The following is a 57671-nucleotide window of genomic DNA, read 5'->3' as shown; positions in this document are numbered from 1 at the left end:
CAGCGTCTCGACCACCCAGCGGCAGGAGCCGAACAGCGCGCGCGCCGCCACGATGTGGTCGCCAGCCTTGGCGCTGCACAGGAGCGCCGCCGTCACCGCCGCCATGCCGGAGGCCGTGGCGCGTGCATCCTCCGCGCCTTCCAGCGCGCACATGCGCTTCTCGAACATGTCGACGGTCGGATTGGCGTAGCGCGAATAGATGAAGCCCGGTTCCTCGCCCTTGAAGCGAGCTTCGGCGGCCTGCGCCGTTTCATAGACATAACCTTGGGTCAGGTACATCGCCTCGGAGGTTTCGCCGAAGCCGGAACGCAGGGTTCCGCCGTGCACGAGTGCGGTCTGAGGTTTCCAGTTACGCTTCTTGGTGCTCATTGTTTTGTTCCAGACACAAAAAAACCGGCCGCGAAAGTCGCAACCGGTCCATACGGCCTCGCGGCCCGACGGTCCTTTAGCGACTTGTTTAACGTGGCTGCAAGCCGACCGGCCAAATCACCACGGGATAACGACCCTTTAGACCCGCGCCACGCTTGCGTCAATTGTCGGCTTCATTAAGAGAGTTGTACCAAGCAGGTTCGGCAGAAGCGTTCCACGGTTTTGCGGCAGGGATCTGCGACAAGAAATCGCCCGGTCTTGGAGCAGGCGGCCTTTGCGGCAGACAGGCATTCTTCCCGATCAGGACATTTCGGCGCTGTTCCAGTCCGGCGCGCTGAAGTCGCCGCGCGCGCTCGATGCCGACCAGATCCAGCCGGCCAGCCTCGATCTGAGGCTTGGCGACAAGGCCTGGCGGGTGCGCGCTTCTTTCCTGCCCGGGCCCAACCACAAGGTGTCGGAAAAACTCGACCGGTTGAAGCTGCACGAGATCAGCCTCGCCGACGGCGCCGTGCTGGAAACCGGCTGCGTCTATATCGTGCCCCTGCTCGAAACCCTGGCGCTGCCGGCGAAGATTTCCGCCTCGGCCAATCCGAAGAGCTCGACCGGACGGCTAGACATCTTCACCCGTGTCATGACCGACCGCGGCCACGAGTTCGACAAGATCGCCGCCGGCTACCATGGCCCGCTGTACCTCGAAGTCAGCCCGCGCACCTTCCCGATCGTTGCGCGCACTGGCTCGCGCCTGTCGCAGATACGCTTCCGCACCGGCAACGCGCTCTTGTCGGAGGCCGAACTGAGCGAGTTGCATCGCGCCGAGATGCTTGTCGCCACCGAGCCGCCGAACATCTCCGGCGGCGGCATCGCGCTGTCGATCGACCTCAAAGGCGATCAAAGCGGGCTGGTCGGCTATCGCGGCAAGCATCACACCGGCCTCGTCGACGTCGACAAGCGCGCAGCACAGGAGGTCGTCGATTTCTGGGAGCCGATCCACAAGAGCGGCGCCGGCGAATTGGTGCTCGACCCGGACGAGTTCTACATCCTGGTCAGCCAGGAGGCGGTGCATGTGCCCCCGCTTTACGCCGCTGAGATGACACCCTTCGATCCATTGGTCGGCGAGTTTCGCGTTCACTACGCCGGTTTCTTCGATCCAGGCTTCGGTCACTCGGCGGCTGGCGGTACCGGCAGCCGGGCGGTGCTCGAAGTGCGCAGCCATGAAGTGCCGTTCATTCTCGATCATGGCCAGATCGTCGGCCGGCTGGTCTACGAACACATGCTGAAACGGCCACAGGCGCTCTATGGCACCGATCTCGGCTCCAACTACCAGGCGCAGGGCCTGAAATTGTCGAAGCATTTTCGCGCCGCGCGCTGAACGTCGATTCCAGTCAGGCAAAATACTTGCCTGTCATGGCGGGCCATGCTTGGCTGCCGTTGCCGGCCTCGACATGACGGCACTCAAGGGGAACAAGAAGATGCAGATTTCGAAATGGATCCTGTCGGGGGCGGCGGCCGCCATGCTGGCGCTCGGTGCCGGCTCGCTGTCGGCCGAGGCGGCGGAAAAAATCAAGATCGGCACCGAGGGCGCCTATCCGCCGTTCAACACCATCACGTCGGACGGCAAGGTCGTCGGCTTCGATATCGACATCGCAAACGCCCTGTGCGCGCAGATGAAGGTCGAGTGCGAAATCGTCACGCAGGACTGGGACGGCATCATTCCCGCCCTGCAGGCCAAGAAGTTCGATGCCATCATCGCCTCGATGAGCATCACCGAGGAGCGCAAGAAGCAGGTCGCCTTTACCCACAAATACTATACGACACCGCTCTCGCTCGTCGCCCTGAAGAACAGCGACATCGCCTCGACCGAACCGGCGGCACTCGCCGGTAAGACGGTCGGCGCACAGGCTTCGACAACACAGGCCAACTACGCCCAGGACGTCTATGGCAAGGCAGGCGCCGAGGCGAAGCTCTACCCGACCCAGGAAGAGGCGATCACCGATCTCCAGAACGGCCGCCTCGACGCCGTCCTCTCGGACAAGTTCGTGCTGATGGACTGGATGAAGAAGGCGAGCGACGGCTGCTGCAAGATGGTCGGCGACGTCAAGGGCACGGAGACCGAAGCCGGCATCGCCGTGCGCCTGGAAGACACCGCGCTGCGCGACAAGCTGAACGCGGCCATCGACGCCATCGTCGCTGACGGCACCTACAAGAAAATCCAGGCCAAGTATTTCGACTTCGACATCTATTGAGAAACTGCCGATCTCCCCGCGAGTGGGGAGATCGCCCCATCACAGCGCCTTCACCGCCACCTTCACCGGCTGCTCGATCTCAAGCGGGTTGCGCAGCGGCAGGCCGAAATCCGTGGCTTCGATCTCGAAAACGTCGCCGGCTTCGGTCTTGATACCGTCGGCGAAGGACAGCGTCGCGGTGCCGAACATGTGCACATGCACGTCGCCCGGCTGGCGGAAGGCCGAATATTTGAAATGGTGGTGTTCGAGATTGGCGATGGTGTGCGACATGTTGGCTTCGCCCGACAGGAACGGCTTTTCCCACAGCATCTTGCTGTCGCGGTAAATGCGCGAGGCGCCCCGGACATCGGCGGGGAGATCGCCGACCAGGATCTCCGGCCCAAACGAGGCGTTGCGCAGCTTGGAGTGGGCAAGGAAAAGGTAGTTCACACGCTCGGTGACATGGTCGGAAAACTCGTTCGACAGCGTGAAGCCGACACGGAACGGCGCGCCGTCGTCGCCGATGACATAGATGCCGGCAATCTCGGGCTCCTCGCCGGCGTCCTTGGCGAACGCCGGTGACAGCAGTGCCGCGCCAGGCGCCACGGCCATCGTGCCATTGCCCTTGTAGAACCATTCCGGCTGTACGCCGACCTGGCCTTTCGCGGGTTTGCCGCCTTCCAGGCCCATGCGGAACATCTTCATGGAATCGGTGAGTTGCTCCTCGCCATCGGTGCTGAGCTTCTTGTGCATGGAATCGCGCGTCGCCGCCGAGCCGAGATGCGTTAGCCCCGTGCCGGTCAGATGCAGATGCGCCGGATCGGGATGGTTGATCGGCGACAAAAGCCGCCCCTTCTTGTAGGCGGCTTCCAGGTCGATCGTCTCGCCGAGCCCCTTGCGCTCGATCAGCGCGGCGAGGCCGACGCCGGTGCGGGCGGCTTCCATCGCCAGCGAATAGACGCTGCGCGCCCCGTTGATGATCCGGGTCTTGCCGCCGTTGCGGGCAACGACACGGATGGTCTCGGCGTCGTCGAGAATCTGCGAGATCAGCATTATCAGTCCTCTCTCATATGTCTTGGCATGGTTGCCTTTTGGCAAACCCTAAACTGCGCGGCTCGGACTGGCCGCGCCACGGGTTGAACTCTTCATCCGGATTGCGCTCGCGAGCCCGGTCCCTGAGGGGACTTCTTCGAGCCGGCGAATGCCGGCAGCGCCGCGACCGTATGCCTCCTGCTTGCCTGGCCTGAAGCCTGTTCAAGCCTTGTTCTTGTTGTAGACGTCGAAGATCACGGCGCCGAGCAGCACCAGGCCCTTGACCACTTGCTGCCAGTCGACATTGACGCCCATGATCGACATGCCGTTGTTCATCACGCCCATGATAAAGCCGCCGACCACCGCGCCGATGACCTGACCGACGCCACCCATCGCCGAGGCGCCGCCGATGAACACCGCGGCGATGACGTCGAGTTCGCTGCCGAGGCCTGCGGCCGGCACGGCCTGGCCAAGGCGCGCCGCGATGATCAGGCCGCCAAGCGCCGACAGCACGCCCATATTGATGAACACCATCAGCGTCAGCCGTTCGGTCTTGATGCCCGACAGCTGCGCGGCCTTGGCATTGCCGCCCATTGCATAGATGCGGCGGCCGATCGTCATGCGCTTGGTGACGAAGACGAACAGCGAGATCAGCAAGCCCATGACGAGCAGCACCACCGGCAGGCCCCTGTAGCTGGCGAACTGGTAGACCAGGAACAACGCCAGCGCACTGCCGACCAGCGTCTTGATGACGAACAGGGGAAAGGGCTCGGCCTCATAGCCGTGGCGTTCGCGTTTGCGTCGCGTCCGCAGCCCGAAATAGGCATAGGCCAGAACAGCGACCAGGCCCAGCACGATCGTCGTCATGTGCAGCGTCAAGCCGCTGCCCAAAATCGTCTTGCCGGCTGCATTCACCGTTGGCGGGATCAGCGTCAGCGGTCCGATGACGTCTGGAATGAAGCCGGAGCTGAGCGCCTTGAAGCCGGCAGGCAGCGGCCCGACCGAAGATCCGCCGCCGAGCAGCGCCTGGCAGATGCCGCGGAAGATCAGCATGCCGGCCAGCGTCACGATGAAGCTCGGTATTCGATGATAGGCGATCCAGTAGCCTTGCGCCGCGCCGATCAGGCCGCCCACGATCAGGCAGACGATCGAAACCACCAGCGGGTTGCTGAATATCCCGAGCGGCCAGATCACCATCATCATCGCCGCCAGCGCGCCGATGAAGCCGGCCACGGACCCCACGCTGAGGTCGATATGGCCCGACACGATGACCAGCAGCATGCCGAGCGCCATCACGATGATGAAGGAGTTCTGCTGTACCAGGTTGCTCAGGTTCACCGGTTTGAACAGCGTTCCCGACGTGGTGAACTGAAAGAACACCATGATGGCGATCAGCGCCAGGATCAGGCCGTATTCGCGCAGGTTCGTCGTCAGCGCCGATACGGCGATGCGTGGACGCTGCCCTACATCCTCGGCGACGTTGCTCTGCGGGGCGGGGGCGCTTTCCGTACTCATGCTGCTTTTCCTTCTCCCCGAACGATGGCGCGCATGATTTTTTCTTGGCTTGCGTCCGCCGCGGGCATTTCGCCGACGATGCGGCCTTCGTTCATGACGTAGATGCGGTCGGTGATGCCGAGCAGTTCTGGCATTTCCGACGAGATGACCACGATCGCCTTACCTTCAGCGGCGAGGCGCGCGATGATCGTATAGATTTCATATTTGGCGCCGACATCGATGCCGCGCGTCGGCTCGTCCAGGATCAGCACTTCCGGGTCGGCGAACAGCCATTTCGACAGCACCACCTTCTGCTGGTTGCCGCCGGAAAGATTGCCGGTCATCTGATAGACGCTGGAAGCGCGGATATTGGTCTGCTTGCGATAGTCGTTGGCGACGGCAAGCTCGCGCAAATCGTCGATCACGCTGTGGCGCGACACGCCGCCGAGATTGGCCAGCGTAATGTTGTGCTTGATGTGGTCGATGAGGTTGAGGCCGTAGGTCTTGCGATCCTCGGTCACATAGGCGATGCCGTGCTCGACTGCCCTGCTCACCGAGGAGACATCGATCGGCTTGCCCTTGAGCAGCACCTCGCCGGTGATGCGGCGGCCATAGGAGCGGCCAAACAGGCTCATCGCGAATTCGGTTCGCCCGGCGCCCATCAGCCCAGCAATGCCGACCACCTCGCCCTTGCGCACATTGATGTCGATGCCCTTGATCACCTGCCGCTCGGCATGGAGCGGGTGATAGACCGACCAAGTCTTCACTTCGAACACGACTTCACCGATGTCAGGCTCGCGTGGCGGATAGCGGTCGTCGAGCGAACGGCCGACCATCGAGGTGATGATGCGGTCTTCCGAGATGTCCTTCTTGGCCAAGGTTTCGATGGTGCGCCCGTCACGGATGACGGTCACCTTGTCGGCGACCCGGTTCACCTCGTTGAGCTTGTGCGAGATCAGGATCGAAGTCATGCCTTGACGCTTGAATTCGAGCAGAAGGTCGAGCAGCGCCTGGCTGTCCTTTTCGCTGAGCGACGCCGTCGGCTCGTCGAGGATCAAAAGCTTGACCTCCTTGCTCAGCGCCTTGGCGATCTCGACCAGCTGCTGCTTGCCGACACCGATGTTGGTGATCAGCGTCTTGGGGTCCTCCTTGAGGCCGACCTTCTTCAACAGGGCGCTGGTGCGCGCCTCATTGGCGTGCCAGTCGATGACGCCGTATCGGGCGTGTTCGTTGCCGAGGAAGATGTTTTCGGTGATCGACAGCATCGGCACCAGAGCAAGCTCCTGGTGAATGATGACGATGCCCTTTCGTTCGCTGTCATGGATGCCCTTGAATTGGCATTCCTGGCCCTGAAAGATAATCTGGCCGTCATAGGTGCCGGAGGGATAGACGCCCGACAGCACTTTCATCAGCGTCGATTTGCCAGCGCCGTTCTCGCCAACCACGGCGTGGATCTCGCCTTCCTCGACCCGTAGGTTGACGTTCGACAGCGCCTTGACGCCGGGAAACGTCTTGGTGATGTCCTGCATCTCCAAAATCGTCGAGGCCATGGGTAAAAGTGCTCCTGCGAGACCCGCAACAATACCGGGGTCGCTGGTGAACGAAAAGGGGCCCTGCGTCGCGCAGGACCCCTGGCTATGCAACCGAATTTACTTCAGTTCGTCGGCCTTGATGTAGCCGGAGTCGACGACCAGAGCCTGGTAGTTCGACTTGTCGACCTCATGCGGCGTCAACAGGATCGAGGGAACGACCTTGACGTCGTTGTTGTAGGTCTTTTCATCGAGGCCTTCCGGCTTGCCGCCCGAGAGCACCTTGTCGACGAGTTCGACGGTGGCCTTGGCCAGTTCGCGGGTATCCTTGAACACGGTCGAGTACTGCTCGCCCGAGATGATCAGCTTGACCGAGGCGGTCTCGGCGTCCTGGCCGGTGACGATCGGCCACGGCTGAGCCTCCGTGCCGTAACCGACGGCGCGCAGCGAGGCGGTGATGCCGCGCGACAGGCCGTCATAGGGCGACAGAACGCCATCGACGCGGCTGCCATCCGAGTAGTTGGCGGAGAGCAGATTGTCCATGCGCGCCTGGGCGGTAGCGGCGAGCCAACGCAGCGTGCCGACCTTGTCCATGCCGGTCTGGCCGGACTTGATCTTGATCGAGCCGTCGTCGATCAGCGGCTGCAGGACGGAAATCGCACCGTTGTAGAAGAAGAAGGCATTGTTGTCGTCGGGCGAGCCGCCGAACAGTTCGACGTTCCACGGCTTGGTGTTCGGGAAGCGCTCCTTCAGACCCTTGACCAGCGAATTCGCCTGGATCACGCCAACGCCGAAATTGTCGAAAGTGGTATAGTAATCGACATTGGCCGTCTTCTTGATCAGGCGGTCATAGGCGACGACGACGACGCCGGCATCAGCGGCCTTCTGCAGCGCATCCGACAGGGTGGTGCCGTCGATCGAGGCGATGATCAGCGCCTTTGGACCCTTGGTGATTTCGTTTTCCAGCTGGCTGAGCTGGTTGGGGATGTCGTCCTGCGCATATTGCAGGTCGACCGTATAACCCAGAGCCTCGAGCTGGGACTTGACGGCGTCGCCGTCGTTGATCCAGCGCTGCGACGTCTTGGTGGGCATCAGCACGCCGACGAGACCCTTGTCGGCCGCGTGCGCCGAATAGGTCATGGCAGCGATGCCAAGGGCCGCGACGGCGGCCAGCGTCTTGATGATCTTCACAATTACTCTCCCTGGTTGATGGACGCGATACCTCGGGGCTTCGCGGGCCGCGCAGTCGAGCAGAAGCGCAAGCGCCACTGTCGTCTATCGATCTCCGGTATCCTCCCAATCGGCCCCAGGACACTGATTCCAATCGACACGATTTTCCTCGTCATCGACTGGCACGTCCCAGGACGCACGAAGGGTGTGGCTCTTTGCTATAACTGTCAAATGCGATCTTTGATGGTTGCTATACCATGATTGATATGTGTTATTGAGACGCGACAGGTCGCATCGAATGCCGTCCGGCTCTATGTCGAAGCAAGGAAAGCCATGGCAGCACTACGAAATCCGGCCGCGGCTTCAAACGATTACAGCGAGAAGCCGGGCGATGGCGAAACCCTGCTGCGCAGCGGTCTCAGCCTGCGTCACATGCGCATGATCGTCGCGCTCGACGACCATGGCCGCGTGAGCGCGGCCGCCCAAGTGATGAACATTTCGCAGCCGGCTGCCTCCCGCATGATCAGCGAGATGGAGGCCGTGCTGGAAGTCAGACTGTGCGAAAGGCTGCCGCGCGGCGTCACCTTGACACCCTACGGCAAGGCGCTGGCAAGGCGCGCGCGCTCGATCCTGCTGGAGATGCGCGAGGTCGATCGCGAGATTTCAGAGCTCAAGGCGGGCAAGGGCGGCTCGGTGTTTCTCGGTGCCGTCACGGCGCCGGCGATCGAACTGGCGGTGCCGGCAATCCGCGAAATACGCCGCGTCTATCCGCGCATCGAGATTAACATGCAGGTGGAAACTTCGAATGTGCTGGCGCGCGAGCTGATCGCCACGCGCCATGATTTCATCATCGCGCGCATCCCCGACGATCTTAATCCGCGGCTGTTCGAGTCCCGCGTCATCGGCGTCGAGAAAGCCTGCCTGATCGTGCGCCGGGGCCACCCGCTCACCAGGACCAAGGCGGTGCCGCTGGAAGACACCGCCGCCTACGACTGGGTCTTCCAGTCGGGCGGCTCGCCGCTGCGCCAGGCGATGGAGAGCAATTTCCTCAACCGCAACATTGCCCTGCCGGACCGTATTCTCAACACCAGTTCGCTGCTCCTGACGCTGGTTATGGTCGCGCAGTCCGATGCCATCGCACCGGTATCGATCCAGGTGGCGAAATTCATCCAGAATCCCGATGGGCTGGCGGGCGCCATCGACGTCGTCCAGACAGAATTCGACATCGAGGTCCGGCCTTACAGCCTCATCACGGTCAAGAACCGTGTGCTGTCGCCGGCGGCCAAGATGCTGCACGACTTCATCCTGCGCGAAGTCGGGTGATGGAACGAGAATCGCGCCCGCGCGTTCAATGCAGTCGGTGTGCTCGCTGGAGCCTGTTTGGGGCGAGGGAACGAGGTGCCGATGTTCGACAGCTCGGGAGGTTTTGATGGAACGTCGGTTGTTTCTCACTGGAATGCTTGGCGTTGCGGGGGCAGTGGCGCTTGCGAGCGTAGCTGGATCCGGCAAGGCGGTTGCCGGCGTTCCCGCCGGCAACGGAATTCTCGATGAACTGGACAAGCCGGATCCAGCCGTCTTCGAAGGGGACGAGCAGGTCGAACTGGAGCAGGTCTCCCATCGTCGCTGGCATCGACGCTACTACCATCGCCGCCGGGGACGGCGCCGCGTTTGGAGAAGGGTCTGCCGTCGGTACTGGCGCTATGGCCGCCGCCGTGTTCGCTGCTGGCGCGAGCGCGTATGGATCGGCATCTGGCTCTGACCGGCTAGCGCGAGCGATTCCCGAGAAAGTGCGAAAACGGGCTTTCCGTTCAGAGTTGCGCCAAGACAGAGGAGAGAGCGGCTCGGCGTTTGCGTGAACCGCTCACACTGCCGGAAAGGCCGGCCACCGCGGCGTGGCCGGTGCCTTCACTTGGGAAATATGCTGCCATCCACGGATCGCGGTTGATTTTCCCACGCAGCCGGGCCTCGGGCGGACCGCCAACGAGGCAAATTCTTCAAGAGACGGAATTTTATGGAACCCTGATCGGTCTTTCCGCGTTGCATGCCATTAAAGCGGAGTTGTGATTCCTGCCGTATGGCCGTCGAGGAGAGGGGCTGAGTGTCTATGCCGGTGATGGCCTCGAAGGGCCTTGAAGACGGTCATTCCGACCCTGTCGCCTCTGCGACCGAACACGCTTGGAAGGGCGTGGCAATATTGGCCGAGGCCCGCAGCGGCTCCGAATGGCTTGCCAGTCTTGCAAACAGCACCGGACTTTTGGGCAAGTCCAGGGAATGGCTCGATCCGGACCATCTGGGGTTCAAGCCGAAATCGTTTGAAGACCTTCATCGCGCCGTAATCGATCGCGGTGGAACCGCCAATGGCAGGTTCGCCGTAAAGTTGTTTCCGCGGCACCTTCACTGGTCGCAAGCGAAATATGGAGCTGACTTCCTCGCCGAATGCATCAGACGCCATGCCATGGGCCTGATCCTGCTGGAGCGGCGGGACCGCCTTCGTCAGGCAATCTCTTATTGTCGGGCGAAGGTAACCGGCCATTGGAAAAGCACAATGGACGGCAAGGATCTGGTTCCGCAATACGACTTCGCGGTTCTCTGCCAGGTCTATTTCCGGTTGGAGCAGAGCTATGCCTTCTGGGAGGCCTACCTGCGCATGGCCGACTTGCCCTACGACCACTTGTTCTATGAAGATCTGGTGAACGATCCCCGCCCTTACCTCGCCTCGGTGGCCCGGCTTTTGTCGGTTGAAATGCCGGACTGCGAGTTCAAGACGAACTTGCAACTACAACGCGACACATACACCGAAGAGTGGGTGGAGCGGTTCAAGGACGACGCCAAGTCGAAGGGTGTTCTGGCTCACATGCCCGACAAGATGGCGCCGCGGAACATCGACAATCTCGCCCGGTTCCTTCTGAAAAAGCAGATGCGGCTCAGCTAGCCATAAAGCAGGCGCAACGCCTTGCGCCATATGGAGCGGGTAGCGGGAATCGAACCCGCGCGTTCAGCTTGGGAAGCTGACAGGCTACCATTACATCATACCCGCGCGTGCCCTCGTTACCATGAGGATCGGACTTGGGGCAATCGCAAAGCGGTCTTCACAATGCAGGCTGTGGCGGTTCCCCGGATGCCGTCCCGGGATTGCTGCTTTGCTTGGCGATCTCGCTTCCGGTGGCAAAGCTTGGCCAGTATTTCAAGATGGCGAGCGTCGCGCCGGCGGAAGAGAAGTGGCCATAGTCGAAGTAGAGGAATTGCCTGGTGCCGGCATCGGCGTACGAACAGCCGGCTCCATCGCACAGATAGGCCAGCGGATCTATGAAGGTCGCTCCTTTGACGAACGGCAATACCCGCTTGTTGATGTCCGGATCCATGGCCATCGGCCAGGATGTGTTCACGGCATGCTGCCGTTTTGCGAAGAACGCGATCTTCTGGACGTCGGCGATGAATTCGGGAGACTGGCCGATGACATAGACCTTGACGCCCATGTCGCGAAGCCGGTCGATCGTCTTCTGCAGGCCATCGAAGCCCCTGACCTCGTAGTCGGTCCACCGGCCGCTCAGGATCACCGCCTGGATACCGGCATCGCGGATGATCGAAAGCGCCTGTTCGTTGAAACGCGTGCAGGCAGGCCGGGCATACGAAAAATAGCTGAGGTTGGGCGGGCAGCCGGCATAGGTGTACTGAATGACATTGGCCTGGATTTTCTGGGCGTTCGCCTCCAGCCCCGAAACGTAATGGGCGGCGAAGGAATCGCCCCATAGCAGCACATTGCTGGCAAAGCCCCGCGTGCGCGTGCAGTCGGCGAGATTCCAGTCTTCGATCCGGTTCCCGCCCTCGTTGAAACAGATGCCGTTGCGCCAATCGCCCACCTGGATCCGTTCCATCGAGAAGTCCGGGAAGCGTTGCGGAAAGCCATTGCCGAGCGCGCCGGCCAGACCGCCGACGCACAACAAGCTGATCGCTGTCGCCGAAAGGCCGAAGATCGGCAGCGGTGCGGTGAACGCCCGCTTCTGGCGAAAGGGCTGCTCGACATATTTCCAGGAGAATGTCGCGAGCGCGAAACTGGCCACCGTCATGGCGATGATGGTCGGCACGCCAATGGCTTTCAGCGAGAGATAGTGGACGAACGAATTGATCGGCCAGTGAACGAGGTACAGGGAATAGGAGATGAGCCCGACCCAGACCAGAGGGGTCAACCGAAGCACGCGCGTGGCGAGAGTTGCCGGCCTGTCCGCATGATTCTGGCCGGCATAGATGAGCAGGGCCGTCCCGATGCAGGGGAACAGGGCGTTATAGCCCGGAAACGGGTCGCTCTCCGAAATCGTCACGAAGCCGAAGGCGATCAGGGCGAAGCCGGCAAGGCCGATCAGTTCCATCGCCGGTCGGCTGGCAAGCGCCGGGGGCTTCTTCAGCATCAGCATGGCGCCGAGCGCCAGTTCCCAGATGCGTGTCGGCAAGAGATAGAAGCCAGCGGTCGGCGCCAGCGAGGTTGCCATGACCGCCAGGGCAAAGCTGCCGATGGCTATCGGCAGGAGGATCGTGAGCCAGCGCTTCGAGACATATCGGTAGATCAGGTACACAAGGATCGGCGCGAAGATGTAGTACTGCTCCTCGACCGAAAGCGACCACGTGTGCAGCAGCGGCCGCAGTTCGGCGTCGATGGAGAAATAGTTCGTCGTCTTCCAGAAATAGATGTTGGACCAGAAGGTCGAGGCGGCGATCACGCTGAGGCTGAATTCGTGCAGGTCGGACGGCAGCAGGATGAACCAGGCCGCGATGCTCGCGAGCAGGATGACGAAGGTCAACGCCGGCAGGATGCGCCGTGCGCGGCGCCAGTAGAAGCGACCGATCGAGAACTGTCCCCGCTCGAGATCGTCGAGCAGGCTGCCGCTGATCAGATAGCCCGATATGACGAAGAAGATATCGACGCCGGTGAAGCCGCCTGGAATGGCGGACACGCCGAAATGGAAGAGTACGACGGGCAGCACCGCAACGGCCCGCAGGCCATCGATGTCGCGCCTGTAGTTCATTCGACCGGCCCGCACGCCGCCGCCCTTCGTGCGGCCGAGCCCGACACGCCGTTTTCGCGGCGATGCCCTCCGTCATACGAAAAGTCGTGGCGCGTCGATCTCACGGGCTACCCTCTGCGCACAACTTTGCTGCACTGCAATATCAGTGTCAAGGCACATGCGGGTTGTTCGAACGCAGGCGAAGCCGGTTTGTATGGCGCGGCAGATCAGGCGTCAGGCGCCGGGCAGGTAGATCACGGCATTGTCGTCCGCATAGGCCCGTTTCCAGCCCAACTCCGTAAAGAAGGGAATGCGGGTGTCGTTGGCCCCGAGAAGCGCCCAGCCTACGGCGTATTTCTTGAGCTGGGCTTCGAGCAGCGGTTTCCCGTCGCTGTGTCCCGTCGCGTCGTCGGCTTTCGTGAACCCGCCCAGGAACAACTGGTCCGTCCTTCCGTCGATATAGGTCTTGATTTCATGGAAGATCAGCGTGCCGCCGAAATTGTAGGAATTCAGCACGTTACCGGACAAATGGTGGTCCCGCGCGAATGCGAGCGCCCCGCTGGCGGACGTCTTCGCACTTGGCGCGATCTGGTAGGCGCTGCCGAAGATCGAGACCGCGCCGATCAGCAAGACAAGAACCGCGCCGCAAAGCGCATAAAACCGCTTGGCGAAGAATTTTTCCAAACCGTCGCGCCTTTGCGCCAGCCAGGTCGTGGCTGAAAGCGAAGGATATTGCTGTGCGACCTCGATCGCGATCACCAGGGGAACCAGCAGGAAGAACAGATACATGAACCGCTGGTGGCTGAGATAGACATGCAAGGTGAAGACGATGAACAGCGCCTTGGCCCAGCCGATCCGCAGCCGTGATGTCAATAGCGCGAAAAGCGCCAACAGCATCACGGCTTCCTTGAACAGCTCTTCCTGAGCGTTGAAGGGCCGCCACTCCAGGATGAGAGGCACCGCCTCGTTGCCATAGGCGACGGTGAGCGTGGCCAGGATGGCCTTCACGCCATAAGGATGGATCAGGCTGACCAATGGGCACAGCAAGCCGAATGCAATCCATTTAGCCAGAAGTGCGGGTTTCGACAGGCCCGAACGCGCCAGAAGATCCAGCCCGGCGAAGCCGGCGATGACGAAGCTCAAGGTGAACGTGGCATGCAGGTTCGCCCACAACACCACAAGCGCAAGCAGCCACAGGGGCGGCGGTCTTTCGTCCCGCGCCGCGCGAAACAGCATTGCCGTCCAGATGACGATGATCGGCAGAGTGAAGACGTGAGGGCGCGCCGTATAGATCGGGGCGACCAGGAAAGCCGCGACGAAAGCCAGCAGGATCGCCAGTACGGGCTTCAACCATGCGCTTAGGAACCATGCCGTCAGGAAGACCGTCAGGCCGACCGTGGCGATGATCAGTGCGGCGACGCCATTCCAGCCGCCGGCGCTGTAGGCAAGGGCCAGAAGCACCTGCCCCAGCCATTCCTTGGCGATCCAGGGCTGGCCGGCGAACGTATAGGAATAGGGGTCGACGGTCGGAAATGTGCGGTTTGCCAGGAAATCCAGCCCGGCCTTCACTTGCCACCAACTGTCGGGGTCCAGAAGGAGGGCGCTGGCATGCGACGCCAGCACATATGCCACGGCGCAAGCGCAGAAAAGGCAGAATATCAGCCTGCTGCGCTGCGCATCCTCGAGCGACGGGTTGGCCATCGCGATTGCCGCGGCCTGGTTCATCTCGCTTCCGGCCGCTTTGCATTCATTCCGGTCGGCGATCGGCGATCGTCGGTGCCGCCGACGAACACGAAAAGGACCGAGCCCAGCGCCGTGTTGAGAAGCCCGACGGCGCCAAGTCCCGGCAAATCGGACAAAGGGCCGACGCGCCGAGGCCATTCCCGTTGCGCCCGCGCCTCAGCCACGGACGGCTCTTTTCGCCATTTCCTGCAGGCGGTGGACGGGCAGGTCGCTGTTTTCGACCATAGGGCTGCGCGAAACGATCTCATTGACGAAATAGAGCGGCCGCCGCTTGGTTTCCATGTACATGCGGCCGAGATATTCGCCGAAGATGCCAAGCACCAGAAGCTGGACGCTGCCCAGGATAAGCATGATCGCTGCAAGGCTCGTCCAGCCGGGGAGCACGTTGCCGATGGACCATTCGAACAGCGTGTAGCCAAGCACGACCAGCCCGAGCAGGCCGAACATCATTCCCAGCAGCGAGGCGAACCGCAACGGCACGATGGAAAAGCTGGTCATCGCGTCGACCGCCAGGAGAACCATCTTCTTCAGCGGGTAGTGGGTAATGCCGGCAAAGCGCCGGTGCCGTTCATACGAGAAGGCGACCTGCTTCAGCCCGATCCAGCTCACCATGCCGCGAATGAACCTGTAGCGTTCGGGCATCGCGTTCAGATGGTCCAGCGCGCGGCGGCTCATCAGCCGGAAATCCCCGGAATCCGGTGCGATCTCGACATCGACCATCCGGCCTAGCAGGCGATAGAACATCGAGGCGGAAGCCAGCTTGAACCAGCTTTCGCCGTCGCGCTTCACCCTTTGGCCATAGACCACGTCGAAGCCTTCATCCATCTTCGCCAGCATCGCGCCGAGCAGTTCCGGCGGATCCTGAAGATCTGCGTCGAGGATGAGAATGCGCTGGCCGCGGCAGAACTCCAGCCCGGCGCTCAAGGCGATCTGGTGGCCGTAGTTGCGGGCAAGATCGATGGCGACGACATGGTCGTCCTTTTCAGCCAGTTCGAAAATGGCTTCGCGGGTGCCGTCGGTCGCCCCGTCGATGACAAGCACGATCTCGTAGGATGGACTTTGTTCAAGGCATGCGGCGGTGACGCGTCGATGAAGCTCGGCCACGCCGTCGCGCTCATTGTAGCACGGTACGACAACCGACAGCATGACCGCGCGGTGCGCGCCGATTTTTTCCGTTGCCACCAAAAGCCTGGCTCCCGCTCCTTGCAAGGCAATAGCTGCAATTGGTTAGAAAACAGATAAGCCGGCCGGATCGCCGCGCCGTTGCCATCGCGCATAGATCGCGCCTGGCTTGATGGATAGCCGCCAAGCACGTATTCCTGAGTAGGCGCCCCTGAGTCTGGGCGTCCAATCCGGAGGCAGGCCTTGTCCGCACTGACGCGCTTTCTCGGCGACACGCCGTTCAGGGTGATCCTGAAGCTGCTTGTGGTGTCGTTCCTCGTCGGCCTCGTCATGAATGCCTTCGGCTGGTCGCCGGTCGACGTGCTCTATGGCATCCAGAAAATCTTCCGCGACCTCTGGAACCTCGGCTTCAACGCGGTCTATCGTTTTCTCGGCTATATCCTGCTCGGTGCCGCGATCGTCATTCCGGCCTTCATTCTGCTCAGGATCGCCAATTACCGGAAGTGAGCCGTTAGGCGTAGCCTGAGGCGGCCTCGAACAGGATGGCGTGGCGAGCGGCAAGTGCCCGGACATCGGTCGAATAGCCGCCGCCGATGACGCCGCAAACGGGAATGCCGAGCGCGCGAAAATGACCGATGACCGTTTCGTCGCGGGCACGCAGCCCGTCATTGGAAAGCAACAGTCTGCCAAGCCGGTCCTGCGCATGGACGTCGACGCCGGCATTGTAAAAGACGATGTCCCAGTGCGCCCTGGCCGACAGCTCCGGCAGGATGGCGGCGAGCCGTTCGATATAGGCAGCGTCGCCCGTGCCGTCGGGCAGCGCGATGTCGAGGTCGGAGGCGATCTTGCGCGCGGGGTAGTTGCGGTCGCCATGCATGGAAAAGGTGAACACGCGCGGATCGTCAGCGAGAATGTCCGCCGTGCCGTCGCCCTGATGCACGTCGAGATCGACGACCAGGATGTTTTGCGCACCCTCGGCCAGCAGCACCAGCGAGGCGACGGCGACGTCGTTGAAGGTGCAGAAGCCCGCACCTTGCGCGCGCCGCGCATGATGGCTGCCGCCGGCGGTATTGCAGGCAATGCCATGGCCTAGGGCGAGCCGCGCCGCCAGCACGGTGCCGCCGGTGGCAAGCTGCGCGCGCAGCGAGACGCGCGGGCCGACCGGAAAGCCGATCTCGCGCTCGATTTTCTCAGGCACGGCGCACGTGACGACCTGGTCGACATAGTCGCTCCCATGGGCAAGCTTCAGCCATGACGCAGGCGCCCGTTCCGCGATGTTGAGCGCGCCGGCCAGGCCGCCTGCGCGCAAGGCTTCCATCAGCAGTGGATACTTGCTCATCGGAAAGCGGTGGTTGACGGCGAAGCCGGCATCGTAGTCGGGATGATGAACGATCTGCAAAGGCATGAACCGGATCCGGTGGGTTCGCGCCAGACCGGGATTTCGGTTGGCCGTCGCGGCAAGAGTGGTGGCGCGGTGGCCGGAAAATGGGGCACATCGGACGCTCGATCAAGCCGCAATCGCAAGGCCGCAATCCTTTGGACAATGGTGCAATCCCGGCCCACGTCAGGCCCTTTGCCGTCACCAACCGCTCGGTGCTCGCCATCGCGGTGCCGATGACGCTCGCTTATCTGACGACGCCGATGCTCGGCCTTGTCGACACGGCTGTCGTCGGCCAGTTCGGCGACGCCGCCTTGCTCGGCGGCCTGGCGGCCGGCGCGCTGGTCTTCGACGTCGTCTTCACCACCTTCAATTTCCTGCGCTCCGGCACCACCGGTCTCGTCGCCCAGGCTTTCGGGCGCGGCGATGCGCTGGAAGAACAGGCGGTGTTCTGGCGCGCCGTGCTGATCGCGGTCGTCGCCGGCGTCGTGCTGGCGGCCCTTTCGCCGGCGATCGCCGCCGGCGGCCAGTGGTTCATGGATGCCGGACCGCGCGTCAGCGAGGCGATGGGCGTCTATATCCGCATCAGATTGCTCGCCGCACCGTTCTCGCTGATCAACTACGCCATTCTCGGCTATGTCCTCGGCCGAGGCGAGGGCGGGCTCGGGCTGATGCTGCAGCTCGTACTGAACGGCATCAACATCGCGCTCTGCATCCTGCTTGGCCTGGAACTTGGCTGGGGCGTCGCCGGCGTCGCCTGGGCGACGGTCACCGGCGAATTCCTTGCCATGCTGCTCGGCCTCGCCATCGTCATCAGGCGGTTCCGGGCGACACCGCCCTTGCCGCGCCATCGCCTGCTCGACATGACCGCCTTCCTGCACATGCTGTCGCTCAACCGCGACATCATGATCCGCTCGTTCTCGCTGCTCGCCGCCTTCGCGCTGTTCACCCGACAGGGCGCGCAGTTCGGCACGGTGACGCTGGCCGCCAATGCCGTGCTGATGAACTTCTTCCTCGTCGCCGGCTATTTCCTCGACGGTTTCGCCACAGCCGCCGAACAGCTGGCCGGCCGCGCCGTCGGCGCGCGTGCCGCCGCGCCGTTCCGGCGGGCGGTGCGGCTGACCTTGTTCTGGGGCTTCGGGTTGGCCGGGGCCGCAACCCTGGTGCTGCTCTCGGCCGGCGCCGATCTGGTCGCTGTCGTCACGACATCGCAGGAGGTCCGCTCGGTGGCCGACATCTACCTGCCTTGGGCGGCGTTCACAGCGCTGAGCGGCGTGCTGGCGTTTCAGATGGATGGCGTCTTCATCGGCGCGACGTGGTCACGCGACATGCGCAACATGATGCTGTTGTCGTTCCTGGTCTTCGCCACCGCGCTGCTGACGCTGGCACCCGCCTTCGGCAACCACGGCCTGTGGGCGGCGCTGCACGTCTTCCTGCTGGCGCGCGGCTTCAGTCTGCTCGCCATTTTGCGGCTGCGGGTGCGCACGGCTTTTGGTTAGCTGTTGTTTCCAAGGAGCGTTCAGGCGTCAGCCAGCGCAGTTCCAGGAAAAGTGTGAAGCGGTTTCCCGTCCGGAATTGCGCCGAAGCAAAGAGATGGAGCGGCTCGTCGTTTCCATGAAACGATGAACCGTTCTAGAAGCGATAACGGACTCCAACCGTATTCGCGTTGGAACCCTCTCCCATATTTCCAAACGTGCCACCGGCGCCGGATCTGTGGTGGAGTTGATAGACAAGCTCGACGTTGGGAGCTTGCCTTAGCCTGAAAGAAAGCTCCGCGCCGATGAAACCAAGGAACGACGCGTCGCCGTCGTAATAGATTTCGCGTTCGCGTTCGATCTTGGTGGTGCCCGTAACGGCACTCAGACCGGCCGTCAGTGCGGGCGCAATCGCCAGGTCGCCGATGACAAGGCCCTGGTGACGAACCCTAACCCCGGCCCAAACTTCTCCTGAAGTGTCGTCGTCCTCGCCAAATCTTACGGCGGCCCCGGTCACACCGCCAAGAACGAAACCGGCGCCAATATCGGCGAAGTCGCGGCCGTAGGCAGCTCCGATTATGTAATTGTTGGTATAGTCGGCGCCGAAGACGTTGATGGTATTCCCGAAGGACCCGGTCGCAAAGACGCCACCAAAGACATAGACGTCGTTCTTCGTCGGTTGACCGGCAGCGAAAGGATCGTCGGTTGCAAAATAGATGAAGGGAGAACTGTTGTCGGCGAGGGCGCAAGTGACGGAACCGGTTAGGATCAGTGCAGCCAAAGCCGCTTGCACCCCGCGCATGCACAAGCTCCGAATCAATCGTCAATCGATCATCTTTCTTCCGGTATTTCACGGGAAGAAGCAAGTTCCCTGCTTCAGGAATGGAAGAGGCTCTATTCCATTGCTTGACCAAGGTCTCTTTCCGAACTGCGGGTCAGCGCAGCAAATCGGATTCCACTTTGCCAACGCTACCTACTCCACGCCTATAGTCCAGAGCAGTTAGAGCGGCTTTGACGCCCAGGAATCGAGGCGGCTGTCGCGCAACTCGCGAATGGACTTGAGGTTTTCTCTCTCGGCAAAGCGAGCCATGCCGGAAACGATGCGGCCCGGCAGCGCGGGCCCGGCATAGATCATGCTGGTGTAGAGCTGGACGAGGTCGGCGCCGGCACGGATCTTCTCCAGCGCCGCATCGGTGGAATCGACGCCGCCGACGCCGATGATGGCCATCTCGGGACCGAGCAGCTTGCGCATCCTGGCCAGCACGATGGTCGAGCGTTCGAACAGCGGCCTGCCAGAAAGCCCGCCGGTCTCGCGTACAGCTTCGCCGCTGCGCAGCGCTGGCCGGGAGATGGTGGTGTTGGACACGATGACGCCGTCGATCCGCTTTTCGATGACCTCGGTGGCGATGTCCTCCAGTTCGGCTTCGACCAGATCCGGTGCGATCTTGAGGAAGATTGGCGGCTGCGCCGTGGCCGCGGCACGCGCCGCCATGACCCGCGACAACAATTCGCCGAGATGCTCGCGTGCCTGCATGGTGCGCAGGCCCGGCGTGTTGGGCGAGGAGATGTTGACCGTCAAATAGGTCGCATGGGGCGCAAACCTGATGACACCGCGCTCATAGTCCCCGACGCGGTCGTCACTGTCCTTGTTGGCGCCGATGTTGACGCCGACGATGCCGGGACCCCTGCGCGCGGCAAGGCGTCTTTCGGCGGCCGCATGGCCTTCATTGTTGAAGCCCAGCCGGTTGATCACCGCTTCATCCGCCGTCAGCCGGAAGATGCGCGGCTTCGGATTGCCGGCCTGTGGCAGCGGCGTGACCGTGCCGACCTCGGCGAAACCGAAGCCGAGCCCAAGCAGCGCGTCGGGCACCTCGGCGTTCTTGTCGTAGCCGGCCGCCATGCCGAGCGGATTGGGGAAATCGAGGCCGCAAAGGCTGACTTTCAGCCTGGTATCGCGCACCGTCCGTGCGCCAACCGGCAGGCCGCAGCGCAGCGCCGCGATCGACAGGCCATGCGCGGTTTCCGGGTCGAACGTGAACAGCAGCTTCTGGCCAATCCGGTCGAGCACGCTCATTCGGCCTCCATTGCCGGGAATTGGTGCGCGCCGTCGGCGCCGAGCGGCAGCGGCCGGACCCACTTGACGGCTTTCAGGTCCAGCACGCCGTAAAGATGCGGAAACAGCGCGCCGCCACGCGAGACTTCGTATTTCAGGCCGTCGCCCAGGCACGTCCCATCGATGGCGACCAGCAGAAGGTCCGTCTGGCCGGCAAAGTGTTTCGCCGCCGTTTCCCTGACCTGCGCCGCCGTGGAGAAATGGATGAAACCGTCGGCGACGTCGGCTGGCGCCCCGGTGAAACGGCCATTCGTTTCGGCCTCGCGCCAGGCTGCTTCCGGGGTTATCTTGTAGATAATCTGAGACATGGTTGCGCTATAGTCCGAACCAGCCGCGCGGGAAAGGTCACGCCAAGGGTCTTCCCCATTTCCGGCGCAAACATGCGATAAATCCGCTTTGGCCATGGAGGACAACATGCGTCTGCAGCATATTTTGATCCCCGCCGCACTCGTTTCACTGGTCGCGGCTTCAGCTTTTTCGGAAGAAACCGACCGCTACCGGCTGGAAAAGTCGGCCAGCGGCTACATCCGCATGGATACGCAGACCGGCGCGATGTCGATCTGCGAGGAACGCTCGGGCCAGCTTGTCTGCAAGATGGCCGCCGACGAACGCGCCGCCTTCCAGGACGAAGTCGACCGCCTCCAGACCTCCATGAGGGCGATGGACGAGCGCGTCACCAAGCTCGAAAATTCGCTCTCCGCCCGGCTGGAGTCGAAACTGCCGAGCGAGGAGGATTTCAACAAGACGATGAGCTACATGGAGCGCTTCCTGCGCGGCTTCATGGGCATCGTCAAGGATATGGACAAGGACAATGGCGGCGGCGCCCAGCCCAACTCGCAGAAGACCTGAGCGTCCAAAATAGGGAAAACGCCGCGCGCTGGCTTTGCCGCTTGAAAACAGCGCGCGGCCCCTCATAATCGTCCAACTGATCCCGCAAAAAGCTGAAAAATCATCGATGGGATTCGGGGAGGGACATTTGCCGTCAGGCTATTCTTTCGTCATCGCCGACGATCACCCGCTGTTTCGCGGTGCGCTGCGCGAAGCGCTCGCCGGCATCGGCAATGTCGCCGCCATCCACGAGGCCGGCGATTTCGAGAGCGCCAAGGCGCTGCTCGTGGCCAACGAGGATGTCGACCTGGTAATGCTCGACCTGTCGATGCCGGGCGCCAGCGGCCTCTCCGGCTTGATCTCGCTGCGCGGCATCCATCCGGCGGTGCCGTTGGTCGTGGTGTCGGCGCATGACGAGCCGGCGACGATCAGGCGCGCGCTCGACCTCGGAGCATCCGGCTTCATCTCCAAGTCGGCCAGCATGGAAGAGATCCGCGCCGCCGTGCAGTCGGTGCTGGCCGGTGACATCGCCGCACCCGTCGGCGTCGATCTCGGCGTCGAGCGCGATCCCGAAATATCGGACCTGATCAAACGATTGCAGGCGCTGACGCCGCAGCAGACCCGCGTGCTCGGCATGCTGGCCGAGGGCCTGCTCAACAAGCAGATCGCTTATGAACTCGGCGTGTCGGAAGCCACAATCAAGGCGCATGTCTCCGCCATTCTGCAGAAGCTCGGCGTCGACAGCCGCACCCAGGCGGTGATCCTGCTGTCCAAGATCGGCAGCGATCCGCTGCAGCCGGCGAGCTAGCGCCGGGCCACTGGAGCTGGTTCCGTTCGCGCGGGCAGGCTGGCCGCCGGCTTCAGCCTAGCCGCATCGACAGTTCGACGTCGTCGCTGAAAGGCGTGGACATGTAGCCGCCCGTGGGCGAGCGCACGCGCTCCAGATATTCGGGACAGAAATCGGCGTTGTCGGCGATGACCAGCGCACCTGGCCTCAGGCGGCTCTCGACCAGGCTGAGGATCTCCGGGTAGATCGCCTTGGCGCCGTCGAGCAGCAGCAGGTCGATCGTTTCGGGCAGGTCGGCGGCAAGGGTCTCGAGCGCGTCTCCCTCGCGGACCTCCACCAGGTCGATGAGGCCGCCCTCGATCAGGTTGGCCTTGGCCCGCATCACCTTGGACGGCTCGAACTCGGTGGTGATCAGGCGACCGCCGCCATTGTCCCTAAGCGCCGCGGCAAGGTAGAGGCTCGAGATGCCGAACGAAGTTCCGAATTCGATGATCACACGCGCGCCACTGCTTCGCGCCAGCATGTAGAGCAACGTGCCCGTCTCCGGGGAAACAGCAAGCCAGAGATCCTTCAGCCGTCCGTAGAGATCAACATATTCGGTCTTGCTCTCGAGCAGGCGTGTCCGCTCTTCGCGCGACAACTCGGCCGTTGCCGGGCTGGTCGCCGCGTCGGCCTCTTCGAACAGGCGGGCGAGCAGGGACGCCAGCGGGGTGTCGGTCAGGGTGTTCATGACAGTCTCCGGTCAAAAATGAGCGCGTTCTTGCGTCGAGTTCAAAATACGAATAAACCTTCAGGTTTCCAATTCGCATTGCCGAACCGAGATATGACCGAACGCCCAAGCCCTTCGATTTCCTCGCGAAAACAGCCCAAGCAAGCACGTGCGACGGAGCTCGTCGCCGCGATCCTGGAGGCTGCTGTTCAGGTTTTGGCGAGCGAAGGCGCGCAGCGTTTCACCACCACGCGCGTGGCCGAGAAGGCCGGCGTCAGTGTCGGGTCGCTCTATCAGTATTTCCCGAACAAGGCGGCCTTGTTGTTCCGGCTTCAGAGCGACGAATGGCGGCAGACCACCGATCTGCTGCGCGACATCCTTCAGGAGAGCCGGAAACCGCCGCTCGAACGGCTGCGTATCCTGGTCCACGCTTTCGTCCGCTCGGAGTGCGAAGAGGCCGCGGTGCGCGTCGCGCTCAACGACGCCGCTCCCCTCTATCGCCACGCGCCGGAGGCGCACGAGGTCCGGGCCTCCGGAGAACACACCATCCAGACCTTCATGCAGGAGGCGCTGCCCGAGGCCTCTGAAGCGGTCCGTGCCTTGGCCGGCGACCTGGTCACCACCACGCTCGGCGCGGTGGGAAAGCAGTTCTCCGAAACCCCTCGAACGTCTGCCGAGATCGAAGCCTACGCCGACGCCATGGCCGATATGTTCTGCGCCTATCTCAAAAGCCTCGAACATGGCTGATGCAGGCCAGAGGGGGCAAACGCCCTGAAATCATTCGGCCGCCGGCGCCAGTGGCCTGACCCTTGCCATCATCGAGCGCAGCACCGCGGGCTTCAGCGGCTTGTTGATCACCGGAATTTCCAGCCTGCCGGCGTCGGTGCGCACCTCGTTGGAGCGGTCGGCGGTGACCAGCACGGCCGGCAGGTCCTCGCCATGGACCGCGCGCAGCCTGACGATGATGTCGAGGCCGGTTTCGCCGACGAGATGGTAATCGGCAAGGACGATGTCGGGGCGGCCGCTCGCTGCGCTCTGCAGATCCAGCGAGCCGGACACTGTGTCGACGCTGCAGCCCCAGCCTTCGAGCAACAGCCGCATGCCTTCCAGGATGTGGGCATCGTTGTCGATACACAGAACGCGCAGCCCGGCCAGCGAAGCCGTGGCACGGGCAGGAGGCCTGGTTTCGATCTCGCGCCGTCTCTCTTGCACCGCCGCGACAGGCAGGATGACGGAGAAACGCGTGCCCTTGCCCGGATTGGAAAAGATCCGGATCTCCAGGCGCAAGACCCGAGCGATGCGGTCGACGATGGACAGGCCGAGGCCGAGGCCCTCGGCCTCGCGCGCGCCTTCGTCCAGCCGGGTGAATTCATGGAAGACGGTGTTCAGCTTGTCGCCGGCGATGCCGATGCCGGTGTCGATCACCTGGATTTCGGCCAGTTCGCCGCGCCGCCGCACGCCGACCAGGATGCGGCCCTGGCGCGTGTATTTGATGGCATTGGAGACGAGGTTCTGGATCAGGCGGCGCAACAAATTGCGGTCCGTCATCACCGTCAGCGACGACGGCATGATCGTCAGGCCGAGCTTCTTTTCGGCGGCCAGCGGCCGGAAATCGTTGCCGATCTGGCGTAGCAACCCGTCGAGGTTGAAAGCGGTGTCGTCGGGCTTCATCGCGCCGGCATCCAGCCGGGAGATGTCGAGCACGGCGCCGAGAATGGTCTCGACCGATTCCAGCGAGGATTCGATGTTGACCGCCGCCTTGCCGGCCGGTCCCTTGCCGGCCTTTTCGATCAGCGATGAGCAATAGAGCCGGGCGGCGTTCAAGGGCTGGAGGATGTCGTGGCCGGCGGCGGCGAGGAAGCGCGTCTTGCCTAGATTGGCCTCCTCCGCCAGCATCTGCGCCTGTGCCAGTTCCTCATTGACGCGGGTCAGTTCTATCGTGCGGGTCTTGACCCGTTGTTCCAGCGATTCATTGGCACGCTTCAGCGCCAGATCCTGCTCGACGCGCCCGGAAATGTCGGCATAGGTGGCGACGATGCCGCCGTCCGGCATAGGGTTGGAGCGCAGCTCCAGGATGCGGCCGCTGGTCTTCAGCTCCATCTGCCACGGGCTGACGAAACTGGTCAGCCGGTTGAGCATCGTCACGCGCTGATCGGCGGGGATGTCGCCGCGCTCGGCGAGATGGCGCAGGATCTGATCGAGCGAGACGCCGACCTGGCCCATCTCGTCGGGCAGGTCGAACAGCGTCCGGTACTGGCGGTTCCAGCAGATCAGGCGGAAATCGCGGTCGAAGACGGTGATCCCTTGCTCCATCTGGTCGAGCGCGATCTGCAGGAGGTCGCGGTTGTGCTGCAGCGCCTCGGTGGCGTCGTCGAGCAAGCGGAAGGCGTCCCGGGATTCGCGGTCGTGGCGCCGGAACAGCAGCGACAGGATCAGCCGCGCCGACGAAGATCCGACGGCGCTCGCCAGCAACTGCTCGGAAAAGCGGATGACGTCCATGCTCGCCTGTTCGTTGCCGTGTAGCGAAATGCCATTGGTCTTTTCGAACGACTGGAACGAGCGCTCGGTGCGCTCGACGCCGAGATAGCGCGCGATCGTGTCCTTGAGGTCGTTGACGGTAATGGCGGTGCGGAAGCGGCGCAGGCTGGGCATCGGGCCGGCCTCGCGCGGCACGAAGATCGCCGCCTGGATGCGTTCCAGCGGCACCGAGGCGCGGGAGAGCGAGCCCAGGACGAAGAACACGGCGTTGATCGACAAGCTCCACAAGACGCCGTGGTTCAGCGGTTCGGCCACCGTGCCGAACAATGCCTGCGGACGCAGCGCCTCGAAACCGAACAGGCCGTACACGATGATGTCGGTGTCGGTCGCGACAAGCGAGGGCAACAGCAGCGTGTAGCCCCAGATGAGAATCCCGGCGACCATGCCGAGCGCGGCGCCCCGCCCATTGGCGCCGCGCCAGATCAGGCCGCCGATCAGCGCCGGCGCGAACTGGGCGATCGCCGCGAAGGACATCAGGCCGATCGACGACAGGCGCGCGCTGTTGGTGCTCTCGCGGTAGTAGAGGAAGGCGATGAACAGCAGGATGAAGATCGCCCCGCGCCGCACATTGAGGATGAGCGTCGACCAGTCTTCGTTCTCGGACGTCGAGGTCTTGAGCAGGCGGCGCACGAACAGCGGAATGACGAGGTCGTTGGAGATCATGATCGACAGCGCCACGCTTTCGACGATGACCATGGCTGTCGCCGCCGACAGGCCGCCGATGAAGGCCGCCATCGCCAGCAGGTCATGGCCGCTGAACAGGGGCAGCGACAGCACGTAGAGATCGCTGCTGGTCCCGGTGCCGACCAGCGACAGGCCGGCGAACGCGATCGGCAGCACGAACAAATTGATCGCCACGAGATAGAGCGGAAACACCCATGTGGCGGTGCGCAACTCGGCTTCGCCGCGGTTCTCGACGATGGTGACGTAGAACTGGCGCGGCAGCATGATGATGGCGAAGCCGCTCAAGCCGGTCAGCACCAGCCAGGTGGCGAGCGAGGTGTTGTAGCCCATCGCCTGACGCACCTGCGCATTCTGTGCCAGCTTCGCGAACATGTCGCCCGGGCCGCCGAAGATCAGGAAGATGACCATCAGGCCGATCGCCAGGAAAGCGGCGAGCTTGACCACGGTTTCGACCGCCACCGCCAGCACCAGCCCGTCCTGGTGCTCCGTCGCGTCGGCATGGCGGGTGCCGAACAGCACCGCGAACAGCGCCAGGAGCATGGCGACGACCAGCGAGATGTCGCTGACGAACGGATCGAAGGAAGGCGGCGAACCGGTATAATGCTCGACCATCAGGCTGACCGAACCCGAGATCGCCTTCAGCTGCAGCGCGATATAGGGAATCGCGCCGATGGTGGCGATCAGCGTGGCGATCGCCGCGACGGTGAAGCTTTTGCCGTAGCGCGCGCCGAGGAAGTCGGCGATCGAGGTGATCTTCTCGGTCTTGGCCAGCCGCACGATGCGGTTGAGCAAGGGAAAACCGAACACGAACACCAGCACCGGGCCGGTATAGATGCCGAGGAATTCGAGGCCGCGTTCGGAGGAGAGGCCGACCGAGCCGAAGAAGGTCCAGGAGGTGCAGTAGATGGCTAGGCTGAGCGCGTAGATGAAGGGCCGCGCCCGGCTGGACCCGGATTTGGCCGAGCGCCGGTCGCCCAGGCTGGCGATGGCGAACAGCAGCGTCACATAGGCGATCGCGATGATGACGATGAACAAGCCCTGCACGCCTGGAATTTCCTCCTTTGCCGTGTTTCACCCGGCTTGCCCGGACGCAACCACAGCTTGGCGTCCGAGTCCATCGCGGCTTTGGCAGCATGGTCGCGGCCGCGGGAGCGAGACGGCACCATCAAGGCGCGCCCAAGGTACTGCCAGGGAAGGGGAAAGCTGTTGCCTTCCCGCTTTTTGCCGATGTTGCAACCTCAGGTTTTTGTTATGGTGCCCTGGGCCGATGCCGTGGGGATGGGACGGCAGGGCGGCCGCTCATGGATAAGGAGGGTCGGAATGCTGAAAGAATTCCAGGAGTTCATCTCCAAGGGCAACGTGATGGACTTGGCCGTCGGCGTCATCATCGGCGCTGCCTTCGGCAAGATCGTCGATTCGCTGGTCAACGACATCATCATGCCCATCATCGGTGCGATTTTCGGTGGGTTGGACTTCAACAACTATTTCTTTGGATTGTCCTCGAACGTCCATTCGGCCGCGCTGGCCGACGCCAAGAAAGAGGGCGCCGTTTTCGCCTATGGCAGCTTCATCACCGTAGTGCTGAATTTCATCATCCTCGCCTTCATCATCTTCCTCATGGTCAAGGCCGTGAACAATCTGCGCAAGCGGCTCGAGGCCGAGAAGCCGGCACCAGCCGCCGCGCCACCGCCCGCCGACGTCGCGCTGCTCACCGAAATCCGCGATCTTCTCGCCAGGCGTTAACCCGGGCCGCATTGCTGGACCAAAACCCCGGTCGTTCGCGGCCGGGGTTTTCTGTTTCCGTATCTGCTAAGGAGCGCCGACCAACGCCAGACAACGGACCCACCCATGACCCTGATCGACAGCTTGCGTGCCGAAGCCCGCGCCGCGCCCGAAAGCGGCATTGTCGCCGTCGTCAATTACGGCCGCCTGCGCGAGGGCATGATCCCGCTCTGGGCCGGTGAGGGCGATCTGCCGACGCCCGCCTTCATCACCGATGCCGCGTCGAGGGCGCTGGCCGGCGGCGAGACGTTCTACACCTGGCAAAGGGGCATTCCCGATCTCAGGCAGGCGCTGGCCCGCTATTATGCCAGGCATTTCGGCAAGACTTTCCCGGAGGAGCAATTCATCGTCACCGGCTCGGGCATGCATGCCATCCAGCTGGCGCTGGACGCGCTCGCCGGCGCCGGCGACGAGGTCGTTTACCTGTCGCCGGCCTGGCCGAATTTCGATGCTGCCGCCGCCATATCGGGAGCCGTGCCGGTAGCGGTCACGCTCGATCACTCCGGCAATGGCTGGTCCTGCGACGTCGAGAAGATCGCGGCGGCGATCACGCCGCGCACCAAGGCGTTGTTCATCAACACGCCGTCGAACCCGACCGGCTGGACCGCCGATCATGAAACCTTGCAAGCGATCCTCGATCTCGCGCGTGCCAGGAAACTGTGGATCATCGCCGACGAGATCTATTCGCTGTTCCACTACGGCCACGGCCGCGCGCCGTCCTTCCTCGACATCGCGACCGCCGAAGACCGTATCCTGTTCGTCAACAGTTTTTCCAAGAACTGGGCGATGACCGGCTGGCGCGTCGGCTGGATCAAGACGCATCCGAGCTTGCAGCAAGTGTTCGAGAACCTGATCCAGTATTCGAATTCCGGCGTCGCACAGTTCATGCAGCGTGGCGCGGTCGCGGCCCTTGACGGGGGCGACGCCTTCGTCGCCGAGCAGGTGGAACGGGCGCGGAAAGCGCGCGACCTGGTCTGCGGCATTCTGGGCGCCACTGGGCGCGCGCGATTCACCGTGCCGCAGGGCGCCTTCTACCTGTTCTTCACCGTCGACGGCATCGCCGATTCCCGTGCCGCCGCCTTCGAAATCGTCGACAAGGCCAATGTCGGCCTGGCCCCCGGCACCGCTTTCGGCCCCGGCGGCGAAGCCTTCCTCAGGCTGTGCTTCCACCGCCGCCTCGACCAGATCGAGGAAGCGGCGCACCGGCTGGCGAAGTGGATGGAAGCGGTTTGAGAAGCAGGCCGGGCTGGATGCGCGGTAACAGGCTTCGACGTTGCATTCCTCGGCCATGGGAAAGCGTCGCGGCGTTGGAGGTAGGCCTGCTCGACCGACCGCCTGCTGCGGAACGGGCTATCCCCCCGACTTGGGCACCAGCAGCGGAATGACGCGGTCGCTCTTGGCCACGGAGGGCCGGCCGGCCGAACCGTAGGGAATGCCGAGCGCATCCCAGGTCTCGACCAGCGCGTCCCGCAACTCGGCGATCAGCGCGTCGGAATGGAACGGCGTCGGCGTGATGCGCAGCCGTTCGGTGCCGCGCGGCACGGTCGGATAGTTGATCGGCTGGATGTAGAGCCCGTGCACGCCGAGCAGGCGGTCGCTGGCCATCTTGCAGAGTTCGGGGTCGCCGACCAGCACCGGCACGATATGGGTCGGCGAGTCCATCACCGGCAGGCCGGCGGCCGAGAGGACCTGCTTGGTCCTGGCGGCCTGCCGCTGCTGCGCGTCGCGCTCGGCCTGCGAGCGCTTGAGATGGCGGATCGAGGTGGTCGCAGCCGCGGCGATCGCCGGCGGCAGCGCCGTGGTGAAGATGAACCCCGGCGCATAGGAACGCACCGCGTCGATGACAGCGCTGGTGCCGGTGATATAGCCGCCCAGCGTGCCGAATGCCTTGGCGAGCGTGCCTTCGATGATGTCGATGCGGTCGGCCAGGCCCTCGCGCTCGGTGATGCCGCCGCCGCGCGGTCCATACATGCCGACGGCATGGACCTCGTCTATATAGGTCATGGCATTGTAGCGCTCGGCGAGTTCGACGATCTCTCTGATCGGCGCGATGTCGCCGTCCATCGAATAGACGGACTCGAAGACGACCAGCTTGGCGCGTTCGCGGCCGGCGGCCTGCAAAAGGCTTTCCAGATGCGCGACGTCGTTGTGGCGGAAGATCTTCTTCTCGGCGCCCGAGCGCCGCACGCCTTCGATCATCGAGGCGTGGTTCAGCTCGTCCGAGATGATCAGGCAATTGGGCAGAAGCCGGGCAATGGTCGAGATCGAGGCTTCGTTGGAGACGAAGCCGGAAGTGAAGACGAGTGCCGCTTCCTTGTCGTGCAGGTCGGCAAGCTCGACTTCGAGCTCGACCAGCGGGTTCGAGGTGCCCGAAATGTTGCGGGTGCCGCCGGCGCCCGAACCCATCTTGCCGGCCGCATTCTGGAACGCGGCGATGACGTCGGGATGCTGGCCCATGCCGAGATAATCGTTGGAGCACCAGACGGTGATTTCCTCGGCGCGGCCATTGGCACGCCAGATGGCGCGCGGAAACTTGCCCGCGATGCGCTCGAGGTCGGCGAAGACGCGGTAGCGACGCTCCGCATGGAGCTGGTCGATCGCTTCTTCGAAGAACCGCTGGTAGTTCATGTCGGCTTCCCAATTTCGCGCGGGATCATAATCATTGCCCTATTGGTCGTCCACCGGGCCGTTTTGGTCAAAATGCCACGCCCCGGACCTGTTCCTAACGACGGCGGATCGTGGCCTATTCCCCCTCGAGACAAGCTCTGTGGATCACTTTTGTTTCGGCATGATGCCACACCAGGACGGCACTGGTTACCTGTTCTAATGGCCATATGGCAGGCTTTCCAGTAAGGCGGTGTTTGAGACAGTTTCCGATAAATCTTGGATAAGCGAGGATATGCGGATGACGGTTTTGGTGACAGGCGGTGCCGGTTATATCGGCAGCCATATGGTCTGGGAATTGCTGGATGCCGGCGAGAGCGTGATCGTTCTCGACCGGCTTTCCACCGGTTTCGAATGGGCGGTGGCGCCGGAGGCCAAGCTGGTCGTCGGCGATGTCGCCGACAAGGAATTGGTCGGTTCGATCATCAGGGAAAACAAGGTCGACGCGATCATTCATTTCGCCGGTTCCATCGTCGTCCCGGAATCGGTCGCCGACCCGCTCGCCTATTACGAGAACAACACTTGCAAGACCCGCACGCTGATCGAGACGGCGGTGCGCGAAGGCGTGCCCAACTTCATCTTTTCCTCGACCGCCGCCGTCTATGGCGGCGCCGGGCTGGAGCCGGTGCGCGAGGATGCTCGCCTGGCGCCGGAATCGCCCTATGGCCTGTCCAAGCTGATGAGCGAATGGATGCTGCGCGACGCGGCGATCGCGCACGGCCTGCGCTACACCGCGCTACGCTACTTCAACGTCGCCGGCGCCGACCCCAGGGGCCGCACCGGCCAGTCGACGCCGGGCGCCACCCACCTGATCAAGGTCGCCTGCGAGACGGCGCTCGGCAAACGTCCGTTCATGCAGGTGTTCGGCACCGACTATCCGACGCCCGACGGCACCTGCATGCGCGACTATATTCACGTCAGCGACCTGGCGGCGGCGCATCGCCTTGCCTTGCAGCGGCTGCGCGATGGTGGCACCAGCCTCGTAGCCAATTGCGGCTACAGCCATGGCTATTCCGTGCTTGAAGTCATCGACAGCGTGCGGCGCGCCTTCGGCCATGATTTCGAGGTGAAGATGGGCGACCGTCGCCCAGGCGATGCCGCCGCAGTGGTCGCCAATTCGGATCTCGCCCGCGCCGAACTCGGCTGGACCCCGCAACGCGACGATCTCGACCAGATCGTGGCCGACGCGCTCGCCTGGGAGCGCATCCTGACCAGCAAGAACTCCGCGCGGGGGTAAAACGGGTTCTTTGAGGCGTCGGCGCTGCCCCTCATTGCCGCGCGAGGGCTCGTCCCGCGCGCCGAGACGCGCTATTGAGGCTCGTCAGGGTTGATCCTTGGGGGATGGCATGAAAATAACGGTGCTCGGGGCCGGTGTCGTCGGCACGGCGGCCGCCTATTATCTGGCCGGCGATGGCCACGAGGTTACCGTGGTCGAGCGCCACCAGGCGCCGGCGCGCGGCACCAGCCAGTCGAATGCCGGCCTGGTGTCGCCAGGCGATGCCACCGCCTGGGCCTCGCCGGCGGCGCTGAAGACGTTCCTGCGCGGGCTGTACAACCATGATCTCGGCATCAAGGTGCGGCTGCGCTTCGATCCCTATTTCCTCGCCTGGAGCCTGCGCTTCCTGCGCCAGTGCACAAGAGAGCGGCTGCGCGCCAACAGCAAGGTCAAGCTGCGGCTGGCGCTCTATTCGCGCGATTGCATCAACGCCATCTGCGCCGACACCGGCATCGGTTATGACGAGCGCAAGAAGGGCATTCTCTATTTCTTCCGCTCGCAGCACAGTCTCGACACCGGTACCGACAATTACCGCTATCTGGCCGAGCATGGACTGCCGATCGAGATCGTTGGCCGCGACCGTCTTGTCGAGCTTGAACCCGGGCTTGCCGGCGTCAAGGAAAAGATCGCCGGCGGCGTCTATTCGCCGATCGACCAGACCGGCGATTCCCGGCAGTTCGTGGAGAAGCTCGCCGCCCATGCCGCCGAAAAGCTTGGCGTGAAATTTCTCTACGGCACGACGGTTCAGGGCCTCGACATGGAGGGCGGCCGGGTGCGCGCCGTGATGACCTCGGCCGGGCCGGTTACCGGCGACGCGGTGGTCATCTCGATGGGCCCCGAAAGCGGCCTGCTCGGCCGGCGCTACGGCATCGATCTGCCTGTCTATCCGGTGAAGGGCTACACAGCGACGATTCCCTTGGAGGACGAGGCCAAGGGCCCGACCATGGGCGGCGCCGACGAGGACCAGCTGATCGCCTATTCCAGGCTCGGCAACCGGCTGCGGCTCGCCTCGACCGCCGAATTCACCGGCTTCGACCGCACTTACAGGCCGAGCGATTTCGCCGCGATGTTCAGGACCGGCAAGGACCTATTCCCAGGCGCCTTCGACGAGAAGAAGGCGGAGCTGTGGGCAGGCCTGCGGCCGATGATGCCGAATTCGGTGCCGGTCATCGGCCGGGCGCGTTACGAAAACCTCTATCTCGACACCGGCCACGGCCATGTCGGCTGGACCATGGCCTGCGGCTCGGGGAAATTCCTTGCCGACCTCGTCGCCGGCCGCAAGCCCGAGATCGACCCGCAGGGCCTGGTCTACGGAGGCTAGGGATGTCGGGACCGCAAGTCGCCATCGACCTTGGACGCATCGAGCGCAACGCCCGCACGATCGTCGAGCGTTGCGCGCTGTCTGAAATCAAGGTGTTCGGCGTCACCAAGGGCACCTGCGGCATGCCGCAAGTGGCGCGCGCCATGCTGCGCGGCGGCGTCGCCGGCATTGCCGAATCGCGCTTCGAAAACATCCGCCGGCTACGCGACAGCGGCATCAACGCGCCGATCATGCTGCTGCGCAGCCCGCCAATGGCGCGCGTCGAGGAAGTGGTGCGCACCGTTGACGTCAGCTTGCAGTCGGAACTCGCCACCATCCGCGAGATCTCGCGCATTGCCGAGCGCATGGGCCGCGTCCACGACATCATGCTGATGATCGATCTCGGCGATCTCCGCGAAGGCATCTGGCCGAACGACCTCATTCCGACGGTCGAGCAGGTCCTGCAACTGAAGGGCGTGCGCATCGCCGGCATCGGCACCAATCTCGGTTGCTTCGGCGCCATCATGCCGACGCCGGAAAACCTCGGCCAGCTCGTCGCCCATGCCTACAAGACCGAGCGCCTGTCCGGCAAAAGCCTCGACTGGATCTCGGGCGGCGCCTCGTCGTCGCTGCCGCTGCTGCTTGAAGGCAGGCTGCCCGCCGGCATCAACAATCTGCGTGTCGGCGAGGCGATCCTGCAAGGCGGCGTCGAGACCTTCCGCGATGTGCCGTGGGCCGAACTCGAACCCGATGCCTGCCGGCTGACCAGCGACATCATCGAGGTCAAGCTCAAGCCGTCACGACCGATCGGCCAGTCCGGCTACGACGCCTTCGGCAACCAGCCGGTCTTCCCCGACGAGGGCGACCGGCTGCGCGCCATTGCCAATATCGGCCGCGAGGACGTGCTGGTCGAGGGCCTGATGCCGATCGCCAAAGGGGTACGGGTGCTCGGCGCCTCCAGCGACCATCTGCTGCTCGACGTGCAGGACGCCGATCCGCCGCCTTCCGTCGGCGACCGCGTCGCCTTCCGTATGAGCTACGGCGCCATGCTGCTGGCCATGACTTCGGAATATGTCGAGAAGGCGCCGATGCACGATGTCGCGGATTTTTCCGGCCGCAAGATGGTTTCCATCTCGGCCGAACTGGAAGCCGCCGGCATTCTCGCCCGCGAGGGCACCGGCGCGCGGTTGGAAGCGATGAATTTCGACGTCGTCGAATTGGCCGATGTCGAACGGCCTCCCTCAGGGCTGATCCGCCTGAGTGCGGGCGCCGACCGTCGCATCGCCCACAAGGCGCTCACCGCAACGGCGCGCGCGACGCATTCCTTCGGGCTGATCTGGATCGATTCCATCGCCGCCCTGATGCCCGAGGACGAGGACGGCATCGACCTGCCGGAAGCCTCGGTGCTGGCGCGCGCGCTCTGCCTCGATCACAAGGCGGGCGCATTGCAGCCGCAGCTGTCGCCGGAAAACGTCGTCATCGTCGGCCTGCGTCATGCCGACCCGGCGGAAGCGCGGGTTCTGAAGGATTCGCGCGTCTCGGCCTTCACCATGACCGACATCGACGCCATGGGCATGCGCGACCTGATGCACGAGGCGATCCGCATCGCCAGCTCGGGCACGCAAGGTTTTCATGTCTCCTATTCGCCTGACGTCACCGAATTTGCCGGCTGGGCGGCGGGATCCGGTGGGCTGACCGTGCGCGAGACGCATCAGGCGATGGAGGCGATCGCGCTGTCGGGCGGGCTGTTGTCGATGAATGTTTCCGGCCTGACCGCCGATCTGGATCCACGGATCGCCGCGGATGCGGTCAACTTCGTCATGTCGGCCTTCGGCAAGCGGATCTTGTAGTCAGGTTGCGACACGGCGATTCCGACAAGTTGGCAACCGTTCGATAGCCTCTTGCGGAAACAGATTTCAATCGTCTGAGATAACCTCAGGCCCTCCCCAACTTCGTCATCCTAGGGCGGAGCAGGAGCGAAGCTCCGTCGTGCAGACCCTAGGATCCATGCCGCGACTTCGGAGCGATGCTACGGTGCAAACTTCCCTTCCGCTGCATTCCTCGGCAGGCGTCGCGGCATGGATCCTGGGGTCTGCGTTGCGTCGCTTCGCTCCTTGCTCCGCCCCAGGATGACGACGGGAGAGATGCTTCCGCTAATCTCGAAGGTTGCCGACTACCGTTGATGCCAAACTCCATCGACGCCAAACTCCAACGCCCGCGATTAGGCTGCCTCGACCGCGGCGCGCCATGCGCCGACATAGTCACCCCATATCCCGTCGGTCGGAGGCTCGGTTCGCTCGCCCTTGCCATCCGCCGCAACCTGGTCCGACGCGAGCAGCGCCGCGCCGATGCTGGTGCCGGTGGCTGCCTCCGACGCGACCACGGCGCGTCCCGTCGCTGCCGCCAGCATGCCGACGAAGAGCCGGTTGCGGGCAAAGGGCCCTTCGACGATTGTTGGACCGTCGGCGCCGATCAGGTCGAGGCAGGTCGCCGTCATCAGCGCTAGGTAGAAGGAGACGGCGGCAAAGCGTTTGCCGCTGTTGATGCCGTCAGCGTCGCGCCAGCTTGCGGTATGATGCGGAAACGGACCGGACCCTTGCTGTGTCGAGGGCAGCAGCAATGTCTTTCGCGACAGCACCGCGTTGGCGTCACCCTCGGTCCAGTTTTCCGTTTGGCCTTCCGTCAGCAGCGAAAACTCGCGGCCGCCCATGAAACGAGCCGAGGGGACGGGATCGCCCAGCGCGTTGACATTGACCAGCGTGTCGCGCGTCGGGTCGAGCCCCACCGGCTTGCCGCCGACCGCCATCGACACGACCCAGGTGCCGGTCGAGACGACCGAAAAGGGCGGCGTGTCGGAGAGGAGGTGCGGCAGCAACGACGCGTTGGAATCGTGCAGGCCGCAGAAGACGGACGTCCGCGGATCGAGCCCGGTCCGCGCCGCAAGCGCGGGCAGGATCGGGCCGAGGCGGTCCCTGGCTGGCCGCACCGGCGCCATCAGTTCGCGCCAACCGAGCCGATCGACCATCGCTGAAAAATCCGCTCCCCATGGGTTCCACAGATCGGTGTGGCAGCCGAGCGATGTCACCTCGTTGGCGGCGATGCCGGTCAGCCGCAGCGCCCAATATTGCGGGTACATCAGCATCGCTGCCGCCCTGGCGAACTCCGCCGGAAAGCTTGTCTGCTGCCAGAAGAATTGCGCTCCGAGATTGAGGCCGAGCGGCAGGCGCGGCGTGCCGGTGTCAGTGAAGGGCGGGCGCACCGCGTCATACTCCGCCGCCAGCCTGTCGGGCCCGTCGAACTCATAATCGAGCGCCGGCAGCACCAGTTCGCCGGATGCGTCGACCAGCGCGCCCGTCGCGCCATGCGTGGTGATCGATATGGCGTCGATTTGTTGTTCGTGGTTGAGCCCGGCAAGGCTGTCGAGGATGAACGCCCACAGCGCCTCGACATCATGATGCGGATAGGGCGCCTGCCGCACCGGCGCATTCGCGATGCGGCGCAGCGCGACCTCGCTCGATGTCGCGAGGTCGACCAGCGCCACCTTGGCGTTGGTCTTGCCGATGTCGATGACGGCGATGTGTCTGGAAGCGCTCATTCCATATGGAACATGGTTTCCAGCGGCACGGCCACCGGCTCGTTGTCCGCCTTGGTCTCCATGATGTCGGCCATGTCCGCCCACCAGCGCTGCATCACCGGATGCTTCGGCAGATCGTCCATGCCGTGATCGTCCCGCCGCCACAGCACGCCGAACAGGATGTTGGTCTCCTCGTCGAGATGGATGGAATAGTCGGACACACCGGCCTGCTTCAGCAGCGCGACCAGCGACGGCCAGATCTCGTCGTGACGCTTCCTGTACTCGGCCTTCATGCCGGGCCTGAGCTTCATCTTGAACGCGTATTTCTGCGGCATCAGCGTCCTCCGCGCAGCCGCCGCCAGACGATCGGCAGCGCGATGACGATGATCAGCAACAGGCCGATGAAGATCGACATGACGATGCCGGGCACGTTGAGCAGGCCGAGCCCGAAGGTCACCAGCCCCATGATCAAGGCGGCGAGCACGACGCCCAGAATGCTGCCGGCACCGCCGAGAATGCTGACGCCGCCGAGCACCACCATGGTGATGACCTCGAGCTCGTAGCCCTGCGCGATCGACGGCCGCGTCGAGCCGAGCCGCGAGGTGATCAGCACCGAGGCGACGCCCGACATCAGCCCGGTCAGGCAGAACAGGATGAATTTGATGCGGCCGACACGCACGCCGGAAAACTGTGCCGCGACCGGATTGTTGCCGATGGCGAAAACACGGCGGCCGAAGCTCGTGCGGTGCAGCACGAACCAGTAGACGACAGCAGCGATGAGGAAGAGCACCAGTTCGAACGACACCACCCACCAGACGTAGCCCTGGCCGAAGAAGGCGAAGCTGTCGGGATAGCCCTTATAGGCCTGGTCGCCGAGGATGATGAAGGCGATGCCGCGAAACAGGCTCATCGTGCCGATGGTGACGACGATCGACGGAAGGCCAAGCCGCGTTACCAGCAGTCCGTTGAAGGCGCCGCAGCCGAGCCCGACGACGATGCCGATCGCCACCAGCACCGGCGTGCCGGCGCCGGCCTGCACCGCCATGCCCATCATGGTCGACGCCAGCGCGATGATGGCGGCGACCGACAGGTCGATCTCGCCCGAAATGATCAGCAGCGCCATGGCGAAGGCGATCAGGCCCTTTTCGGTGAAGTTGAAGGTCAGGTCCGACAACGAATAGGGGTCGAGGAAATAGGGCGAGGCGAAGCTGTTGATGGCGAAGATGGCGAGCGCCACCACGACCAGCAGCGCTTCCCACGAAAAGATCGCCGAGCTGAACGGCTTGTCGAGCCGGTCGGGAATATGGCGCGGGGCTGGGATGTCGGCGATGTCGGTCATATGGCAAAACCGTGCAGGCGTCGGCGCTGCCCCTCACCCTTACCCTCTCCCCGTGAAGAACGGGGAGAGGGGGATCGCCAGCGTTGGAGCGCTTCCCTTCTCCCCGTCACTGTACGGGGAGAAGGTGCCGGAAGGCGGATGAGGGGCAGCGCCGACTTTGAAAACAGGACTGTTGCAGCAGGCAACAGTCCGACCGTCTGGAACACACGAAGGGCCACGTCGGTCATGCCGCCTCCATTTTTCTCAGGATGATGCGGCCCTGCTGGCGTTCGCCGCGCGCGTTGAGCACGACGGCAAGGATGATGGCGCTGCCCGAAATCGCCATCTGCCAGAAGGGCGAGATGTTGATGACCGGCAGCGCGTTGGAAATGATGCCGAGGAACAGCGCACCGAGCACCGCGCCGCCGACCGAGCCGATGCCGCCGGCGATCGAGATGCCGCCGATGACGCAGGCGGCGATGATGTTGAGCTCATAGCCGTTGGCGACCTCGACCGAGGCGATGACATAGCGCGATATCCAGAGATAACCGGCGAGGCCGCCGATCATGCCGGAGATGCAGAAGACGATGAATTTCGTCCGGCCGACATCGATGCCGGCATAGACCGACGCCGTCGGGTTGACGCCGATGGCGTAGATCGAGCGGCCGAGCGGGGTGCGTGTCATCAGCACGAAGAACAGCGCGATGACCAGGATGGCGATCCAGGACAACACCGGAATGCCGAGCAAGGCCGCCCGCTGGAAGCCGATGAAATCAGCGCTCATCTTGTCGGCATTGACCCAGGCGCCGCCTGAAATGACGAAGGTGGCGCCGCGATAGATGGTGAGCGTTCCCAGCGTCACGACGATCGAGGGGATGTTCAGCCGCCACACCAGGAGGCCGTTGATGGCGCCAAGCACCAGCCCGACCGCCAGCGCGATGACGATCAGCAGCGGGATCGGGATCGCCGGATGCGCGGCGTTCAGCATCGCCACCACCATGCCGGTGAAGCACAGATTGGAGGCCATCGACAGGTCGATCGACCGCGTCAGGATCACCACCATCTGGCCGAGCGCCAGGATCATCAGGATCGAAGTGTCGTTGAACACCTGGCGCAGATTGGCCGGATCGGCGAAGGCCGGAAAGCGTGTCGAGATCAGCCCGATCAAGACGGCGATTGCCGCCAGCAGCCAGATCTCGCGGTATTTGAAAAAAGTCTTCATGCCGCGATCCCCGCTGCCGTCCTGACCAGCGTCTCGGCGTCCAGTCCCTTGATGTCGTAGACCGCCGCGACGAGGCCCTCGCGCATGACGACGACGCGGTCCGACATGCCGAGGATTTCAGGCAGCTCCGACGACACCATGATCACCGACAGGCCTTGCGCCACCAGCTCGGCCATGAAGCCGTGCACGGCGGCCTTGGAGCCGATGTCGATGCCCTTGGTCGGTTCGTCCAGGATGATCACCTTGGGCGCGGTCGCCAGCCATTTGGCGATGACGATCTTCTGCTGATTGCCGCCCGACAGCGTGCCGACATCCTGGCTGAGCGAGGAGGCCCTGAGGTCCAGCCGCTCGGTGTAGGAGCGGGCGAGCGAAAATTCCTCCGCCAGCCGCAGCATGCCCGATTTGGAGGTGCGTGCCAGCGACGGGAGAGAAACATTCTGGAAGATCGGCAGGCCGATCACCACGCCTTGCTTGCCGCGTTCCTCGGGCACGTAGACGATGCCGGCCTCGATCGAATCCGCCGCCGATCTCGGCGCTATTGTTTTGCCTTCCAGCGTGATCGTGCCGCTGGAAATGCGGGTGATGCCCGAAATCGCCTGCATCACCTCGCTGCGGCCGGCGCCGACAAGGCCGTAGAAGCCAAGGATCTCGCCCTTGTGCAACTCGAAGCCGATATCGTTGAATTCGGTGGGGTGCGACAGGCCGGAGACGGAGAGCACCGGCGCGCCGATCTCGGCCTTGCGCTGGGGAAAGATGTGGTCGACCGCGCGGCCGACCATCATGCGCACGATCTGGCCCTGGCTGGCATCCCTGATCAGGCCCTCGCCGACCATCTCGCCGTCGCGGAACACCGTGTAGCGGTCGGCGATGCGGTAGATCTCGTCGAACTTGTGGCTGATGAACAGGATCGCCTTGCCTTCGCTCTTGAGGAACTCGATCAGCAAAAAGAGCTCTTCGATCTCCTTCATCGAAAGGGCGGCCGTCGGCTCGTCCATGATGACGATCTGCGCGTCGATCGACATCGCCCGCGCTACGGCGACAAGATGCTTGTTGGCGATGCCGAGATCCTTCAGCCTTGCATCGGCGTCGATATGGCCGGCATGCATGGTGTCGAGCACTTCGCGCGCATTGTTGCGCATCGTGCGCCAGTCGATGGTGCCGAAGCGCGTTCGCGGCGCGTGGCCGAGAAAGATGTTTTCGGCGACCGTCAGATCGTCGAACAGCACGGTTTCTTGATGGATGGCGGTAGCGCCATGGCCGAAGGCGGCGTGCGCGCTGGGCAGAGTGACGGCCTGCCCGTCGATGCTGATCGTGCCCGCGTCGGGCTGGTAGATGCCGGTCATGATCTTGACCAGCGTCGACTTGCCGGCGCCGTTCTCGCCGATCAGGGCGGTCACCTGGCCCGGATAGAGCGACAGGCTGACATTGTGCAGCGCCCGCACGCCGGGAAAGCTTTTCGAGACGCCGGACAGCGTCAGGCGTGGCGCCGCCTCATTCTCCCCCTGGCGGGGAGGATCGCGAACAATGGGAGCCGGGTGGGGATTGTCTAGCATGTCAAGGTCCTGGTGCATGGAGACGTCGCCACCCCCACCCCGTCTCATCGCTTCGCGAAGCCGCTCGCCGACCCTCCCCACGAGGGGGAGGGTGCAAACGCTCCAGATCAATAGATCTTGGAGAACTTCTCGATGTTGCTCTTGTCGAACTGGAAGGGCGGAGCCATCGCAGCCGAGTTGCTGTCGTCGAGCGTGACCTTGCCGACGCGGCCGATCGACAGCGTGGCGCCGGGCTTCGCCTCTTCCTTCTTCACCGCCAGATCATGGGCGAGGTAGACGGCGGAGTAGCCGAGGTCGATCGGGTTCCACAAAGCCACCGCCTGGCTGGCGCCATTGTCGATGAACTTCTTGAACTCGGACGGCAGCGCCAGACCGGTGACGTTGACCTTGCCGATCAGCTTCTCGTCGGTGACGACCTGGGCGGCGGCGACGACGCCGACGGTGGTCGGCGCGATGATCGCCTTGAGGTTCGGGTAGGACTTCAGAAGCCCCTTGGCCTCGTCCGTGCTCTTGGCCGAATCGTCGTCGCCATAGACGGTGGCGACGAGTTTGATCTTGGGGAACTTCTCCGGCAGGATTTTCTTGGCCGCGTCGATCCAGGAATTCTGGTTGGTCGCGGTCGAGGAGGCCGACAGGATGGCGACGTCGCCGCCTTCCGGCAGGTAGTCGGCGGCAAGCTTGATGATAGTCTCGCCGATCAGGCCGGTGTCGGACGGGTTGAGGTGAAGCTGGCGGCCTTCCTTGGCGACGCCCGAATCCCAGGAGATGACGGTGATGCCGCGCTCCATGGCCTTCTTCAGCACCGGCACCAGCGCGTCGGCGTCATTGGCGGAAATGGCGATGGCGTTGACCTTCTGCGCGATCAGCGAATTGACCACTTCGATCTGCGCCTCGGCGGTCGCCTTGGTCGGGCCGGTGTAGATGATGTCGACGTCGCCGAGCTCCTTGGCCGCCTCTTCGGCGCCCTTGTTGGCGGCATCGAAGAAGCCGTTGCCGAGCGACTTCACCACCAATGCGATCTTGACGTTCTCGGCATAGGCGGCATTCACGAACATGGCGGCGGAGAAGGCCGCCGTTACCATTAGTTTCTTCAGAAAGCTCATCGAATATTCCTCCCTTGAGCGTTGCATTCCATCGCCGCTGCGGGCGTGAGGTGTCTCAGGCCTGCAGTGAAGATTCTTCCTTTGCCGTCTTGCGGGCGACGATCAGCGCCACGCCCGCGGTCTCTAACATTTTGGCTTCGCGATCCTCGATGCCGTCATCGGTGATGACGGTGGCGATGCGCGCAAGGCCGCACAGGATCAGGCTGGAGCGTTTGCGGAACTTCGAGGAATCGACCAGCACCACCAGTTCGTCGGCCTGGTCAATCAGTTTCTGCTCCGCCTGGATCAGGAGCGGATCGCCTTCCATCAGGCCGAGCGGGCCCAGCCCCTGCGCGCCCATGAACATGCGGCGCGCATAGAAATTGCGCGTCACGTCGTTGTCGAAGGGCGACAGGATGATGTTCTGCTCGCGGTAGATGGTGCCGCCCGACAGCATCACCGTGTTCTTGGAGTGCTTGAGCAAATGCTCGGCGATCGGGAATGAATTGGTGAAGATCGGCATGCGACGGCCGGTCAGGAAATGCACCATCTGGAAGGTGGTGGTGCCGCCATTGATGATGATCGGCTCGCCATCCCCGCACAGCTCGACCGCTTCGCGGGCGATGGCCCGCTTCTGCGCGGCATTGATCGTTTCGTTGACGGAAAAGGGCCGGCCGGCGAGGCCGATGAACTGCGGCGGCGATATCGCCTCGGCGCCGCCGCGCACACGGCGCAGGCGTTTCTGGACATGGAGAGCCGCGATATCGCGCCGGATCGTCGCCTCGGAAGACTCCGTCAGGTCTACCATCTCCTGCACCGTCACCACAGGTTTTTCCTGGACGGCGGACAGAATGATCCTATGGCGCTCTTTTTCGTGCATGGTTCCTCCCTGCCTGAGCATCTAGGCACCCAAAACGCGCAGTGTCAATCATTTCCGATCATATAATTTCATTGTGCAGTGCAATATGATCGATGTTGATCGTTTATGATTGACAAGCCGGATGCTTCCGTGGAAATTTGGGCCAAATGGCCGCACCGTTTGCCGGCCTTCGGGAGGATACCTATGCTCGACAAGCGCACCGGCGCGCGCCTCGCCAACCTGTGGGACGAAGCCAAGGCTCAGCCGATGAGCGAGCCGGAGCGGCTCGTCTACCGCTCCAATGTGCTCGGTTCCGACAAGCGCGTCACCAATTACGGCGGCGGCAACACCTCCTCGAAGATCTGGCAGAAAGATCCGCTCACCGGCGAAAACGTCGAAGTGCTGTGGGTCAAGGGCTCGGGCGGCGACAGCGCCTCGATCAAGCTCGATGGTTTTGCGACGCTCTACATGGACAAGTTGCGGGCGCTCAAAGGCCTCTATCGCGGCGTCGAGCACGAGGACGAGATGGTCGGCTATCTGCCGCACTGCACCTTCAACCTCAACCCGCGCGCGGCCTCGATCGACACGCCGCTGCATGCCTTCGTGCCGAAGCCTTTCGTCGACCACATGCATCCCGACGCCATCATCGCCGTCGCCGCCGCCAAGGATTCCAGGGCGCTGACCAGCGAGATCTTCGGCGACGCCATCGGCTGGCTGCCGTGGAAGCGGCCGGGCTTCGAACTCGGCCTGTGGCTGGAGAAATTCTGCCTCGAACATCCCGCCGCCAAGGGCGTCATTCTTGAAAGCCACGGCCTGTTCACCTGGGGCGATACCCCCCGGGAATGCTACGAGACGACGATCTCGGTTATCAACCAGGCGATCGAGTGGTTCGAGCGCCGCTCCGAGGGTGTTGCGATCTTCGGTGGCGAGGTGGTCAAACCGCTCGACGCCGCCGCCCGTCGCGCCATTGCCGCCAGGCTGATGCCGAAAATCCGCGGCCTGATTTCCGAGAAGAGCCACAAGCTTGGCCATTTCGACGATTCCGCCGCCGTGCTCGAATTCGTCAACTCCAGGGAATTGCGTCCGCTGGCGGCACTCGGCACCTCGTGCCCCGACCATTTCCTGCGCACCAAGATCCGCCCGCTGGTCATCGAGTTCGATCCGGCCAAGCCCGATGTCGATGCAGTCATCGCGCGGCTCGCCGACGATGTTGCCGCCTACCGTGTCGGCTACCAAGCCTATTACGACAGCTGCAAGCACGCCGATTCCCCCGCCATCCGCGATCCCAACGCCGTCGTCTACCTGATGCCCGGCGTCGGCATGTTCACCTTCGCCGGCGACAAGGCCACGGCGCGCATTTCGGGCGAGTTCTACGTCAACGCCATCAACGTCATGCGCGGCGCCTCGACCGTCTCGTCCTATGTCGGCCTTCCCGCGCAGGAAGCCTTCGACATCGAATACTGGCTGCTCGAGGACCTGAAGCTGCGGCGCATGCCGAAACCCAAGGCTCTTGCCGGCCAGATCGCGCTGGTCACCGGCGGCGCCGGCGGCATCGGCCGCGCGACGGCCAACCGGCTGCTGCGCGAGGGCGCCTGCGTGGTCCTCGCCGATATAGACGAGGCGGCGCTTGCCAGCGCCAATGAAGAGCTGGCCAAGGCCTATGGCAAGGATTTCGTCCGGCCGGTGGTCATCAACGTCACCTCGGAGGACCAGGTCGTCGCCGGCTTCGCCGAGACGGCGGTCGAGTTCGGCGGCATCGACATTCTGGTGTCCAATGCCGGCCTCGCCTCCTCGGCGCCGATCGAGGAGACGACGCTGGCGCTGTGGAACAAGAACATGGACATCCTGTCGACCGGCTATTTCCTGGTCTCGCGGGAAGCCTTCCGGCTGTTTAGGGTGCAGAAGATCGGCGGCAACGTCGTTTTCGTCGCCTCCAAGAACGGCCTTGCCGCTTCGCCAAACGCCGCCGCCTATTGCACCGCCAAGGCCGCCGAGATCCATCTCGCCCGCTGCCTGGCGCTGGAGGGCGCCGAAGCGCAGATCCGGGTCAATGTCGTCAACCCGGACGCGGTGCTGCGCGGCTCGAAGATCTGGACCGGCGAGTGGAAGGAACAGCGCGCCGCCGCCTACAAGATGTCGACCGACGATCTGGAGGAGCACTACCGCTCGCGCTCGATGCTGAAGCGCTCGGTATTTCCCGAAGACATCGCCGAAGCGATCTATTTCTTCGCCTCCGACATGTCGGCCAAGTCGACCGGCAACATCGTCAACGTCGACGCCGGCAACGCGCAGAGCTTTACGCGATAGGTCTTCCTTCTCCCCGTTCACGGGGAGAAGGTGCCGGCAGGCGGATGAGGGGCAGCGCCAGCCGAACGCTTTCTTGGGAGGAATTGTATTGTCCGAAACCATCATTTCCGCCGACCTCGTCGAGAAACACAACGCCGCGCGCACGGCCGATCTCGATCGCGACTACGCCTCGCTCGGCGAGCGGCTCGACCGTCGCGGTATCTCCATCGACGCCATCCGCGGCAAGGTCGAGAAATTCGCCGTGGCGATCCCGTCATGGGGCGTCGGCACCGGCGGCACCCGCTTTGCTCGCTTCCCCGGCGCGGGCGAGCCGCGCGACATCTTCGACAAGATCGAGGACTGCGCCGTCATCAAGCAACTGACGCAGGCAACGCCGTCGGTGTCCCTGCACATCCCGTGGGACAAGGCCGACCCGAACCGGCTGAAGCAGGCGGCCTCGCGTTTCGGCCTCGGCTTCGACGCCATGAACTCCAACACCTTCTCCGACGCCAGGGACCAGAAGCTGTCCTACAAATTCGGCTCGCTGTCGCATGCCGACGCCGCCACGCGCCGGCAAGCGGTCGAGCACAATCTCGAATGCATCGAGATCGGCAACACGCTGGGCTCCAAGGCGCTGACGGTGTGGATCGGCGACGGCTCGAACTTTCCCGGCCAGGTCAATTTCGCCAGGGCCTTCGAGCGCTATCTCGACGCCATGAAGGAGATCTATGCCGGTCTGCCCGCCGACTGGAAGCTGTTCACCGAGCACAAAATGTACGAGCCGGCCTTCTATTCCACCGTCGTGCAGGACTGGGGCACCAATTACATGATCGCGCAGGAATTGGGCGACAAGGCGTTCTGCCTGGTCGATCTTGGCCATCATGCGCCCAACGTCAACATCGAGATGATCGTGTCCCGGCTGATCCAGTTCAAGAAACTCGGCGGCTTCCACTTCAACGATTCGAAATATGGCGACGACGACCTCGACGCCGGTTCGATCGACCCTTACCGGTTGTTCCTGGTCTTCAACGAACTGGTCGACGCCGAACTGTCCGGCGCCGAGGGCTTCGACCCCGCCCATATGCTCGACCAGAGCCATAACGTCACCGATCCGATCGAGAGCCTGATGCTGTCCGCAGTCGAGGTGCAGCGCGCCTATGCGCAGGCGCTGCTGGTCGACCGCAAGGCTCTGGAAGGCCACCAGGACGGCAACGATGCCCTGATGGCGACGCAGACGCTGAAGGTCGCCTACCGCACCGATGTCGAGCCGATCCTGGCCATGGCGCGGCTGAACACTGGCGGCGCCATCGACCCGGTCGCGGCCTACCGGGCTGCAGGCTATCGCGCGAAGGTCGCGGCGGAACGCCCGGCCGTTGCGGGCGGCAGCGGTATCGTCTGACAGTCGGATTTGGGGCCTGAAACGAAAAGCCCGCCCGAGGGGGCGGGCCATTGGCGCAAATCTGCACCATAGATAAATATGTACCATAGCTGCACTCACCATGTCAAGAAAAAATTCCTAGAACCGAAATCATGGATAGGTGGCTGGATTTCGTCGCTCACCACGGGGCAGCGCCGGCGTCGCTAATTGAGGCAAGCCGCCGCCACCCACATCATTGTCAGTAGACTCTCCCGCTCGAAGCGGTTCTTCTAGGCGCATCCCAACGCCCTGGAGCGCCGCCATGTCCCTGACCCGCCGGACGCTGATCGCCGTCAGCCTTTCCCTCGCGATCGCCTTCGCATCACCGCCCGTGGCCTTCGCTGCCTCGCCTACACCTGCCAAGGGCGAGAACGGCATGGTGGTGACGGCCCAGCATCTGGCGTCGGAGGTCGGTGTCGCGGTGTTGAGGAAGGGCGGCAATGCCGTCGATGCGGCGGTCGCCGTCGGCTATGCCTTGGCCGTCGTCTACCCCAACGCCGGCAATATCGGCGGCGGCGGTTTCATGACCATCCGCTTCAAGGACGGCAAATCGACTTTCCTCGACTTTCGCGAGCGGGCGCCGCTGGCAGCGACCAAGACCATGTATCTCGACAAGGACGGCAATCCGGTGAAGGGCGCCAGCCTCGATGGCTACCTCGCGGTCGGCGTGCCGGGCTCGGTGGCCGGTTTCGAGATGGCGCGCGAAAAATACGGAACTTTGTCCAGGCAGGACCTGATGGCGCCGGCTATTCGCTATGCCAAGGACGGGTTCATCCTCAATCAGGGTGACGCCGCCTCGTTTGCCGGGGGCGCCGCCAGGCTGGCGAAGGATCCCGCTGCGGCGGCCATATTCCTGAAACCGGATGGCAAACCCTATGGCACCGGCGAGATGCTGGTGCAGCCTGATCTCGCCGCGTCGCTCTCGGCAATCTCCGAAAAAGGTTCCGAGGCCTTCTACAAAGGCGCCATCGCCGATGCCATCGTCAAGGCGAGCGCCGCCAAGGGCGGCATTCTCGCCAAGGCCGATTTCGAGCAGTACGCGGTGCGCGAACTGAAACCGGTCACCTGCACCTATCGCGGCTACGAGATCACATCCTCGCCGCCGCCGAGTTCCGGCGGCGTCATCATCTGCGAGATCCTCAACGTTCTCGAGGGCTATCCGCTGTCCTATCTCGGCGCCGGCTCGGCCGAGACCGTCCATGTCATGGTCGAGGCGATGCGCCATGCCTATGTCGACCGCAATTCGGCGCTCGGCGATCCCGATTTCGTCGACAATGCCGTCTCGAAGCTGCTGGACAAGGCCTACGCCAAGGATATCCGCGACAAGATCGACCCGTTCCGGGCCGGCGTGTCGCAGGACCTGATGCCGAAAGGCTTTGGCGAGAGCAAGCAGACCACGCACTATTCGATCATCGACAAGGACGGCAACGCGGTCGCGGTTACCTACACGCTGAACGGCTCGTTTGGTGCCGGCGTCGTCGCCGCCGGCACCGGCATCCTGCTCAACAACGAGATGGACGATTTCACCCAGAAGCCCGGCGTGCCCAACCTCTACGGCCTGGTCCAAGGCGAGGCCAACGCCATCCAGCCGAAGAAGACGCCGCTGTCGTCGATGAGCCCGACCGTGGTATCCAGGGACGGCAAGCCGTTCATGGTCATAGGCAGCCCAGGCGGGTCGCGCATCATCACCATTACGCTGGAAGCCATCGTCAACGTCATCGACCACGGCATGAATATCCAGGAGGCGATCGACGCGCCGCGTATCCATCACCAATGGCTGCCCGACACGGTCTACGTCGAACCGTTAGGACTTTCGCCGGACACCGAAAGACTATTGGCCGGCATGGGCTATCACCTCGATCTCGGTGATTCGACCTGGGGCCAAGCGGCCGGCATTCTGGTCGGCGGCAAGAGCCTGGCTGAAATCGACAAGGGCGGCGGCGCCCGCTACAACGGCGCCATCGACAGCCGCGCCGCGTCGGGCGAGGCGCTTGGATACTGACCTTAGGTCACAGGCGGAACGTCACGAAATCAGCGTGACGGTCGATGCAATCAGCATCAGGGCGGCGATGCCGACGAACAGCGCGTAGATGCGCGGCCGGTCGAGCAGAAGCGCGTTTCCCGATATCCAGGCCGACGTGGCGCCGCCAAGCGCGAACAGGAAGCCGTTGCGATGGCCGAACGTCAACGATGCGGCCATCAGCCCCCCAATGATCAGCGCGCCGAACACGATGATCACAGCCACCGCGTATTTCTCGAAATCATTGCTCCCGATTCCTGGTCCGATCGCGTTCAGATTCGGCAGGTCGTCCGGATCGAAAGGGCTGGTCGACCCATATTCGTCTTGACCGATTGATTCTCGCATCTGTCATTCTCCGCTGACCGGCAACAAACCATCAACCCTTGCCGAGTGCAACCCGATCACACGCCCCTCCCGTGTCGGCCGTCATCTTCAACACCTTCCGGCGGCGCTTGTCACCGCTTTTCGGGAACACACCGCTCTGATCCTTCCCGCAATGAGCCGGGGCGGCAAGCCGGCGGCCCGTCCATGTGGACCGCCTCCGTAAGGAAAAAACGGGGCCGCGGATGAATTCGGCCGGCACACGGATTTTCCTGCGCGCCTGCGGCCGGAAGTCGCGGTGCCCGGCATGCGCTCGGGCGGATTGTTCGCTCCTCAGACGTCTGGAATGTTGACTACGAAAATCATGTTTTATATTCAACCAGGCATTGGTCGCTGGGACCAGGATCCGCAGACAGGCATGCCGAATTGGAAACAAACCGGAAATCCAGGCCGATAGGAACAGCCAACCGCCCGTCCGGGATGACCCGGCGCGGCGCGCTCGCGCTTTTCATGCTGCCCTTGGCCGGACTGGTACCCCAGGCCGCCGAGGCGAAGCCGCTGCGCATCGTCTGCCTCGATGACGGGCTGGCGGAGACCTTGCTGATGCTCGGCGTCACCCCGGTCGCCATCGCCGACCGCGAGGTCTGGGAGAAATGGGTGGTCGAGCCGCCGCTGCCGCTTGAGGTTGCCGATATCGGCACGCTCCTGGAACCCAATCTCGAATACCTCCAGCAGCTTCGGCCCGACATCATCCTCGCCACCCCCTATCTCGACGGCATCAAGCCGCTGCTCGAACGCGTGGCGCCGGTGCTGACGATCGGCATCTACACCGAGCAGGGCCAGCCCTACCAACGCGCCATCGAGGCGACCCGCCAGCTCGCGGCGCTTGTCGGCAAGGAAAGCGAAGGCGAGGCGCTGATCGCGGCGACGGAGGCCTGTTTCTCCGATGTCAGGCAGCAACTGGCAGCGCTTGCGGACCGGCCGATCTACGTCGTCAACTTCCTCGATCCGCGCAATGTGCGCGTCTACGGCCAGAAAAGCCTGTTTCAGGCGGTGTTCGACCGTATCGGCGTCCGCAACGCCTGGACCGGCGAGACGAATTACTGGGGGTTTGCGACCGTCGGCATCGACGGATTGGCGACGTCGGACGACGCACGGCTTGCCTATATCGAGCCCTTGCCCGAAGGGGCCGGCGGCACGCTGACCGAAAGCCCGGTCTGGAACGCCATGCCTTTCGTGCGCAACCGTTCGATCATGCGCCTTGCCCCAGTGCTGATGTTCGGCACGCTGCCCTCGGCGAGCCGCTTTGCCCGGCTGCTGGCGCAGGCGCTGATCGCGGAGCGCGCCGATGGCTGAAAGGGAGGCGACCTTCCCCGGTGATGCCGGCCTTGCCCCGGCCAGCCGCGCGCCTCGCATGCTCGACCGGCATCGGGTCGCCGCTATCCTGCTTTGCGCCGTTCTTGTCGGCGCTGCCGCCGCCGCGACCCTCTCCAACCTTGTCGTGCAATTGCCGCCGGCGCTCTGGCTCGACGCGCTCGCTAGCCCCGATGTCGAGGACATGCGGCAGGTGCTGGTCCACTACGCCTTCCTGCCCAGGCTGGCCGTCAGCCTTCTCTGCGGCGCGGCACTCGGACTGGCCGGAACTGTCCTGCAGCAGGTGCTGCGCAACCCGCTGGCCTCGCCCGAAACCGTCGGCATCTCGGCCGGCGCCTACCTGGCGCTGGCGCTGGCAACGCTGCTCGCTCCGTCCTCGCTTGCCTTCGGCCGCGAATGGGTGGCGCTTGCCGGCGCCTTCGGAGCGCTCGCCGTGGTCTTCGCCCTGTCCTGGCACAAGGGCCTGTCGCCGCTTTCGGTCGTGCTGGCCGGGCTTGTCGTCAGCCTCTATGCCGGCGCCATCGGTGCGGCCCTGGTGGTGCTGCGGCATGAATGGCTGGCTAGCCTGTTCATCTGGGGTGCCGGTTCGCTCGGCCAGCAGGACTGGTCGACGACGCTATGGCTGCTGCCGCGCCTCGGGGCCGCCGCGCTGGCGATCGGCCTGATGGTGCGGCCGCTGACCTTGCTTGGCCTCGACGATGAAGGCGCGCGCAGCCTCGGCGTCCCGCTCGGCGCCTATCGCTTCGCCGGACTGGCGGCGGCCGTCGCGCTGGTCGCCTTCGTCGTTGCCGCCGTCGGCGTGATCGGCTTCGTCGGCCTCGCCGCCGCGACCCTTGCCCGCATCGGCGGTGCGCGCCGGCTGGGCCAGCAGCTGGTGGCGGCGCCGCTCATCGGCGGCGCCTTGCTGTGGGCAGCCGATCAGGCCGTGCAGATCGCGACCGGACCGCAAGGCGATCTGCTGCCGACTGGCGCCATCACGGCACTTCTCGGCGCACCGCTGCTGCTGTGGCTGCTGCCGCGCCTTTCGCTTGGCGCCGAGGCCCCGGCCGCTGAGCGCCTGCCCAGGACGGGCCGGCCCGGCCTCGCGCTGGCGCTGATCGGCTTGGCTCTGCTTGCGCTGTTGGGACTTGCCCTGTTTTATGGACCGGGGCCGCATGGCTGGACCCTCGCCCTCGGCGACCAGATGCAGCCTTTGCTGTCCTGGCGATGGCCAAGGGTCTCCGCCGCCTTCGCCGCCGGCGCCATGCTGGCGCTGGCCGGGCTGATGATGCAGCGGCTGACCGGCAATGCGATGGCCAGCCCCGAAGTGCTCGGCATCAGCGCCGGTGCCGCGCTCGGCATGATGGTGGCGCTGTTCGCACTCTCCGGCGCCGGCCACCCGCTGCAGACCGCCGCCGCCACCATCGGCGCCTTCGCCGCCTTGCTGGTGACGCTGACGATCGGCCGCCGTGCCGCCTACACGCCGGAACGTCTGCTGCTCGCCGGCGTGGCCCTGACGGCCTTGTTCGACGCGCTGATCCTGGTGCTTACCGCCACCGGCGATCCGCGCGCCATGCTGCTGCTCAACTGGCTTACCGGCTCGACCTATGGCGTCGATGCCGGCTCGGCGGTTCTGACCTCGGCCATCGCCTTTGGCCTGTTCTTGCTGGCGCCGCTGTTCATGCGCTGGCTGGACATGCTGCCACTCGGCTCCGCTGCGGCGCAAAGCCTCGGCGTCGATTTGCGGGCGACGCGGCTTCTCGTGCTCTTGATGGTCGCCGCCCTCACTGCCGCCTCGACACTGGTGGTCGGGCCGCTGACCTTCATCGGCCTGATGGCGCCGCACCTTGCCCGCCGCCTCGGCCTCTCCCGCGCGCTGCCGCAAGCGATAGCCGCCGTGCTCGCCGGCGCGCTGATCATGGTCGCCGCCGACTGGATCGGCCGCACCGCCATTTTCCCGCGCCAGGTCCCGGCCGGTCTGGTCGCCACCCTGATCGGCGGTCCGGTGCTGATGTGGCTGCTGCGCCGCCGCTGACTTTTTGTCCCTGTGGAGATATCCATGTCCAAGTCGAGGGCGACGCCGGCCCTGATCGCCGACACTACGGTTCACGACATCGTTCCGGCTGTTCGCGCTCCATGCCCTGTTTACGCGGCCTTTCGCCTTCCAGACCTGGATCGCCGGGGTGCGCGCGAGTTTCGAGCTGCATGCCGGCGAAAACCACATGTCGATCCTGCCGGTCACGGTGAACCGCGCGGTGCAGGCGGCGTTCGCCGTGCGGTAAGACGCCTACCCGGCGCGCGCTGGCTCAAGCTCATACAGGTTGGCGCCGTTCTCCTGGCCGCGCTCGACATAACCGATGATGCGAAACCACCGGGCGACGTCAGGTCCCCGCAGCCAGCTTCGTGAATGGATGGGAAGGTTGCCGGCAAGCGCCTGGATGTGCCTGATATGCCGCTTGCAGAAGCGGACGGTCGCGGCCCGGAAGAAGTCCTCCTGCGCGGCAAACGACGTGTCGGCGGCGTCGCTGTTTTCATGCCAGGCGATGATCGCCACCGCCTTGTCGCCCTCGACAAGCGCGTGCGCCCGGCCTTCCTTCAAATTCATCATCAGATTGTCGTAGGCGATTTTGCTGTCCTTGCCGGCGGCGACATACTCATCCGACATCCGCTTGGACAGATCCCGAAAGACATCCTCCAGATCCCCAAGCGTTGCTGCGCGTGCTCTCATTTCTCCTCCTGCAGCCCCAAGGGGTAGTTTGCCCCAGGGCAGGGGCATCACCAAGCAAAATGAATCCGCTGATGAGCCGACGAGCGCAAAGTCGTTTCGTCTGGCGAGTCGCGCCAGGAAACGACGTGGCCGCTATTCGGCAATTGACCAGAAAGCCAAGCTAATGCGCCTTGAGGAGCGGAGTTTCAGCCATCACTTCGATCATGTATTCAAGAAAAGCGCGGACACGTGTGGCAACGGCCCGCCGCCGACATAAATTGCATGCACCAGTTCCAGATCGCCCGGGTTGAAATCTTCGAGCAGTGCCACGAGCCTGCCCTCGGCAATCTCGGTGGCGACATGGAACAGACCCAGCCGCGCAATGCCCACGCCGGCAAGCGCCATCTGTTTCATCGTCTCGCCATTGTTCACGACGAGGCTGCCGGTGACGGGTTGCCCGATTTCCTTGTCTTCGAAGCGGAAAGGCCAGGATGGCCGGGTGCGGCGGAAGTTGAAGGTGAGGCAGCCATGGCGTGCGAGATCGGCCGGCGTTGCAGGCCTGCCATGGCGCGCGATATAGTCTGGAGCGGCGCATACGACACGCCGGCTCTGCCCGAGTTTGCGCGCAATCAGGCCGCTGTCCGGCAAATTGCCCATGCGGATGGCGACATCGGTCTTCTCCGCGACGAGATCAACGATCCCGTCCGTGAAGCTCAGGTCGACGACGAGGTCGGGATTGCGTGCGATGAAGGCCGGCATGGCCGGGGCAACGAACATCGTGCCGAAGGGGATGGTGGTGTTGACCCGCAGCCGCCCCCGAACCGCCCCTCCAGACGCTTCCTGGTCGGCGTCGTTCAGATCCTGCAAAATCTTCAGCGCGGCATGATGATAGGCCTCGCCCTCGCCAGTCAGGGTGAGCGCGCGCGTCGTGCGGACCAGAAGACGCGTGCCAAGCCGCGCCTCGAGACGCGCGATCAGCTTGCTGACAGCCGACGGTGTGATGTCCAGGCTGCGCGCCGCAGCCGAGAAACCACCTTCCTGTACCACGCGCGCGAACACTTCCATCTCGCCTGAGCGTTCCATCAGGATGCGCGGCATTGATGCTTCTCATTCACAGGTGTGTATCCCCTCGCGGCAATAGTTCTTAGCGCTCCCAAATCATAAATAGCTTTCAGACACAATCTGGAGGCATTTCATGGATCTGCAACTGAACGACAAGACCGCCCTTGTCACCGGCGCCACCGCGGGCATCGGGCTCGAAATCGCCCGTGCACTCGCGCTCGAAGGCGCAAAAGTCATCATCACTGGGCGCGACCGGGGGAAACTCGATGCAGCGATCGCCAGCGTCGAGGCGTCCGGAGGCAAGGCCGTCAGTGGCGTGCTGGCCGACGCCGCCAGCGCCGAGGGCGCAGCGCTCGTCGCTAATGTCGCGCCGGCGGTCGATATCCTCGTCAACAATCTCGGCATTTATGAGAGCAAGCAGTTCGGAGACATCGCCGACGCGGACTGGAGCCATATGTTCGATGTGAACGTGATGAGCGGCGTGCGCCTGTCGCGCGCCTATCTGCCGGGCATGCTGGAGCGAAACTGGGGCCGGATCATCTTTATCTCCAGCGAATCCGGTCTCGCCGTCCCGGCCGACATGATCCACTACGCGACCACCAAGACAGCGCAGCTCTCGATCTCGCGGGGCTTGGCGCAACTGACGCGCGGCACCAATGTCACGGTCAACGCGGTGATGCCGGGGCCTACCCGTTCGGACGGCATCGATACCTTCCTGCGCAGCCAGGCCAGAGACCCCGCCGCTCCGATCAAGCAAATCGAGGCAGAATTCTTCGCCACCGCGCGCGCCGCCTCGATCCTCCAACGCATGGTGGACGCGGAAGAGATCGCAAACCTCGTCGCCTATCTCGCCAGCCCACGCTCATCGGCCACCAACGGCGCCGCCGTGCGCGCCGAGGGCGGCCTGATCAACACCATCGCCTGAAAGAGAGAATTTGATGTCACAGTCCCCACTTACCGTCGTCGCCATCACCACCGCCAAGCCCGGCAAGGAGGCGGCGCTCGGCGCCGCCCAGGAACAGCTGGTCGCCGAGACCCTGCTCGAGGATGGCTGCCTGCGCTATGAGTTGCACCAGTCGCTCGACGACGGCCATATCCGCATCTTCGTCGAGACCTGGGCAAGCGAAGATCAATGGCGCGCCCATATGCAAGGCGCCGCCATGCAACGTTTCCAGGCGAGAGGCGTCGGCGACTATTTCGCCGATTTCGCCCTGCATCGCTTGACCAAGGTCGTGGGCTGACACGACGCGTCGTTCACCAGTCGGTTACGGGCGACGAAATCAGTCACAAATCGCGTTGGCCATTCACCGCAGATTTGCCCTGGCGCTCCGGTGAAGAAACCTGGCCATAGCGCGTCCTTCAAATTCCTCTTGAGATTGCAGAATCAAAGCTTGGGATCGGAAGCGCAGCAACGCCAACGCTGTGCGAGACCGGCAGCACGCCGTTGCTGCACGTCCGCGCCGCGGAACACGTCCAGAACCAAGTGCCTGCGTCGCATCATGAAGACGCTGCACGGTCCATCCATGAGCGATCAAATGATGAACACGTCATGAAAGGTCAGGGTAGTCCCGGGCTCTAGCTGGGCGATTTCCACTTGGGCCATCGGTTTCGAGCCATCGGGGTCATAGTACAGAACGCCCGTGCTCTGGTTGTAGAGCAGGTAATCGTTGTGGCTGGTGGCGTGTTCGCGCAACTCGAAATACGACGAGTTCACCTGCGTCGGGCTGGACAAGGAACCTTGGCCGAGCATGGTGAAGACGGCATTGTCGAGGTAAAGCGCGTCATCCGCCGCGTGGAAATCAATGAGTTTATCGACATTGCCGGGGCCATAGGCCGTGTCAAACACGAAGGTGTCCTTGCCGGCGCCACCGCTCAGCACGTCGTTGCCACCCTTGCCCCGCAGTGTGTCGTTGCCAGCCAGGGCATCATAGGTATCGGCCGCGCCGGTGCCGACAAAAGTGTCGTTCCCGGTGGTCCCCTTGGCCGGGTCGGTCGGCGGTGCCGGAGGTGGCGGTGGCTGGTCGGTTCCGTCATGGGCTGTATGCCAGGCCGCCTTGGCGTTGGCCCAGTAATCGCGGGCCGCCTGGCCTTGAAGGACCGTCCAGCCGGCCGGCGGCATTGGATAATCGGACGGCAGCGGCGTGTCAGAGAGGTTGAGGTAGTAATTGCCGTGCGACTCGACCGTCTTGTCCCAAGCCCGCTGCAGCCGTTCCATACCGTTGTGGTGGACGTCGGTGATCGCCACCACACAATCGATAAAGTGCAGGCTGGGAACGATATCGTGTGAGCCTATGCCCTTGTCGAGTTTGAACGGCGAGCCGTGCGTCAGCTCGCCTTTGCGAAGGTACTCTCCCATGCCCAGAAGCATGCCATCCATGATGACCGAGTTGTCAGATCCATCCACGTCGCCGTCACCAAGGCTCACTCCGGAAAACACGTTGTCGAACAGGGAATCCTTGATAGTGCCGCCGATGACGTCGTCGTCCTCGACCGCGTCGTCTCGCGAGTAGCCGACATAGCTATCGTCGATGAGGAAGGTGCCGGTGCCGCCGACACGGATGCCGTCCCAGGGCTTGGTGATTGTCCAGTCGTCGATGACAAAGCTGTGGGCTGAATTTACACGGACTGCCGCGGAGTTGACATAAATGTTCTCCCAGTCGCCGGTCTGGGAGACCGTGCCGTTGATCGTGCCGCCCAAAGCCACGAGGTTGTCGCCGGGGTTGACGACCGCGAAGGGATAGAGGTTGGTGGGGCTTCCCTGATTGGCGACGATCCACGAGGCCTTGGTGGCATCGATAGTGGTGTCGGCGGCCAGACCGGATACTTTATAGCTGTCGTAGCCATAGTCGCCGCTCAAGACAATGGTGCTTGCTAGGGCCATGCTTGGCCACCCTTTCACACCCCCACCCTTTCCGCCAAGTGCCTGAAGCCGGAAAGGCGTGTACTTACCAGAGCCCCATCAGCGGCCTCGTGCAAATCACTAAATGTGTCAAAAGATCGGACGGTGATCTGCATCTCTATCGAGCACTCGCTGCATTCTTTCAGCAAGGAGATGTGGCGGCAGGCGGAGGAACCGGGAACAAATGTGTCCGGAACGGACCGGAAGGGGATGGTGCCCAGAGGCGGAATCCAAGTGAGGAAAGTATGCCTGTGCTTTCAGGATGTTACCACCCACGTAGCCTGCGAACAACCAACAGAAATACCAACAATATATTTCTGTGGATTACTTTCATTCCTCCTGGAATGCCCGACTGATTTGGTCCGACAGCGGCTTCACAAAATAGGAAAGCGCCGTACGCTCGCCCGTCTTGACCATCGCTTCGGCCGGCATGCCGGGCACGAGCGTCAGGTCCTTGAGCTTCGTCAGTTCCGCATGCGGAACCGATAAACGCACCAGGTAATACGAAATGCCGTTTTTTTCGTCCGTCGCCAGATCGGCTGCGATCCGGCTGACATATCCGTTCAATTCCGGCGTGGTTCTCAGATTGAAGGCTGACATCCGCAGCACGGCCTTGTGACCAAGCTGGATTTGGTCGATGTCCTTCGGGGTGATCCGTACTTCCAGCGCAAGATCGTCGCCTTCCGGCACGATTAGCATGATCGGATCGGCGGGCGTAATCACTCCGCCGACCGTATGAACTGCGAGTTGTTGAATGGTGCCTGACTGCGGCGCGACGATATC

48 protein-coding genes, 1 tRNA gene, 1 pseudogene and 1 riboswitch (1 of these 51 running past the window's edge) are annotated in these 57671 nt (G+C 63.5%); of the genes and pseudogenes, 22 read left to right on the top strand and 28 right to left on the bottom strand.

All coding sequences use genetic code 11. The features are described from left to right. Nucleotides 1–369: the beginning of an O-succinylhomoserine sulfhydrylase gene (locus NKJ26_RS25925; RefSeq protein ID WP_352607809.1), read on the bottom strand. 822 nt of this gene lie to the left of the window's left edge; the window shows 369 of its 1191 coding nt (coding positions 1–369); the start codon lies at nt 367–369; its stop codon lies beyond the left edge, outside the window. Between the two features lie 56 nt (nt 370–425). Next, nucleotides 426–503, bottom strand: a riboswitch (SAM riboswitch). A gap of 140 nt (nt 504–643) precedes the next feature. On the opposite strand from NKJ26_RS25925, the gene NKJ26_RS25920 reads away from it, so the two are divergent. Both NKJ26_RS25920 and NKJ26_RS25915 read left to right on the top strand, forming a co-directional pair. Further along, the gene (locus tag NKJ26_RS25920; RefSeq protein WP_352607807.1) at nt 644–1738 is read left to right on the top strand and encodes a 2'-deoxycytidine 5'-triphosphate deaminase; all 1095 of its coding nucleotides are present in this window, start codon (nt 644–646) and stop codon (nt 1736–1738) included. 100 nt (nt 1739–1838) lie between these two features. Next, nucleotides 1839–2612: an ABC transporter substrate-binding protein gene (locus tag NKJ26_RS25915; RefSeq protein ID WP_352698079.1), complete on the top strand. Its 774-nt coding sequence runs from the start codon at nt 1839–1841 to the stop codon at nt 2610–2612. A 39-nt stretch (nt 2613–2651) separates the two neighbouring features. Here NKJ26_RS25915 and araD1 read toward each other — a convergent pair whose 3' ends face one another. The 4 genes from araD1 to chvE all read right to left on the bottom strand — a co-directional run bounded on the left by araD1 (nt 2652) and on the right by chvE (nt 7837). Next, nucleotides 2652–3644 carry an AraD1 family protein gene (araD1, locus tag NKJ26_RS25910; protein ID WP_352698070.1) on the bottom strand — a complete coding sequence of 331 codons (993 nt, stop codon included), beginning with the start codon at nt 3642–3644 and terminating at the stop codon, nt 2652–2654. Between the two features lie 201 nt (nt 3645–3845). After that, a complete protein-coding gene (mmsB, locus tag NKJ26_RS25905; protein WP_352607803.1) occupies nt 3846–5138 on the bottom strand; it encodes a multiple monosaccharide ABC transporter permease in 1293 nt (430 codons plus the stop codon). Next, the gene (gene mmsA / locus NKJ26_RS25900) at nt 5135–6667 is read right to left on the bottom strand and encodes a multiple monosaccharide ABC transporter ATP-binding protein (protein WP_352698068.1); all 1533 of its coding nucleotides are present in this window, start codon (nt 6665–6667) and stop codon (nt 5135–5137) included. The genes mmsB and mmsA overlap by 4 nt, the downstream gene beginning before the upstream one ends. Nucleotides 6668–6766: 99 nt before the next feature. Next, nucleotides 6767–7837 (bottom strand): multiple monosaccharide ABC transporter substrate-binding protein, encoded by a 1071-nt coding sequence (chvE, locus tag NKJ26_RS25895; protein WP_352607799.1) that lies wholly within the window; start codon nt 7835–7837, stop codon nt 6767–6769. Between the two features lie 312 nt (nt 7838–8149). Between chvE and NKJ26_RS25890 the strand changes: the two genes are divergently transcribed. The 3 genes from NKJ26_RS25890 to NKJ26_RS25880 all read left to right on the top strand — a co-directional run bounded on the left by NKJ26_RS25890 (nt 8150) and on the right by NKJ26_RS25880 (nt 10748). Beyond that, nucleotides 8150–9139 (top strand): LysR family transcriptional regulator, encoded by a 990-nt coding sequence (locus tag NKJ26_RS25890; protein ID WP_352607797.1) that lies wholly within the window; start codon nt 8150–8152, stop codon nt 9137–9139. 106 nt (nt 9140–9245) lie between these two features. Then, nucleotides 9246–9575: a protamine-2 (modular protein) gene (locus NKJ26_RS25885; protein WP_352698066.1), complete on the top strand. Its 330-nt coding sequence runs from the start codon at nt 9246–9248 to the stop codon at nt 9573–9575. A 345-nt stretch (nt 9576–9920) separates the two neighbouring features. After that, nucleotides 9921–10748: a Stf0 family sulfotransferase gene (locus NKJ26_RS25880; protein WP_352698064.1), complete on the top strand. Its 828-nt coding sequence runs from the start codon at nt 9921–9923 to the stop codon at nt 10746–10748. Nucleotides 10749–10779: 31 nt separating this feature from the next. Here NKJ26_RS25880 and NKJ26_RS25875 read toward each other — a convergent pair. The 4 genes from NKJ26_RS25875 to NKJ26_RS25860 all read right to left on the bottom strand — a co-directional run bounded on the left by NKJ26_RS25875 (nt 10780) and on the right by NKJ26_RS25860 (nt 15741). Beyond that, nucleotides 10780–10853, bottom strand: a tRNA-Gly gene (locus NKJ26_RS25875). 52 nt (nt 10854–10905) lie between these two features. Beyond that, on the bottom strand, nt 10906–12837 hold the full coding sequence (locus NKJ26_RS25870) for an acyltransferase family protein (protein WP_352698062.1): 1932 nt from the start codon (nt 12835–12837) through the stop codon (nt 10906–10908). 213 nt (nt 12838–13050) lie between these two features. Further along, entirely contained in the window at nt 13051–14541 is a 1491-nt protein-coding gene (locus tag NKJ26_RS25865; RefSeq protein WP_352608028.1) for a hypothetical protein, read from the bottom strand. Between the two features lie 174 nt (nt 14542–14715). Then, complete coding sequence (locus NKJ26_RS25860; RefSeq protein WP_352608025.1) at nt 14716–15741, bottom strand: glycosyltransferase family 2 protein; 1026 nt, start codon at nt 15739–15741, stop codon at nt 14716–14718. Nucleotides 15742–15924: 183 nt separating this feature from the next. On the opposite strand from NKJ26_RS25860, the gene NKJ26_RS25855 reads away from it, so the two are divergent. Beyond that, a complete protein-coding gene (locus tag NKJ26_RS25855; protein WP_027027632.1) occupies nt 15925–16188 on the top strand; it encodes a DUF6460 domain-containing protein in 264 nt (87 codons plus the stop codon). A 4-nt stretch (nt 16189–16192) separates the two neighbouring features. On the opposite strand, the gene NKJ26_RS25850 is transcribed toward NKJ26_RS25855, so the two are convergent. After that, nucleotides 16193–17086 carry a histone deacetylase family protein gene (locus tag NKJ26_RS25850; protein ID WP_352698059.1) on the bottom strand — a complete coding sequence of 298 codons (894 nt, stop codon included), beginning with the start codon at nt 17084–17086 and terminating at the stop codon, nt 16193–16195. A gap of 131 nt (nt 17087–17217) precedes the next feature. Between NKJ26_RS25850 and NKJ26_RS25845 the strand changes: the two genes are divergently transcribed. After that, on the top strand, nt 17218–18558 hold the full coding sequence (locus NKJ26_RS25845) for an MATE family efflux transporter (protein ID WP_352698077.1): 1341 nt from the start codon (nt 17218–17220) through the stop codon (nt 18556–18558). 133 nt (nt 18559–18691) lie between these two features. Here NKJ26_RS25845 and NKJ26_RS25840 read toward each other — a convergent pair whose 3' ends face one another. The 3 genes from NKJ26_RS25840 to NKJ26_RS25830 all read right to left on the bottom strand — a co-directional run bounded on the left by NKJ26_RS25840 (nt 18692) and on the right by NKJ26_RS25830 (nt 20955). Beyond that, nucleotides 18692–19336 (bottom strand): hypothetical protein, encoded by a 645-nt coding sequence (locus tag NKJ26_RS25840; RefSeq protein ID WP_352698057.1) that lies wholly within the window; start codon nt 19334–19336, stop codon nt 18692–18694. Between the two features lie 198 nt (nt 19337–19534). After that, the gene (locus tag NKJ26_RS25835; RefSeq protein WP_352698055.1) at nt 19535–20608 is read right to left on the bottom strand and encodes a quinone-dependent dihydroorotate dehydrogenase; all 1074 of its coding nucleotides are present in this window, start codon (nt 20606–20608) and stop codon (nt 19535–19537) included. After that, entirely contained in the window at nt 20605–20955 is a 351-nt protein-coding gene (locus NKJ26_RS25830) for a DUF952 domain-containing protein (protein WP_352698053.1), read from the bottom strand. The genes NKJ26_RS25835 and NKJ26_RS25830 overlap by 4 nt, the downstream gene beginning before the upstream one ends. A gap of 106 nt (nt 20956–21061) precedes the next feature. On the opposite strand from NKJ26_RS25830, the gene NKJ26_RS25825 reads away from it, so the two are divergent. Both NKJ26_RS25825 and NKJ26_RS25820 read left to right on the top strand, forming a co-directional pair. Beyond that, nucleotides 21062–21496 carry a hypothetical protein gene (locus tag NKJ26_RS25825; protein WP_027027637.1) on the top strand — a complete coding sequence of 145 codons (435 nt, stop codon included), beginning with the start codon at nt 21062–21064 and terminating at the stop codon, nt 21494–21496. Between the two features lie 127 nt (nt 21497–21623). Further along, a complete protein-coding gene (locus NKJ26_RS25820) occupies nt 21624–22283 on the top strand; it encodes a response regulator transcription factor (RefSeq protein WP_352698051.1) in 660 nt (219 codons plus the stop codon). Between the two features lie 52 nt (nt 22284–22335). Here NKJ26_RS25820 and NKJ26_RS25815 read toward each other — a convergent pair whose 3' ends face one another. Further along, nucleotides 22336–22992: an O-methyltransferase gene (locus tag NKJ26_RS25815; protein WP_352698049.1), complete on the bottom strand. Its 657-nt coding sequence runs from the start codon at nt 22990–22992 to the stop codon at nt 22336–22338. Nucleotides 22993–23085: 93 nt separating this feature from the next. Here NKJ26_RS25815 and NKJ26_RS25810 point away from each other — a divergent pair, with 93 nt between their 5' ends. Then, on the top strand, nt 23086–23718 hold the full coding sequence (locus NKJ26_RS25810; RefSeq protein WP_352698075.1) for a TetR/AcrR family transcriptional regulator: 633 nt from the start codon (nt 23086–23088) through the stop codon (nt 23716–23718). 30 nt (nt 23719–23748) lie between these two features. Here the strand turns inward: NKJ26_RS25810 and NKJ26_RS25805 are convergent, their stop codons facing one another. Continuing rightward, nucleotides 23749–27237, bottom strand: coding sequence for a PAS domain-containing hybrid sensor histidine kinase/response regulator (locus tag NKJ26_RS25805; RefSeq protein ID WP_352698047.1), 3489 nt, complete (start codon nt 27235–27237; stop codon nt 23749–23751). 276 nt (nt 27238–27513) lie between these two features. Between NKJ26_RS25805 and mscL the strand changes: the two genes are divergently transcribed. Then, nucleotides 27514–27936 (top strand): large conductance mechanosensitive channel protein MscL, encoded by a 423-nt coding sequence (mscL, locus tag NKJ26_RS25800; protein WP_352608004.1) that lies wholly within the window; start codon nt 27514–27516, stop codon nt 27934–27936. A 105-nt stretch (nt 27937–28041) separates the two neighbouring features. Next, a complete protein-coding gene (locus NKJ26_RS25795; RefSeq protein WP_352698045.1) occupies nt 28042–29208 on the top strand; it encodes a pyridoxal phosphate-dependent aminotransferase in 1167 nt (388 codons plus the stop codon). A gap of 117 nt (nt 29209–29325) precedes the next feature. On the opposite strand, the gene hemA is transcribed toward NKJ26_RS25795, so the two are convergent. Continuing rightward, nucleotides 29326–30603, bottom strand: a complete 1278-nt coding sequence (hemA, locus tag NKJ26_RS25790; protein ID WP_352698043.1) for a 5-aminolevulinate synthase — start codon at nt 30601–30603, stop codon at nt 29326–29328. A 277-nt stretch (nt 30604–30880) separates the two neighbouring features. On the opposite strand from hemA, the gene galE reads away from it, so the two are divergent. From galE to NKJ26_RS25775, 3 genes are all read left to right on the top strand, one after another. Beyond that, on the top strand, nt 30881–31876 hold the full coding sequence (galE, locus tag NKJ26_RS25785) for a UDP-glucose 4-epimerase GalE (protein WP_352698041.1): 996 nt from the start codon (nt 30881–30883) through the stop codon (nt 31874–31876). A gap of 109 nt (nt 31877–31985) precedes the next feature. After that, the gene (locus NKJ26_RS25780) at nt 31986–33236 is read left to right on the top strand and encodes a D-amino acid dehydrogenase (RefSeq protein WP_352698039.1); all 1251 of its coding nucleotides are present in this window, start codon (nt 31986–31988) and stop codon (nt 33234–33236) included. Between the two features lie 2 nt (nt 33237–33238). After that, the gene (locus NKJ26_RS25775; protein WP_352698037.1) at nt 33239–35065 is read left to right on the top strand and encodes an alanine racemase; all 1827 of its coding nucleotides are present in this window, start codon (nt 33239–33241) and stop codon (nt 35063–35065) included. 371 nt (nt 35066–35436) lie between these two features. Here the strand turns inward: NKJ26_RS25775 and NKJ26_RS25770 are convergent, their stop codons facing one another. From NKJ26_RS25770 to NKJ26_RS25740, 7 genes are all read right to left on the bottom strand, one after another. Then, a complete protein-coding gene (locus NKJ26_RS25770; protein ID WP_352698036.1) occupies nt 35437–36810 on the bottom strand; it encodes an FGGY-family carbohydrate kinase in 1374 nt (457 codons plus the stop codon). Continuing rightward, nucleotides 36807–37124, bottom strand: coding sequence for an L-rhamnose mutarotase (rhaM, locus tag NKJ26_RS25765; RefSeq protein ID WP_352698034.1), 318 nt, complete (start codon nt 37122–37124; stop codon nt 36807–36809). Before rhaM ends, NKJ26_RS25770 begins: the two co-directional genes overlap by 4 nt. Next, nucleotides 37124–38119, bottom strand: coding sequence for an ABC transporter permease (locus NKJ26_RS25760; protein ID WP_352607547.1), 996 nt, complete (start codon nt 38117–38119; stop codon nt 37124–37126). The genes rhaM and NKJ26_RS25760 overlap by 1 nt, the downstream gene beginning before the upstream one ends. Before the next feature lie 232 nt (nt 38120–38351). Next, a complete protein-coding gene (locus NKJ26_RS25755; RefSeq protein WP_352698032.1) occupies nt 38352–39329 on the bottom strand; it encodes an ABC transporter permease in 978 nt (325 codons plus the stop codon). After that, entirely contained in the window at nt 39326–40882 is a 1557-nt protein-coding gene (locus NKJ26_RS25750) for a sugar ABC transporter ATP-binding protein (RefSeq protein ID WP_352698030.1), read from the bottom strand. Before NKJ26_RS25750 ends, NKJ26_RS25755 begins: the two co-directional genes overlap by 4 nt. 107 nt (nt 40883–40989) lie before the next feature. Beyond that, nucleotides 40990–41985: a rhamnose ABC transporter substrate-binding protein gene (gene rhaS / locus NKJ26_RS25745; RefSeq protein ID WP_352607520.1), complete on the bottom strand. Its 996-nt coding sequence runs from the start codon at nt 41983–41985 to the stop codon at nt 40990–40992. 55 nt (nt 41986–42040) lie between these two features. Further along, entirely contained in the window at nt 42041–42844 is an 804-nt protein-coding gene (locus NKJ26_RS25740; protein WP_352698028.1) for a DeoR/GlpR family DNA-binding transcription regulator, read from the bottom strand. A 183-nt stretch (nt 42845–43027) separates the two neighbouring features. Between NKJ26_RS25740 and NKJ26_RS25735 the strand changes: the two genes are divergently transcribed. The 3 genes from NKJ26_RS25735 to ggt all read left to right on the top strand — a co-directional run bounded on the left by NKJ26_RS25735 (nt 43028) and on the right by ggt (nt 48528). After that, on the top strand, nt 43028–45130 hold the full coding sequence (locus NKJ26_RS25735; RefSeq protein WP_352698026.1) for a bifunctional rhamnulose-1-phosphate aldolase/short-chain dehydrogenase: 2103 nt from the start codon (nt 43028–43030) through the stop codon (nt 45128–45130). Nucleotides 45131–45218: 88 nt separating this feature from the next. Next, a complete protein-coding gene (rhaI, locus tag NKJ26_RS25730) occupies nt 45219–46508 on the top strand; it encodes an L-rhamnose catabolism isomerase (protein ID WP_352698024.1) in 1290 nt (429 codons plus the stop codon). A 280-nt stretch (nt 46509–46788) separates the two neighbouring features. Continuing rightward, a complete protein-coding gene (gene ggt, locus NKJ26_RS25725; RefSeq protein WP_352698022.1) occupies nt 46789–48528 on the top strand; it encodes a gamma-glutamyltransferase in 1740 nt (579 codons plus the stop codon). 21 nt (nt 48529–48549) lie between these two features. Here the strand turns inward: ggt and NKJ26_RS25720 are convergent, their stop codons facing one another. Further along, entirely contained in the window at nt 48550–48891 is a 342-nt protein-coding gene (locus NKJ26_RS25720; protein ID WP_352607530.1) for a hypothetical protein, read from the bottom strand. A gap of 456 nt (nt 48892–49347) precedes the next feature. Here NKJ26_RS25720 and NKJ26_RS25715 point away from each other — a divergent pair, with 456 nt between their 5' ends. Continuing rightward, on the top strand, nt 49348–50223 hold the full coding sequence (locus tag NKJ26_RS25715; protein WP_352607532.1) for an ABC transporter substrate-binding protein: 876 nt from the start codon (nt 49348–49350) through the stop codon (nt 50221–50223). After that, the gene (gene fhuB / locus NKJ26_RS25710; protein ID WP_352698020.1) at nt 50216–52255 is read left to right on the top strand and encodes a Fe(3+)-hydroxamate ABC transporter permease FhuB; all 2040 of its coding nucleotides are present in this window, start codon (nt 50216–50218) and stop codon (nt 52253–52255) included. Before NKJ26_RS25715 ends, fhuB begins: the two co-directional genes overlap by 8 nt. A 252-nt stretch (nt 52256–52507) precedes the next feature. Here fhuB and NKJ26_RS25700 read toward each other — a convergent pair whose 3' ends face one another. Both NKJ26_RS25700 and NKJ26_RS25695 read right to left on the bottom strand, forming a co-directional pair. Continuing rightward, on the bottom strand, nt 52508–52948 hold the full coding sequence (locus NKJ26_RS25700) for a hypothetical protein (RefSeq protein ID WP_352698018.1): 441 nt from the start codon (nt 52946–52948) through the stop codon (nt 52508–52510). Between the two features lie 160 nt (nt 52949–53108). After that, nucleotides 53109–54025, bottom strand: a pseudogene (locus NKJ26_RS25695) (LysR family transcriptional regulator). A gap of 97 nt (nt 54026–54122) precedes the next feature. Here NKJ26_RS25695 and NKJ26_RS25690 point away from each other — a divergent pair. Continuing rightward, nucleotides 54123–54914, top strand: coding sequence for an SDR family NAD(P)-dependent oxidoreductase (locus tag NKJ26_RS25690; protein ID WP_352698016.1), 792 nt, complete (start codon nt 54123–54125; stop codon nt 54912–54914). A 13-nt stretch (nt 54915–54927) separates the two neighbouring features. Continuing rightward, nucleotides 54928–55230, top strand: coding sequence for a putative quinol monooxygenase (locus tag NKJ26_RS25685; protein WP_352698014.1), 303 nt, complete (start codon nt 54928–54930; stop codon nt 55228–55230). Between the two features lie 290 nt (nt 55231–55520). Here NKJ26_RS25685 and NKJ26_RS25680 read toward each other — a convergent pair whose 3' ends face one another. Together NKJ26_RS25680 and NKJ26_RS25675 are read right to left on the bottom strand one after the other, a co-directional pair. Then, nucleotides 55521–56870, bottom strand: coding sequence for a calcium-binding protein (locus NKJ26_RS25680; RefSeq protein WP_352698012.1), 1350 nt, complete (start codon nt 56868–56870; stop codon nt 55521–55523). Between the two features lie 348 nt (nt 56871–57218). Then, nucleotides 57219–57671: beta-barrel domain-containing protein (locus NKJ26_RS25675; RefSeq protein WP_352698010.1), on the bottom strand; the 453-nt coding region annotated here is incomplete at its 5' end.

The sequence above is a fragment of the Mesorhizobium sp. M0152 genome, from assembly GCF_040322415.1.
GTDB lineage: Bacteria > Pseudomonadota > Alphaproteobacteria > Rhizobiales > Rhizobiaceae > Mesorhizobium.
Note: the sequence above shows the minus strand (reverse complement) of the source record. Positions and strands in the feature narration are given on the sequence as shown.

Bases quoted from the DNA above. Each gene is read 5' to 3' on its own strand.
- NKJ26_RS25915 (WP_352698079.1), top strand. From the start codon at position 1,839: ATGCAGATTTCGAAATGGATCCTGTCGGGGGCGGCGGCCGCCATGCTG.
- araD1 (WP_352698070.1), bottom strand. From the start codon at position 3,644: ATGCTGATCTCGCAGATTCTCGACGACGCCGAGACCATCCGTGTCGTT.
- mmsB (WP_352607803.1), bottom strand. From the start codon at position 5,138: ATGAGTACGGAAAGCGCCCCCGCCCCGCAGAGCAACGTCGCCGAGGAT.
- mmsA (WP_352698068.1), bottom strand. From the start codon at position 6,667: ATGGCCTCGACGATTTTGGAGATGCAGGACATCACCAAGACGTTTCCC.
- NKJ26_RS25890 (WP_352607797.1), top strand. From the start codon at position 8,150: ATGGCAGCACTACGAAATCCGGCCGCGGCTTCAAACGATTACAGCGAG.
- NKJ26_RS25885 (WP_352698066.1), top strand. From the start codon at position 9,246: ATGGAACGTCGGTTGTTTCTCACTGGAATGCTTGGCGTTGCGGGGGCA.
- NKJ26_RS25880 (WP_352698064.1), top strand. From the start codon at position 9,921: ATGCCGGTGATGGCCTCGAAGGGCCTTGAAGACGGTCATTCCGACCCT.
- NKJ26_RS25870 (WP_352698062.1), bottom strand. From the start codon at position 12,837: ATGAACTACAGGCGCGACATCGATGGCCTGCGGGCCGTTGCGGTGCTG.
- NKJ26_RS25865 (WP_352608028.1), bottom strand. From the start codon at position 14,541: ATGAACCAGGCCGCGGCAATCGCGATGGCCAACCCGTCGCTCGAGGAT.
- NKJ26_RS25850 (WP_352698059.1), bottom strand. From the start codon at position 17,086: ATGCCTTTGCAGATCGTTCATCATCCCGACTACGATGCCGGCTTCGCC.
- NKJ26_RS25840 (WP_352698057.1), bottom strand. From the start codon at position 19,336: ATGCGCGGGGTGCAAGCGGCTTTGGCTGCACTGATCCTAACCGGTTCC.
- NKJ26_RS25835 (WP_352698055.1), bottom strand. From the start codon at position 20,608: ATGAGCGTGCTCGACCGGATTGGCCAGAAGCTGCTGTTCACGTTCGAC.
- NKJ26_RS25830 (WP_352698053.1), bottom strand. From the start codon at position 20,955: ATGTCTCAGATTATCTACAAGATAACCCCGGAAGCAGCCTGGCGCGAG.
- NKJ26_RS25825 (WP_027027637.1), top strand. From the start codon at position 21,062: ATGCGTCTGCAGCATATTTTGATCCCCGCCGCACTCGTTTCACTGGTC.
- NKJ26_RS25815 (WP_352698049.1), bottom strand. From the start codon at position 22,992: ATGAACACCCTGACCGACACCCCGCTGGCGTCCCTGCTCGCCCGCCTG.
- NKJ26_RS25810 (WP_352698075.1), top strand. From the start codon at position 23,086: ATGACCGAACGCCCAAGCCCTTCGATTTCCTCGCGAAAACAGCCCAAG.
- mscL (WP_352608004.1), top strand. From the start codon at position 27,514: ATGCTGAAAGAATTCCAGGAGTTCATCTCCAAGGGCAACGTGATGGAC.
- NKJ26_RS25795 (WP_352698045.1), top strand. From the start codon at position 28,042: ATGACCCTGATCGACAGCTTGCGTGCCGAAGCCCGCGCCGCGCCCGAA.
- hemA (WP_352698043.1), bottom strand. From the start codon at position 30,603: ATGAACTACCAGCGGTTCTTCGAAGAAGCGATCGACCAGCTCCATGCG.
- galE (WP_352698041.1), top strand. From the start codon at position 30,881: ATGACGGTTTTGGTGACAGGCGGTGCCGGTTATATCGGCAGCCATATG.
- NKJ26_RS25780 (WP_352698039.1), top strand. From the start codon at position 31,986: ATGAAAATAACGGTGCTCGGGGCCGGTGTCGTCGGCACGGCGGCCGCC.
- NKJ26_RS25775 (WP_352698037.1), top strand. From the start codon at position 33,239: ATGTCGGGACCGCAAGTCGCCATCGACCTTGGACGCATCGAGCGCAAC.
- NKJ26_RS25770 (WP_352698036.1), bottom strand. From the start codon at position 36,810: ATGAGCGCTTCCAGACACATCGCCGTCATCGACATCGGCAAGACCAAC.
- rhaM (WP_352698034.1), bottom strand. From the start codon at position 37,124: ATGCCGCAGAAATACGCGTTCAAGATGAAGCTCAGGCCCGGCATGAAG.
- NKJ26_RS25755 (WP_352698032.1), bottom strand. From the start codon at position 39,329: ATGAAGACTTTTTTCAAATACCGCGAGATCTGGCTGCTGGCGGCAATC.
- NKJ26_RS25750 (WP_352698030.1), bottom strand. From the start codon at position 40,882: ATGCTAGACAATCCCCACCCGGCTCCCATTGTTCGCGATCCTCCCCGC.
- rhaS (WP_352607520.1), bottom strand. From the start codon at position 41,985: ATGAGCTTTCTGAAGAAACTAATGGTAACGGCGGCCTTCTCCGCCGCC.
- NKJ26_RS25740 (WP_352698028.1), bottom strand. From the start codon at position 42,844: ATGCACGAAAAAGAGCGCCATAGGATCATTCTGTCCGCCGTCCAGGAA.
- NKJ26_RS25735 (WP_352698026.1), top strand. From the start codon at position 43,028: ATGCTCGACAAGCGCACCGGCGCGCGCCTCGCCAACCTGTGGGACGAA.
- ggt (WP_352698022.1), top strand. From the start codon at position 46,789: ATGTCCCTGACCCGCCGGACGCTGATCGCCGTCAGCCTTTCCCTCGCG.
- NKJ26_RS25720 (WP_352607530.1), bottom strand. From the start codon at position 48,891: ATGCGAGAATCAATCGGTCAAGACGAATATGGGTCGACCAGCCCTTTC.
- NKJ26_RS25715 (WP_352607532.1), top strand. From the start codon at position 49,348: ATGACCCGGCGCGGCGCGCTCGCGCTTTTCATGCTGCCCTTGGCCGGA.
- fhuB (WP_352698020.1), top strand. From the start codon at position 50,216: ATGGCTGAAAGGGAGGCGACCTTCCCCGGTGATGCCGGCCTTGCCCCG.
- NKJ26_RS25700 (WP_352698018.1), bottom strand. From the start codon at position 52,948: ATGAGAGCACGCGCAGCAACGCTTGGGGATCTGGAGGATGTCTTTCGG.
- NKJ26_RS25690 (WP_352698016.1), top strand. From the start codon at position 54,123: ATGGATCTGCAACTGAACGACAAGACCGCCCTTGTCACCGGCGCCACC.
- NKJ26_RS25685 (WP_352698014.1), top strand. From the start codon at position 54,928: ATGTCACAGTCCCCACTTACCGTCGTCGCCATCACCACCGCCAAGCCC.
- NKJ26_RS25680 (WP_352698012.1), bottom strand. From the start codon at position 56,870: ATGGCCCTAGCAAGCACCATTGTCTTGAGCGGCGACTATGGCTACGAC.